The 57671-nt window shown below is 41.4% G+C and carries 43 protein-coding genes and 1 tRNA gene (1 of these 44 running past the window's edge); 17 read left to right on the top strand and 27 right to left on the bottom strand.

The features are described from left to right. The 7 genes from QTN47_RS06925 to QTN47_RS06895 all read right to left on the bottom strand — a co-directional run. Positions 1-606, bottom strand: partial view of a Gfo/Idh/MocA family protein gene (locus QTN47_RS06925; protein WP_369328615.1) — the beginning only. It extends 840 nt beyond the left edge of the window; the window shows 606 of its 1446 coding nt (coding positions 1-606); its start codon is at positions 604-606; its stop codon lies off the left edge, out of view. A 138-nt stretch (positions 607-744) separates the two neighbouring features. Continuing rightward, complete coding sequence (locus QTN47_RS06920; RefSeq protein WP_369328614.1) at positions 745-2838, bottom strand: beta-N-acetylhexosaminidase; 2094 nt, start codon at positions 2836-2838, stop codon at positions 745-747. Then, positions 2838-4994 carry a ligand-binding sensor domain-containing protein gene (locus QTN47_RS06915; RefSeq protein WP_369328613.1) on the bottom strand — a complete coding sequence of 719 codons (2157 nt, stop codon included), beginning with the start codon at positions 4992-4994 and terminating at the stop codon, positions 2838-2840. The genes QTN47_RS06920 and QTN47_RS06915 overlap by 1 nt, the downstream gene beginning before the upstream one ends. Before the next feature lie 272 nt (positions 4995-5266). Further along, on the bottom strand, positions 5267-6769 hold the full coding sequence (locus tag QTN47_RS06910) for a SusD/RagB family nutrient-binding outer membrane lipoprotein (protein WP_369328612.1): 1503 nt from the start codon (positions 6767-6769) through the stop codon (positions 5267-5269). 20 nt (positions 6770-6789) lie between these two features. Further along, a complete protein-coding gene (locus QTN47_RS06905) occupies positions 6790-10323 on the bottom strand; it encodes a SusC/RagA family TonB-linked outer membrane protein (RefSeq protein ID WP_369328611.1) in 3534 nt (1177 codons plus the stop codon). A gap of 16 nt (positions 10324-10339) precedes the next feature. Next, positions 10340-11380: a FecR family protein gene (locus tag QTN47_RS06900; RefSeq protein ID WP_369328610.1), complete on the bottom strand. Its 1041-nt coding sequence runs from the start codon at positions 11378-11380 to the stop codon at positions 10340-10342. 296 nt (positions 11381-11676) lie between these two features. After that, the gene (locus tag QTN47_RS06895; RefSeq protein WP_369328609.1) at positions 11677-12276 is read right to left on the bottom strand and encodes an RNA polymerase sigma factor; all 600 of its coding nucleotides are present in this window, start codon (positions 12274-12276) and stop codon (positions 11677-11679) included. Between the two features lie 223 nt (positions 12277-12499). Here QTN47_RS06895 and ung point away from each other — a divergent pair, with 223 nt between their 5' ends. The 5 genes from ung to QTN47_RS06870 all read left to right on the top strand — a co-directional run bounded on the left by ung (position 12500) and on the right by QTN47_RS06870 (position 19034). Continuing rightward, positions 12500-13171, top strand: coding sequence for a uracil-DNA glycosylase (gene ung / locus QTN47_RS06890; RefSeq protein ID WP_369328608.1), 672 nt, complete (start codon positions 12500-12502; stop codon positions 13169-13171). A 135-nt stretch (positions 13172-13306) separates the two neighbouring features. Continuing rightward, positions 13307-14041 (top strand): lysophospholipid acyltransferase family protein, encoded by a 735-nt coding sequence (locus QTN47_RS06885; RefSeq protein WP_369328607.1) that lies wholly within the window; start codon positions 13307-13309, stop codon positions 14039-14041. Between the two features lie 525 nt (positions 14042-14566). Then, positions 14567-15586, top strand: a complete 1020-nt coding sequence (locus QTN47_RS06880; protein WP_369328606.1) for a helix-turn-helix domain-containing protein — start codon at positions 14567-14569, stop codon at positions 15584-15586. A gap of 56 nt (positions 15587-15642) precedes the next feature. Further along, on the top strand, positions 15643-16653 hold the full coding sequence (locus QTN47_RS06875) for a helix-turn-helix transcriptional regulator (RefSeq protein WP_369328605.1): 1011 nt from the start codon (positions 15643-15645) through the stop codon (positions 16651-16653). Between the two features lie 224 nt (positions 16654-16877). Continuing rightward, a complete protein-coding gene (locus QTN47_RS06870; RefSeq protein WP_369328604.1) occupies positions 16878-19034 on the top strand; it encodes a DUF5723 family protein in 2157 nt (718 codons plus the stop codon). Positions 19035-19154: 120 nt separating this feature from the next. On the opposite strand, the gene QTN47_RS06865 is transcribed toward QTN47_RS06870, so the two are convergent. After that, a complete protein-coding gene (locus QTN47_RS06865) occupies positions 19155-19544 on the bottom strand; it encodes a YkvA family protein (protein WP_369328603.1) in 390 nt (129 codons plus the stop codon). Between the two features lie 193 nt (positions 19545-19737). On the opposite strand from QTN47_RS06865, the gene QTN47_RS06860 reads away from it, so the two are divergent. After that, on the top strand, positions 19738-20199 hold the full coding sequence (locus QTN47_RS06860; RefSeq protein ID WP_369328602.1) for a CBS domain-containing protein: 462 nt from the start codon (positions 19738-19740) through the stop codon (positions 20197-20199). Between the two features lie 208 nt (positions 20200-20407). Here QTN47_RS06860 and QTN47_RS06855 read toward each other — a convergent pair whose 3' ends face one another. Continuing rightward, positions 20408-20689, bottom strand: a complete 282-nt coding sequence (locus QTN47_RS06855; RefSeq protein WP_369328601.1) for a DciA family protein — start codon at positions 20687-20689, stop codon at positions 20408-20410. A 307-nt stretch (positions 20690-20996) separates the two neighbouring features. Then, the gene (gene recF / locus QTN47_RS06850) at positions 20997-22088 is read right to left on the bottom strand and encodes a DNA replication/repair protein RecF (protein ID WP_369328600.1); all 1092 of its coding nucleotides are present in this window, start codon (positions 22086-22088) and stop codon (positions 20997-20999) included. A gap of 469 nt (positions 22089-22557) precedes the next feature. Between recF and QTN47_RS06845 the strand changes: the two genes are divergently transcribed. Both QTN47_RS06845 and QTN47_RS06840 read left to right on the top strand, forming a co-directional pair. Continuing rightward, complete coding sequence (locus QTN47_RS06845) at positions 22558-22845, top strand: hypothetical protein (RefSeq protein WP_369328599.1); 288 nt, start codon at positions 22558-22560, stop codon at positions 22843-22845. A 1-nt stretch (position 22846) separates the two neighbouring features. Next, on the top strand, positions 22847-23656 hold the full coding sequence (locus QTN47_RS06840) for a queuosine precursor transporter (protein ID WP_369328598.1): 810 nt from the start codon (positions 22847-22849) through the stop codon (positions 23654-23656). Between the two features lie 259 nt (positions 23657-23915). Here the strand turns inward: QTN47_RS06840 and QTN47_RS06835 are convergent, their stop codons facing one another. The 4 genes from QTN47_RS06835 to QTN47_RS06820 form a co-directional block, all read right to left on the bottom strand. Continuing rightward, positions 23916-24389: an NUDIX domain-containing protein gene (locus tag QTN47_RS06835; RefSeq protein ID WP_369328597.1), complete on the bottom strand. Its 474-nt coding sequence runs from the start codon at positions 24387-24389 to the stop codon at positions 23916-23918. A gap of 293 nt (positions 24390-24682) precedes the next feature. After that, entirely contained in the window at positions 24683-25621 is a 939-nt protein-coding gene (locus QTN47_RS06830) for a magnesium transporter CorA family protein (RefSeq protein ID WP_369328596.1), read from the bottom strand. A 96-nt stretch (positions 25622-25717) separates the two neighbouring features. Beyond that, a complete protein-coding gene (gene dapF / locus QTN47_RS06825; RefSeq protein WP_369328595.1) occupies positions 25718-26512 on the bottom strand; it encodes a diaminopimelate epimerase in 795 nt (264 codons plus the stop codon). A 156-nt stretch (positions 26513-26668) separates the two neighbouring features. Beyond that, positions 26669-27541, bottom strand: coding sequence for a nucleoside phosphorylase (locus tag QTN47_RS06820; RefSeq protein ID WP_369328594.1), 873 nt, complete (start codon positions 27539-27541; stop codon positions 26669-26671). 106 nt (positions 27542-27647) lie between these two features. Here QTN47_RS06820 and QTN47_RS06815 point away from each other — a divergent pair. From QTN47_RS06815 to QTN47_RS06780, 8 genes are all read left to right on the top strand, one after another. Next, a tRNA-Cys gene (locus tag QTN47_RS06815) sits at positions 27648-27718 on the top strand. Between the two features lie 1796 nt (positions 27719-29514). Further along, positions 29515-30024, top strand: coding sequence for a hypothetical protein (locus QTN47_RS06810; protein WP_369328593.1), 510 nt, complete (start codon positions 29515-29517; stop codon positions 30022-30024). A gap of 428 nt (positions 30025-30452) precedes the next feature. Next, complete coding sequence (locus QTN47_RS06805) at positions 30453-31595, top strand: Re/Si-specific NAD(P)(+) transhydrogenase subunit alpha (protein ID WP_369328592.1); 1143 nt, start codon at positions 30453-30455, stop codon at positions 31593-31595. Between the two features lie 18 nt (positions 31596-31613). Beyond that, positions 31614-31931, top strand: coding sequence for an NAD(P) transhydrogenase subunit alpha part 2 (locus QTN47_RS06800; RefSeq protein ID WP_369328591.1), 318 nt, complete (start codon positions 31614-31616; stop codon positions 31929-31931). 192 nt (positions 31932-32123) lie between these two features. Then, positions 32124-33593 carry an NAD(P)(+) transhydrogenase (Re/Si-specific) subunit beta gene (locus QTN47_RS06795; RefSeq protein ID WP_369328590.1) on the top strand — a complete coding sequence of 490 codons (1470 nt, stop codon included), beginning with the start codon at positions 32124-32126 and terminating at the stop codon, positions 33591-33593. A 225-nt stretch (positions 33594-33818) separates the two neighbouring features. Continuing rightward, positions 33819-35222 (top strand): methyltransferase RsmF C-terminal domain-like protein, encoded by a 1404-nt coding sequence (locus QTN47_RS06790; protein ID WP_369328589.1) that lies wholly within the window; start codon positions 33819-33821, stop codon positions 35220-35222. A gap of 245 nt (positions 35223-35467) precedes the next feature. After that, the gene (locus tag QTN47_RS06785; RefSeq protein ID WP_369328588.1) at positions 35468-36487 is read left to right on the top strand and encodes a LysM peptidoglycan-binding domain-containing protein; all 1020 of its coding nucleotides are present in this window, start codon (positions 35468-35470) and stop codon (positions 36485-36487) included. Then, a complete protein-coding gene (locus QTN47_RS06780) occupies positions 36480-37196 on the top strand; it encodes a thioredoxin domain-containing protein (RefSeq protein WP_369328587.1) in 717 nt (238 codons plus the stop codon). The genes QTN47_RS06785 and QTN47_RS06780 overlap by 8 nt, the downstream gene beginning before the upstream one ends. A 450-nt stretch (positions 37197-37646) precedes the next feature. On the opposite strand, the gene QTN47_RS06775 is transcribed toward QTN47_RS06780, so the two are convergent. The 13 genes from QTN47_RS06775 to QTN47_RS06715 all read right to left on the bottom strand — a co-directional run bounded on the left by QTN47_RS06775 (position 37647) and on the right by QTN47_RS06715 (position 56575). Next, a complete protein-coding gene (locus QTN47_RS06775) occupies positions 37647-39278 on the bottom strand; it encodes a beta-N-acetylhexosaminidase (RefSeq protein ID WP_369328586.1) in 1632 nt (543 codons plus the stop codon). 319 nt (positions 39279-39597) lie between these two features. Continuing rightward, positions 39598-41091, bottom strand: a complete 1494-nt coding sequence (locus QTN47_RS06770) for a type I restriction-modification system subunit M (protein WP_369328585.1) — start codon at positions 41089-41091, stop codon at positions 39598-39600. 3 nt (positions 41092-41094) lie between these two features. Continuing rightward, positions 41095-42717 carry a hypothetical protein gene (locus QTN47_RS06765; RefSeq protein WP_369328584.1) on the bottom strand — a complete coding sequence of 541 codons (1623 nt, stop codon included), beginning with the start codon at positions 42715-42717 and terminating at the stop codon, positions 41095-41097. A gap of 212 nt (positions 42718-42929) precedes the next feature. Further along, a complete protein-coding gene (locus tag QTN47_RS06760) occupies positions 42930-43259 on the bottom strand; it encodes a hypothetical protein (RefSeq protein WP_369328583.1) in 330 nt (109 codons plus the stop codon). A 10-nt stretch (positions 43260-43269) separates the two neighbouring features. Beyond that, the gene (locus QTN47_RS06755) at positions 43270-44526 is read right to left on the bottom strand and encodes a restriction endonuclease subunit S (RefSeq protein ID WP_369328582.1); all 1257 of its coding nucleotides are present in this window, start codon (positions 44524-44526) and stop codon (positions 43270-43272) included. A gap of 113 nt (positions 44527-44639) precedes the next feature. Next, positions 44640-45383: a DUF5131 family protein gene (locus QTN47_RS06750; protein WP_369328581.1), complete on the bottom strand. Its 744-nt coding sequence runs from the start codon at positions 45381-45383 to the stop codon at positions 44640-44642. Between the two features lies 1 nt (position 45384). Beyond that, positions 45385-46290, bottom strand: a complete 906-nt coding sequence (gene tcmP / locus QTN47_RS06745; protein WP_369328580.1) for a three-Cys-motif partner protein TcmP — start codon at positions 46288-46290, stop codon at positions 45385-45387. 79 nt (positions 46291-46369) lie between these two features. Next, the gene (locus QTN47_RS06740) at positions 46370-49165 is read right to left on the bottom strand and encodes a type I restriction endonuclease subunit R (RefSeq protein ID WP_369328579.1); all 2796 of its coding nucleotides are present in this window, start codon (positions 49163-49165) and stop codon (positions 46370-46372) included. Positions 49166-49489: 324 nt separating this feature from the next. Then, positions 49490-51373, bottom strand: a complete 1884-nt coding sequence (locus QTN47_RS06735; RefSeq protein ID WP_369328578.1) for a CocE/NonD family hydrolase — start codon at positions 51371-51373, stop codon at positions 49490-49492. A 269-nt stretch (positions 51374-51642) separates the two neighbouring features. Continuing rightward, on the bottom strand, positions 51643-53139 hold the full coding sequence (gene pyk, locus QTN47_RS06730) for a pyruvate kinase (protein WP_369328577.1): 1497 nt from the start codon (positions 53137-53139) through the stop codon (positions 51643-51645). A 23-nt stretch (positions 53140-53162) separates the two neighbouring features. Then, positions 53163-54146, bottom strand: coding sequence for a 6-phosphofructokinase (gene pfkA / locus QTN47_RS06725; RefSeq protein ID WP_369328576.1), 984 nt, complete (start codon positions 54144-54146; stop codon positions 53163-53165). A gap of 176 nt (positions 54147-54322) precedes the next feature. Then, the gene (locus tag QTN47_RS06720; RefSeq protein WP_369328575.1) at positions 54323-54832 is read right to left on the bottom strand and encodes a DinB family protein; all 510 of its coding nucleotides are present in this window, start codon (positions 54830-54832) and stop codon (positions 54323-54325) included. 33 nt (positions 54833-54865) lie between these two features. Beyond that, positions 54866-56575 carry a S8 family peptidase gene (locus QTN47_RS06715; protein ID WP_369328574.1) on the bottom strand — a complete coding sequence of 570 codons (1710 nt, stop codon included), beginning with the start codon at positions 56573-56575 and terminating at the stop codon, positions 54866-54868. A 259-nt stretch (positions 56576-56834) separates the two neighbouring features. Between QTN47_RS06715 and QTN47_RS06710 the strand changes: the two genes are divergently transcribed. Then, entirely contained in the window at positions 56835-57533 is a 699-nt protein-coding gene (locus QTN47_RS06710; RefSeq protein WP_369328573.1) for an SIR2 family NAD-dependent protein deacylase, read from the top strand. The last annotated feature ends 138 nt before the right edge of the window (positions 57534-57671 follow it).

Raw genomic sequence — 57671 nt, 5'->3', positions numbered from 1 at the left:
AATACCTTGCGGCCAAATAGGGCGATTGGTGAAAATATATACCGTATGTACATCTCCAATTACACCTGCATCAAACCATTCTTGCATCTGGCGTACGCCATCACCGGAAGATCCCTGGTTGCCCATTTGCGTAACCACTTTAAATTTATCTGCAGCTTCAGTAAGCATACGCGCTTCATGTATATCATGCGTTAATGGCTTTTGCACATATACATGTTTTTTCCTGCGCATTGCAGCCATAGCTACTACCGCATGGGTATGGTCCGGTGTAGATACAGAAACGGCGTCAAATGATTTGGATTCTTTATCCAGCATTTCACGCCAGTCTTTATAATATTTTGCTTTGGGGAAACTTTTTCTTGATTCTTCAGCCATGCGGTCATCTACGTCGCATAGAAAACCAATTTCTGCTTTTCCGCTTTTATAGAAATTTGCAAGGTCGGAGCGGCCTTTGCCTCCGGCTCCAACTCCGGCTACAATCAGTTTGTCACTGGGAGCAACAAAGCCTTTACCTAATACATGACGGGGGACGATCATAAAACCTGCGGCGCCAAGAGCAGTATTTTTTAGAAAACTCCTGCGCGATTTGTTGGTGTTTTTTGACATTTGACAATTTGTTTTTAAGCAATCAATAGAATATTATAATGCACTTCATCAGAGATATTGCTGTAAATGTGTTGCATTATTCTGACTTCACTAATTTATTCCACATCACTCAAATATTTGCGTAATGTGGAGAAAATATTATTGCCTTGTACTCACAAGCCATGTTGATTCCGTTGAAGAAGTTTCTGCATCTCCGCTTACGGCATTTACTAACTTCTGTATAGGTGCAACGACTTGTAGCTCGCATCGCCCCCCTTGTTCCTTTGCTGTTTCAAGAAGCATTTCTTTTTGCTGAACCCATTGCTTGCCGGCCGTTTCGTGGCGTTGAATAAGATCAATCGCTTCAAGAGCCGTAGCTGCAATTTCAGACAGATGCAGGGATAAAGGTTCTGCTTCTTGTAACACCGGCGAATTGCGCAACAACGTAAGAAACGCGATGTGGTTATTCTGCCATTTAAGTAGTTGCTGCTTTATCTCTGTTTCTAAAGTACTGTCACCAGTCTGCAGAAAATCATCTACCTGTTTGGTAAAAATGCGTGGAACTGCCTGATCGGGCGTGGCAACGTCTGCAAGTTTTGTGTAGGGTGAAAAAATGGTGTACATCGTATCGCCCTGGTTGCGTTCATATATTTTCAGCGGTTCAATTACATCAACTAATGCTTGCAGTGCCCTGGTATCGTAACCGTTACAGAGACGTCTTAACATAGTGTTTTTAAAACTAAGGTGACACAGTCCGAGTTGTTCAAGTTGCAAGCTTACAATATCCAGCCGGCGATACATATCATCAACATCTCTCACATCTTTTTCCGACCAGAGCCGTTCTGCAATGGCTGCTGTGCGTGGCCAGATCCGGGAGTCCACAGTCTCCGGAGTAACGTGTTCACCCCACATGGTTGCCTCACCACCGAGAATATGTTGCGCCTGTTTAGCTGAAATATCAGCATCGTCGGGTTGTGGATCGTTAAGGTAATGATAGGAGGCAGGCTGTATGAGGTCGATGTAATAGCCATTGGAAAGCACCGCATCATGACCTGCTTTTACAGACTCATAAAACGCCTGTTTGCCGCGCCATGATTGTATAATGACATCTTCCGGTAAACCGGGTTGAAATATTTCATCCCAGCCCATCATCGTCTTTTTGTTCTTTGTGATGACAGGCAGGATTTTTTTATTGAACAATGTCTGCAAAGCAGCAGCGGAGTCAATGCCGTTTGCACGCATGTATGTGCGGATTTGCCTCGAATTGTTCCAGTCTTTGCCCGTATTTTCATCTCCGCCTATGTGAAATACCTGGTCTGGAAACAAGCCTGCAACCTCAGTAAAAAGCTTTGAAAGAAATGTGTACACCTTTTCATTGGTAGGGTCGAGAACCGGATCGAATACGCCAAAGTAACGCTGCAGTGTGTATTCTTTTTTCAAGGTAGCCAGCTCAGGATATGCGACGAGAATGGCTGTTGTGTGTGCAGGTACAACCACTTCGGGCACTACACGGATGCCTCTTTCGGAGGCATAGTTTACGATATCTTTTATTTGCTCCTGCGTGTAAAAATTACCATCGGATGCCAGTTGTTGCAGCCGTGGAAATATTTTTGATTCAAACCTGAAGCCCTGGTCGTTGCATAGGGTAAGATGCAGCACATTTAACTTTACAGCAGCCATCCCATCCAGTGTTCGCTTAATAACATTTACCGGCAAAAAATGAAGGGCAGGATCCAACAGCAAGCCGCGCCACGTAAACCTGGGTTTATCGTTGATCGTAAGTCCGGGCAGATAATATCCAGAGGAGTCTGCACTTACCAATTGCATCAGTGTTTCCAATGCATGCATGGCCCCCAGATCAGTTTCAGCACGAACTTGTACCTGCTTTGAATTTATTTGAATGAAGTAGCTTTCGTCTTCACGTAGTTGTAATTTCCCGGGCCGTTTAATAACTATTAAAACAGATGAAGCTGAGTTCGTGTCCTTAGCCGTAACAAATCCCTGTTCATCCAGGAAAATGCCAGTTCTTTCAGCCATGCGACGGACAAATCTGCTGGCATTGGCATAGATCCGGTGATCCGGATGACCGGTTACAGAAACGCGGAGCTGATTGGTAATAGCAAACCTTTCGCCGTTCGTGTTTAAAGAAAAGGGTTTAGGGACTATGCTATATATGTTGTTTAACTGCGAAAATAAATTAACAGTGATCAGCGCAAAGATGAGTGTTAGTATGGCAAAGCGTGTTGTCAGCATTATTCAATTACTTTCAGGTAACGTGCCATCCAATAGGGAAGAAGGTATTCATCGCCTGCCAGTTCGGTTTTGCCGCCATCGCCACCATCAAGATTAAAACCGTTGGCATTGTGGCGGTGTACCGGATATTCTCCCGCAGGTAATAGTTCTTTCGTGGATTGTTTCCGGAAGTTGGGTTCAAGAAATGTCAAATCTTTTCTTTTGGAGTTGACAACTTTCCAACGAACCAGGTCCATCGGAAATTCTTTGAGCTGCCATATAGTTCCTTCTTTATCAAACGTTCCGGTTGTTCCCAAGGTGACTAAGTTCCATACCGGATTTTTTTCGGGCGCTTCTATTTTCCAGTGGTCGTTGATGACATCTTTAAACTGCTGGCGGAGCTGATCAGTAAATGCATAACGATACAATACCCAATAGGTAAGAAATGCCATTTCATCATCAGAGTGGTTCCATCCGCCGTTACCAAGATTAACTCCCTGGTGTATGATATTTTCGGTTGGCTGGATGGCTGTGTAAGGTGTAAGAATATTGTCCAGGTATCCGTAGTCCTTCATCAGGCGGAATGCCTCTGTTTTATAACGTTCTTTACCGGTAAGTGCATAACCCAGTTGAAGCCCGGCGATGATAGTTGTACTGCCGAGCTTTCTATCGCCTACTGAATGCGGGAATGAATTAATATATTCCGGATTCCAGCGCCCCCATAATGTGGGTTTTCCATCAAAGTCAATTAAGTAATAATTGTTGTCGATGATATGCGTGAGGATTTTGTCGAGAAAATCCGCAACACGTTTTTTCTCGCCTTCAGTTTCGGCAACCATTTCATTTAACACAGCTGCAATAAAAATGTATCCTACAAATTCATCGCTGCTGGTAGTTCCTTTCCATTCCCATTCGCCGTCTGCTGAATTGTGCCATCTGTCAGGATCTGAATGTTTATAGCCTGTCCGTTCAAACGTTCTTGCAGGAAAACCTTTTAACGGGTTAACAGAAATAATTCTTTCAAAAGCCTCAAATGCCTCCATGGCGTAACGTTTGGCCACTTTATCCTTTGTAACTGCATACCGGAATGCCTGGCTGCCGAGATAAAAAGCGGACCACAACCCATCATTATCTGTATCAGTTAATTGAGCGGTTGTTAAGTCTCCCGGTTGTTGAAAAGTTACTTCGGAAATGAAGCCATAACGGATATGTCTTTGTCTTATTTTGTCCTGGAAATAAGAAGTCTTGTCTGCAAGTGTTTGTTCCTTGAATTCGATTTCGTTGAGTCCGTCCGGAGTTAGTACAAATACATTGCCTTTGCTGTCAGATGTAAGATCGATGGATTTATTTTGATTGAGCCATCTTTTTGATGCATAGTATCTGTAAGAACCAGATGTTTCTCGCATATACACGCCATCATCAGTTGCAGCCCAGATTGATCCGTTTATGTTTTGCAGATCATTAATTCCTTCTGCGGGTGTTTTTGTTTGCAATGGAAAACTTGTGTCTCCGGTGGTTGTATTAATGCCATAATAACCTGTGGCAGTTGCTACAACCAACTCCTGATCGCGGAAGGTAACGGACCTTGCATTTGTGGTCTTATGAACACTTTCAAAGCGATTGCCAGAAAGGTAGTAAACGCCCTGCTCACTTAAAACATAAAAGTTGCCGTTATAAACTTGCAGCGATTTTATTTTACCTGGCGGAAGTGTTATGTCTGTCATCAGGTTATCCTTCAATAAAGTAGCGGCAGAGTTACCTGCAAGCAGCATACTTCCATCTGCCTTTACCGCAAGACGATTGTATTTTCCTGCCGGAAGTTTTTTAAAAGGAACACCCGCATAACCATTTGTCAATACCCGGTCTTCATACAGGTAATATAAATGGCCTGCTTCTTCCTGTATTGCAATATCCAGGGGAATTTTTTTTGCAAGCGGTGTATATCGCAGATCTTTAACCAATTTGTTTTCATTAAGAATGTAAACGCCTTTGTCTGTAAGCACATACACATTGTCGTTATAATCTGTCACAACCTTTTTTAGTACGGTATTGCCATTGAAATCAGTGCTAGTGTATTTATGGGACACTGCTTGTTTAAAAGGCAGATCTTTTTCTGCGAAAGCTGAGTGACCGGCAATAACAAACGCAATTGTAGTCAGTAAAGATTTTCTTGTCATGTTGAGAAGGGCGAAAATTGAATTGAGAAAATTATAGGAAGAGTGAGGTTATGAAGTATTAGGTATGAGGCATAACGCATAAGCATAAAGTGTCAGGTTTCAGATATTAACGCCGGACACTTCTGTCCCCCCAATGGATGGTGCCCGGCAAATTAATATCAAAATCGGTTCTTATATCTGATGTATTTATATACATCTTACATCGTACACCCTACATCATACACCCTACATCACACATCATACACCTTACATCGTACATCTAACATCTAACATTATTTCAGGTACCACATCAGTGTGTTCCTGGTGTCTTCGCCGAAGATGGCGATGGCTTTATCATATTCAGCCCTGTTGAGGTTTCTTTCGCCATCCGGATAAATATATCTTTTAGGAATTGTATGTTGTGCTGCAACAGGTCCTATCTTTTGATCAAAACCAAGAATGTCGTTTGTGCGTCTGTAATCAAACCAGCCTTCTGCGCCTTTAATGAACAGAGCGAGCCATTTCTGACCAATGAGTTGTTTCAATGTGCCATCGTAAACAACCGTTGGAACAGATTTGTACGCTGTTTGCGCATCTGCACTAACGTGCCAGTAATCCATGTTGGCTTTAATGCCCTCATAATAAAGGCTTTCGGCAGTTTTGCCGGATACAGTCACGCCTTTTTGTTGTGCAGCTTCTGCCAATATGAAACACACTTCTGAATAGGTCATTAACGATGCATTTACCAAAGGATTCTGATCCTGGTAGAAAATGTCAAGGTTAAGGGTTGAAATATGCTCATCACCACCATTATATGCATATGGCAGGCTTATAGAGTTGGGAACACCAACATAATCGTTATGATCAACTGTTGCATCTGCCGGATCTCCCGTAACCTTTGATAATAAAACCGGCATACGCGGATCACTTCTTTCAGTCATAAAATCTACGATCTCTTTGCTTGGCTTGCGCTTGATAAATTCAGCAAACGGATCTGTTAATGCACCACCGCCACCTGTTGGGCCACCCGGCCATTTGTAGATGGTTGTGTAAGGTAATTCTGCATTGTCTGAATTGGAGGTGAATACAGGATATTTTGAAGGATCTCCCGCTATTTCCTGCATTTCAGCAACTGCGGAAGCATATGTTTTAGAGCAACGCAACAGCAGTCTTAAACGAAGAGAGTTAGCAAATTTTCTCCATTTTAAGATATCTCCCGCGTAAAGCACATCTGCAGCTTTGTCAATAGATTTTGTGGTTGTTGCCAGACTATCATTTGCTTCTTTTAACAGTTTAATCAGGCTGGGATAAACATCCTGTTGCTGGTCATATTTCGGCAAAGTTATTTTCAGATCTTTTGAATGTAACGCATCAGTGTAAGGAATATCTCCGTAAAGATCGCTGATGTAAGAAAAATTAAAGGCATAGAAGATCTTTGAAATAGCTACGTATTGCTCTTTTTGTTCCAGTGCAGCCTGATCATGCAGTGATTTATTTGTTGTAAGACGAAGATAATGCCCGTCCCATGATGCGGCCGTCCAACCAAAGTTATCATTGCCTTCATTTCTTACCATCGTAATATAACGCCCTGCTGACGCAGGCTTGTCCATATAAGCGTCACTTTGATAATCATAGCAGGTTGAAACAATTTCCTTTGTCATGAAGTAAACAGCTTCAGTAACAACGGGGTTGTTGGGGTTTTCACTAATACTTTCAAAGTCTTTTGTACAGCCTGTAAATAGCAGTAGTGCTAATGCGGTTGTTAATAAGTTTGCTTTTTTATATATGCGTTGCATAAAGTCTTATTTAATGGAGGTTAGAAATTAATTCCCAGTTTGCATCCGAAGGAGCGAGTGTTGGGCAATGACCATCCGCCCACACCTTGTGTAAATGTTCCGTTAGTGATAACCATTGCCGTTTCAGGGTCATAGCCAACACCTGCTGCGGTATAGCTAAACAGGTTGCGTGCTATTAAGCCGAATGTAACGCTGGTAAACGGCAGCCTGCGAAGTGATTTTTTGGTGAATGTATAATCTAAAGAAACCTCTCTTAATTTAACGTAAGTGGCACTGAATGTTGAGCGTGACGGGAAATCCCAATAATACGTTCCATAATAATTTTCCGGATCAGTGATCTTTGTATTTGGAACATATTTGCCGGTGCCATCATCTACGAAGCCATGTAAGATCTGGCCATCTGTTCTGGCTGTACCCTGATCGTCGGTCCAGCTAAGGCCACCGGTCTGCGGATCACGGCCTGGTACTGTAATGGTTGTTCTTCCGTCAGATAACAGGTTTTTTGCAACATAAGAATAGAACTGTCCGCCCTGTCTCCAATCAAGCAGTGCGCTTAATGTAAATCCTTTGTAGCGGAAAGTATTGGTAAAGCCCAGCATAAAGTCAGGGTTGTAGTTGCCGATCTTTACATAATCATTTGCAGTTTCATATTCGCCGGCATCATTCATCAACGGTTCTCCTTTGTGAGGACCATCAGGTACGGTTTGCCATGTACGTCCGTACATATCACCCATTTCAGATCCTTCCTTAACATAGAAATTAACGCCTTCCTGACCGCCAAGTGATATTTGACTTATGCCATCTGTCAGTGCTACTACCTTATTCCTGTTTCTCGTATAAGTTACACCCGCATCCCAGCTAAAGTTTTTGTTTTGTACAGGTGTTCCTTTTAAGGTAATCTCTATACCCCTGTTACGCATTTCGCCTGCATTAATTGACCTGCTTGTGTAACCGGAGGCAGATGTTGTGGGGATATCAATTTTCTGATTCTTAATGTTTGTTCTATACCAGGTAAAATCAATACCCAACCTGTTGCTGAAGAAACGAAGATCTGCACCGGCTTCATAAGAAGTGCTTAATTCCGGTTTCAGATAGTTATTTGCAAGGCTTGTTTGGTTGCTTGCCATAACCTGGTTACCCCAATAGCTTAAGGCAATGGTATTGTATAGCTGGTATGGATCTATATCTCTGCCTGCTACAGAAGCGTTGGCTCTCACTTTAGCATATGACAAGAAATTAGATTCTATTTTAAACATGTCTGTAAGTATGGCGCTTAACGATGCCGAAGGGTAGAAGAAGGAGTTGTTTTCCTGTGGAAGCGTTGATGACCAATCGTTTCTCGCCGTTAGGTCAAGGTAAACATAGTTGTTATATGATACCTGCGCCATAGCATATAAGCTATTGATCCTTTTCCGTGCTTTGTATGTGCTGGATAAATTCTGAGTAGTTCCGGCTGCAGCATTGTTGATGCTATAAATCCCCGGCATTACCAGTGTATTAGTGGCCTGTACAGAATTGTTTGTATTCTGGTCCATTCTGTTACCACCGGCAGATATTGAAGCAAACCACTTGGAAGTGATGTTCTTTTTGTACGTGAAAAGGAAGTCTGTGTTTTGCTCGCTAAATGATAACTTTTGCAGCGAGTATGCACCCTGGGGGTTGCTGTGTGTGCTGAATGCTCTGCGGCTTTCCCTGTCTTCGTTATAATAATCCACACCTGTGCGAGCCATAAAACTGAGGTCCTTGGTGATGTCTATAAGCAATTGCACATTCCCGGTAATGCGATTGCGTTTGTACCCGTTTAAAGATTCATACGCGATAAAATATGGATTGTCGTTACCGCCCGGTACTGGAGAGTTTTGTTTTACGCCTTCTTCACCAGGAAGCCAGTAATTCTTCAATTTTTGGACGTTAATATTTGCCGGCATTGTGTACACCAGGTTGTTAACGCTGCCTCTGTTAAATGTGGGCCTGTTTTTGCTGCTGTTTACCGTATAGGCAATGTTGGTATTCAGCCTGATGGCTTTATTTAGATTAGTGCCTGCTGAAAGCGTGAGGTTGTTGCGTTTCAGATCTGTGTTAGGTACAATACCTGTATTGTTCAGGTTGGTATATGATAGTCTGAAATTTGCGCCTGTAACTGATACGTTATTTGTGAAGGTTTTACCTGTTTCGTAAAAATCTTTTACACGGTTAGGATAAGATACCCAGGGTGTTGCTACCGGATCTCCATTAGCATCTAACGGGCTGTCCCACTGTACATATTTAGTCCCTACATCAAGCCTTGGTCCCCATGAGGCATCAGAGATTACATCATCAGTTCCTGTCCAGTCGCCGGAGCCAAAAGTATTCTGGAACTGTGGAAACTGCCAGGCTTTATCAAACATAGCTGAAGAGTTGATGCTCACACCAAGATCTTTCTTTACTCCACTGCCTGTTTTTGTAGTGATAAGAATTACGCCGTTAGCAGCACGTCCACCATATAATGCGGAGGCGCTGGCACCTTTTAATATAGATACGGAGGCAATATCATCCGGACTGATATCAGAAAGAGGGTTACCATAATCTACTATCTGATTGTTGCCGCTTCCAAAAGGACTGCCTGCGTTGGAGTTTAATGAATTCCGGATGGGTACGCCATCAACAACGATCAATGGTTGGTTGTCACCATAAAATGATCTTTGTCCGCGAATGGTAATGAATACACTTGCTCCGGGATCCGGGCTCACGCTACGGATATTTACACCAGCGACTTTTCCTGCCATGGCATTGGCAACGTTTGGTGCATTAACATTACTTACTGCGGAACCATCCAGTTTTGCAACGGAGTAGCCCAGTGACCTTTCCTGCCTTTTGATACCGAGGGCAGTTACAACAACTGAAGAAAGTTGTTGCGGAGCCGCTGTCATGGCTACATTGATTTCAGCGCGACCTGAAACACGAACTTCTGCAGGTGTATAGCCAACATAGCTGAATATGAGTACGGCTTCCGGATTTGAAACGCTGATGCTGTACTTTCCGTCAGTACCTGTGGTGGTGGTTTTAGAGGTGCCTTTAACAGAAATAGTTACGCCGGGCAGTATGCCGGTGCTATCGCTTACGGTACCTTTAACAACCAGGTCCGCAGCATAGGCTGCATTAAGTTGTAGCTGTTTTCTGGCAGCAACAGATTTGTTTTCTGTTGCCTGTTTTATAATGTATACATTATTTACTTTCTCGTAAGTAAGCCCTGATGCGCTAAGTGTTTTTTTTAGCTGGGCATCAGCGCCCGGTTGTCCTGCAGTTTCATCGGCCAGGGATGTTAGAATAAATTGTTTAAGTGAATCAGCCTGGTAACTATAGTAAATGCCATACTGTTGCTGAAGGCGTTGCATATAATTCTGTAGCGTTACATTTCCTGCTCTTGCACCTGTTTTGCTCACAGTAGTTTTGTGTGAAACTGTTGATACATAAGCTACATCCTGCGCCAAAAGTGTAGCCGGCATGTATGCGCAGCAAAAAGTAATCACAAACCATTTGGTAGAGAATGCTCTCAAAGCAAGTCTTTTTTTCATAGTAGCCTGTTGAGTGTTAGTGAATGATCAGTTGGTTGTTTGTCTGACTAATGGTTATTTGTAATGTTTTTGCAATTACGCCGGTTAGTGTCTGCAGGTCTGAAACCGGTATAACAGCAGTTATTTTTAGCAATCTTCTATTGTCGTTTTTGAATACCGTATTTACGCCATAGTATTCATGAAGCAGGTTGGCTACATCTTGTAATGATGTTTGTGAAAAGATCCATTTGCCTTGCGTCCAGGCAGCATATTGCTCGTTGTTCATCGCGCTTTTACTAATCGTGTTGTGCAATGTGTCCAGCACCGCTCTTTCTCCCGGAACCAGGTTGGTGGAAGCTTCGTTGTGGTTTTTCAAAGACAGCCTCACCTTTCCCTGTGTAAGTGCAACTTCAACGGCTGCGGAGCGCACGTTCACATTAAACTGCGTGCCTAATACAGTAATAGATACGTCGTTGGCGTGTACAACAAACTCCTTATGCGCTTTGTCTTTTCTTACTTTGAAAAAAGCATTTCCACGCAGATACACTTCGCGTGTTTTACCTGACCCAAAGTCGTTATAACTTACCGATGACCCTGCGTTTAGCACCACTTCGCTGCTATCGGGTAATATCACATGCTTTACTTCAGTGTCCGATGCAACAAGGTTAAGGGTTGAAGCTTCTTTGCCTTTCATCAGAACATACATCGGAATTGCAACAACTGCAAGCAGCGCTGCGGCTGCGCTCCAGAGCTGCCATGAAAGACGCCGGCCGTGGGTGATCTTCCTTGTGTCAGAAGGATCTTGCATTACAGGCTGAATCTGGTTTAATATGTTTGTTTTAAGGGCTAATTTCTCCTGATCAGAAAGCGGTATTATGTAATACGGCTGCCTGGACAGTTCCTCCACAAAACGCTTTGCATTAAGTATCATATCACGTTGGCCGGGGTTAGAAGTTATGTAGTCATTCCAGAATGCATCGGCCTCCTGGTTATTTGCTAAAACCCATTGCTGGAAGTATTCATCGGCTGCGAATTGTTCTTCAGTATAATTTTGGTACTGTGACGGATTATGTTCCATATTAATAAAGAGACAGGTTAGAAAGTTTGATACTCAAATTTTTCGAAATTTTTTTTTAAAAGCCTTTGCGAGCCGGTTAAAGCCGTTTTGTCAATAGCTTTTCGCTCATCACCCTTAGGTACAAAACAATCGTTAAACAAAGGGAAGATATTGAATCGTGATAATTGACATGTAGCTGAAAGTCCAATTAATTAGCGGGTTTGCACATGACTGCTGGTCGTAAAATTATGTGTATTTCAGAGCGCGAAACCTGTATTTTTTACACAATGGGGTGGGAGACAGCGAGCTAAAAAATGCTATCCTTCAGCAACATAAATATATAAGGTGCAGCCTATAAATCCGATCGAGTACATATTTTTCCTGAGCGCCATAATGGTCCGGAAAGCAAGATTATTAACGGACTGATAATTCATGCTGAGCTTTTCTGCAATTTGCTGATAGCTTAATCCCTCGTAAAAGCGCAGTTCCATAATAAGTTTTTGCCTGCCGGTAAGTGTAGCAAGCGCGCGGTTTAATTTGTTGTTTTGTTCGTTGCTGGCGTCAACAGAAATAATGGTCTCTTCAACGCTTTGTTCAGCATCTTCCGTGTCCTCGTCGGGCAACCAGGGGCGTAAAGGCACTTCTTTCCTAAGCTTTTTTAATAATATATGCTTTAGAACCCTGCTTAAGTATATGTAGGAGTTGTTTACGTCGGTAATTGTATCCCTGTAAGTCCATATCTCAATAAAAATTTCCTGTATGGCATCTTTCGCCATCTCCCTGTTATGGGTCATTCTCAATGCCACCGCAAAAAGCCGGTCAACATACGCATCATAGAAATAGGCCAGTGCGGATGTATCACTTTCTTTCAATCGCTTCCAGTATGTACGTTCAATATTGGGGTGTTGTTCAGGCATTGCTACCGCAAATTAGTTAAATCTAAAAGCGTGTATTTTATCGTTAGGCTCTTTAATACAAACTTAATACTCAGTTATCTGGCTGGCTGAAATGGCAAAGCATCATCTAACATAGATATCTGTAGCAAAATAGCAAAATTTGTTTCAACGCTGCCGGGTATTCGGTGAAAGCTGGTTCTTTTCCTTAATTTGCATAACTCTGTTAAGTTGTACAAAGTAATTTATGGATGTAAAAATTGAGCCTAGCTGGAAAGAAGCCTTGCGCCAGGAATTTAGTAAAAACTATTTTGAGCAGATTGCAGCTTTTCTTAAAGTGGAAAAAACACAGGGGAAGACGATTTACCCGCCCGGACAGCTTATTTTTAATGCGTTCGAACAAACGCCGTTTGATAAGGTTAAAGTGGTATTGCTTGGGCAGGATCCTTATCATGGTGCCGGACAAGCAATGGGGCTGTCCTTTTCAGTTCCCGACGGCATAAAGCCGCCTCCTTCGCTGGTCAATATTTACAAAGAGCTACATAAAGATATCGGGATGCCAATTCCCAAAACGGGGGATCTAACACCCTGGGCGCGGCAAGGCGTACTCTTGCTTAACGCATCATTAACCGTTAGGGCAGGAGAGCCGAACAGCCATGCAAAAATTGGCTGGCATATTTTTACAGATGCAGTCATCAGCAAAATATCAGACGAAAAACGTGGTGTGGTCTTTTTGCTGTGGGGCAGTTTTGCCCAGCAGAAACAAGTTTTGATTGATGAGACAAGGCATCACGTTTTGAAAGCTGCGCATCCATCTCCGTTTAGTGTAGAAAAAGGATTCTTTGGATGCAAGCATTTTAGTAAAACAAATCAATTGCTTGCAAGGGAAGGGATTGAACCAATCGACTGGATGCTGTAAAAGCATATTTGATATTAAAGGCGCTCGCAGTAGTGCTTTTTTAATGTATTTTATTTACTCTTGCAGCCTAAATAAGAACAGCCGGGAATCAGCTTAGGAAAAGTTGCATCAGGCCGTTTGAAACAAATACAGCAAATGAAGTTTTTGAAAGAAATAGGTGGTAGGATATGGGCTTTATGGGCCATTATTTTGTTTGTGCCATCCATGATTGTTGCGATGATCTTTTATGCATTTTGTTTCCTGATGAAGGAACCGGCTGCTGCTAAGTGGCACAGGGCTGTATCGAGAGTATGGATGAGTTTTTTCCTGCCACTGGCAGGTTGTCCGCTAAAAGTAATTGGCGCAGATAATTTTGAAAAAAATACCAACTACGTTGTGGTTTGCAATCACAATAGCCTGATGGATGTGCCGGTTACCACGCCGTTCATGCCCAACGCCAATAAAACCATTGCAAAAAAGAGCTTTGCAAAAGTTCCGGTTTTTGGCTGGATCTATTCTCTGGGTAGTGTGCTTGTAGACAGAAAAAGTGATGATGACAGAAGAAAAAGCTATGAAAAAATGAAAAAGGTTCTAGCGCTGGGGTTGGATATGGTAATCTATCCTGAAGGAACCCGGAATAAAACCAATAAGCCGCTGAAAGATTTTTACGATGGTGCTTTTAGACTGGCGATAGATACCAAAAAGCAAATAGTCCCCACACTTATTTTCAATACAAGGAAGGTACTGCCAGCCGGCAAACCTTTTTTTATGGTTCCTCACAAATTAGAGATGCATTTTCTACCTCCTGTAGATACAACCGGACTAACATCAAAACAAGTGAAAGAAAAAGTGTTTCAGCAAATGTGGGATTATTACGCCGCACATAGCTAAGAAGCATAAGGTAGCAAGTACGAATTACGAAGTACGAAGTACGTCAGGTGCAGTCATGCTGTTTTTCTTCCGGGCTTTAAATCCTGGCTAAAGTAAAAGAACTGCCTGCAAAAAAGTAAACCTGTTCAACTTAGGTACTTCGTACTTCGTAATTCGTACTTTGTAATTCGTACTTTGTGTAATTTCTCTTTTTTTCAACCAAAAATCATCGGTTATTTTTTTTACTGCTCTGCAACTTCAAGTTTGGAATTTGTATTTTAGGGTTATAAATCTGTTTTTGGCGAACATTTTTTCACCCAAACAGGTGGTACGTTTGCGTCCTCTTTTATAGAAAGCATGAGTTGTTAAAGCTCTGTTACATGCGCCTATGTTAGGTTTCAAAAATTAGCCAGGTCAGGCAAAGGTTAAAAGAATACAAACAGTTGGTTTGGATGTTTTAACTTTTAATTCGAGTATCGCCGGTTAATTTGAATTTTAAAAACACCCCTCAAAACAATTATGAAATCCTAATCTATAAGAACCATTATGTTAGAATTTGAGTATTCTTTGACCACCAGTCCAAAAATATTGGAAAATGCAGCTGAGGCCATCGGCGCAGCCTTCGGGGAAAAGATACACACCAAAAATAATGCGTTGGTGTTTCCGCCTTCGGTTGCGACAGGCAAGGGTGAATTTTATTCTTTGGATCTTGGGCTTGGCCTTAGTCTTATGGACTGTCGTTTTACAAAAGAAGTGAAATTTATACGAAAGCCTCTTCTTATTAATGACTTTCATATTGTGCATTTCAATTTATCCAGCATGCCTGTCTGGGTTACTACGCAGAATGGAGATTCTGTAGATGTAGGTACAGACTGGAAAAATGCAGTGTACTATGGCACTTCGGGCCTTGGTGCGGAATTGTACCCTGCACCGGAGGGTAATTTGCGCATGGTAAATATCATCTTTTCAAGAGCTTGGCTGATTAAACACTACGACATAGAAAAGACACCACTGCATCCAGGTCTTGCTAGAGAATTCTTAATGGATCAACCTGTCCAGTTTTTTATGGATCTTGATCTGCGCTTGCTGTTGATTGCGGAAGAAATACTGGTTTCAACACCACCCACTTATATGCAAAGACTATTTTATGAAGGGTGTGCTAAAAGACTTGTGGCGCTTGTGGCCGACAGGTTGGCAAGACCTGTTTGTAATGACGAGAAACTTAAGTTTAGTGAAGTGTCTACAGTTATGGCCATCAAGGAAAGAGTAAGTCGCGCGCTGGATAAGCCATTGCCTCCACTTGAAGAGCTGTCTGCGGAGTGTGCAATGAGTAAAACAAAATTTGCTTCCCTTTTTAAGGCTATTTATCATAAAAATTACTCTGATTATTTCCTGCAGACAAAAATGCAGAAAGCCGCAGAATTGCTTCTTAAAGGGTCACCGGTATCCGAGGTGGGCCATGCGGTTGGTTACAATAACTTAAGCCATTTTGCAAAAGCGTTTAAAGATTATTTTAACACAACGCCCAAGCTGTATCAGAAAGGCGCTAAAATAATTAAAGGGTAAAGCCTTAATGCAGGCAATGTTGCGTAAAGAAAGAGAACACCCGTAAAAAAAATTGTATGATAGAAGTGGATTACTACTATAGTTCCAGCATGAAGTGGTTTATTGATTTTGCGGAGTCATTAAGCAAGGCGACTGGCGAAAATGTTATTGTGCAGGGTAACCGGCTGGCTCTTCCTTGCGGTCTTGCCGAAGGTCGTTATGAATTTTATGAGCTTACAGATGGACTTTCAATTCTCATCACCGATTGTGTGTTCTTTAAAGAATTGCAACTTCACAGGCAAGCAGTGCCGGGCAATGATCATTATAAAATACTCTTTAATGTTAGTAATGTTCCGCTAATCATCAACAAGCAAAGCGGCAGGATTGTAAACATAAGCAGCAGCCTTGCTGAAGCCGTTTTCTTTAGCTCGCATACAACGGAAGTAAGCCTGTATCCGGGTATAGGCAAACAGCTCAGAACAGTTCAATTGATATTTCACAGGTCATGGGCAATTTCTCACCTGCTGAAAAACATAGCACCTTTGAGTGTCACAAGAATGCAGCAGTTCGCAAATTATGAGCCTATGCAATTCACCACCAATCTTGATTTGAAAAGTAATGATCTTGTAGAGGAGGCACTTTCGGCTGAAGCACCTGCATACACGCTCCCGCATTATCTTGAAGGTTGCGCGATAGAACTGGTTGCTTTGTTCTTTGACAATATTATTGAAGAAGAGCTGGGAGAGGAGCGGATTATTTCTGACGATGCCATGCGTATCATTCAGCTAAAAGAACAAATAGAAAATAATATTGAAGACCCGACCCCAACAATGGATGAAGCTGCGAAAATTTGTCTGATGAGCAGAACCAGATTTGCAGTGATGTTCAAAACGTTGTACAACAGTAATTACGCCACTTATTTTCTTAACATGAGAATGAGTAAGGCTGCAGAACTTTTAGCCAGTAAGCTTTCGGTGACCGATGTGGGACACAAGATTGGCTACAGTAATATCGGCCACTTTGCCAAAGTGTTTAAAGAACACTTTGGCGTAACACCCAAACTTTTTCAGAAGGATAATTTAGGCTGATTGTTTCCCGGCCTTGAAAAGTTTGAGCATATTCTTTGTGCTACCCAGTGCCTTCGCAACGAAACTCCGTGTAACTGTATTTAATGCGTTTGACAATCACAAATCTTATCCAGGTAACCTAAATCTGTCAATTCATGTTAACATAAAAATGTTTTATTGCATACAGATTCTGCAAGTATATTTGCGCGGAATAATAGCCTTAAACAACATTTCTTTCGTCATTTATGAAAAAAATAGTTTATCCATTTATCCTATGTATGGGATTGTTGTCTTTTGCAAATGCACAAAACTTTACAGGTTACCAGTACAATAATTATCAAACTGTGGGCGGTGCGGTTTTTAATCCCGCAAACATTGCAAACAGCCGTTATAAGTTTGATATTAACCTGTTTTCTGTAAATGCAGCAGGTGGTACCAATGCATACAATATCAAACGCTCATCACTGTTTAAAATGAACTTTAGTGACTGGGTGGAAGGAAAAGATTTTTATAAAGTGAATAACGGTAATAACAAAAATACATTCACCAATTTTGATTTGATTGGACCGTCTGTAATGTGGAGCATTGATCAAAAGAACTCCGTTGCAATCACCACAAGAGTAAGAGGGCTGGCAAACGAACGCAACCTGGATAATAGCGTTTTTCAACTGGTGGGTAATAGTAATCCTGATTTTTTTAATACCCCTCTTGCGTTGAATAATTTCCGTTCTAATGTACATGGTTTTGCTGATGTAGGGGTTAGTTACGGACGTGTACTTTTCCAGGATGAACATCATCTTATTAAAGGCGGTATTACGGCTAAATATGTTATCGGTTTTGCTGGAGGTTCAGCAACCGCCAATAACTTTTCCGTTAACATGAGGGATGAAAATAGCTTTAATAATCTTCACGGAGATATTAATCTTTATTATTCAAAAGGTTTAGATCAACTATCCAGTTCTAATAATAGTGATATAACCTGGAGCGATCTGAATAAAAGTCATGGAGTTGGCTTTGATCTGGGCGGCGTTTATGAATGGCGACCAGATGGCAATATTACTGATGATCCCGAAGAGGCTGCGTGGTTAAGCAAGACGAAAAGCAATTATAAACTGCGCGCTTCTCTGGCGGTGACAGACATAGGTAGTGTTAAATACGCACTGTCAGGTAACGCGAAGAGCTATCGCCTGGATGGATCAGGTTTAACCAAGGACGATTTTAATATGTATGACGATGAAACACTTGATGAATATCTGAAACGCCTTCAGATAAAAGGTATTTTAACGGAGCAAGGGCTTCCTTCATCATATAAAGTGAAGTTGCCCGCAGCATTGCACGCAAATCTTGACTGGCAGGCAGTTGAAAACTTTTTCATCAATGCAAATGCGGATATAAACCTGGTGGGCAACAAAGTTTTTGGTGCAGGTTATATAAGCTCAGTAGCAATAACGCCACGTTACGAAACGCGTTGGCTGGGAGCTTCTATGCCTTTTTCTTACAATACCTACAATAACTTTAATTGGGGGATTGGTTTTAATGTGGGCGTGTTTTACATTGGTTCAGGTTCCATTCTTTCTAACCTCGTAAAACAAAATGTTAGAGGTGCTGACGCTTATGCAGGAGTGCATATTCCTATTTACAGACCAAAAAATAAAGTGAAGGAGCCGGTAATTGAAGCAACCCTTCCGCCTAAAGATACTGATGGTGATGGTATTCCTGATAGTACGGACAAATGTCCTGATGTGAAAGGTGTTGCCAAATATCATGGATGCCCTGTACCTGACACGGACGGTGATGGTGTTAATGATGAAGAAGATAAATGTCCCCAGGTGAAAGGAGTCGCTAAATATCAGGGTTGTCCGGTTCCTGATACTGATGGTGATGGTATAAATGATGAGGAAGACAGATGTCCGGCTGTGAAAGGCGTTGCCCGTTACCAGGGCTGCCCGGTGCCGGATACAGACGGTGACGGTATAAATGATGAGGAGGATAAGTGCCCCAAAGTGGCCGGTATTGCAGCAAATGCGGGATGTCCTGAGATAAAGGATGAAGTTGTAAAGAAAATTGATCAGTCAGCCCGTAAAGTGCTTTTTGCAACAGCCAGCGATAAACTGTTACAATCATCATTTGCAGCGCTGGACGATGTAGTAAAGGTTTTACAGGATAATGCTGATGTTCAAATGGATATTGAAGGACATACAGATAATACCGGTAATGCAGTTCTTAACAAGGCACTTTCTGAAAAAAGAGCTGCATCCGTAAAAAAATACTTTGTATCTAAAGGTATTGATGAGAGCAGGTTGCATGCTGCAGGTTATGGAGATACAAAACCTGTGGATAGCAATAAAACTGCCGCGGGACGTGCGAAGAACCGTCGGGTGGAGATGAAGTTGTACTACTGATTTTTGCAATAAACTAACGAATAAAAAGGCTTTGAATGCATGATGTGTTCAAAGCCTTTTTATTTGCTGCAGGTTGCTGTCGTATATGTTTTAAACAAAGCCGAGAACATATAATGCAGATCAATTTCTTATCGCCATGACAAGATACCGTACAACAATAACAGCTACGAAAAGCCAGAGAACAGCAAGGAGCAAGGTTTTTAGAAGATTTCTTTTCGCTATGTAAATGCGCTCCTCTGCCTTAAGGTGACTGGACCTCATTATATTGCGCGGAACAAGCCTTGCCGCAAAAGTGAACAGTAACGGTACTACCACTATGTCATCAAGATAGCCCGCAATCGGAATGAGATCAGGGATAATGTCGATTGGACTTACGAGGTACAACAAGCTCACAATTATTATTGCCTTTGCATACCACGGTGTCCTTCTGTCACTAAAAGCATAATAAAGCGCCAGGCATTGCAACCACAATCCCCGGGTTCTTCTGTATAGACGTTGAAATGCTTTCATGACAAGTGTTTTGACTTTGCTTGGCAACAGAAAAATAACGATAAAATAAATACCCGAAATATCAATCGCTGTTATTTTCAGGTGCTTGTTGAGTAAGCGTTTACTTAGTTTAAAAAGTTATTGTTAATAGTAAGCTTTTAGTAAAAACATGCACAATTTTTCGTAAATTACACAAACACTTAAACTTCTTCCCATGCGCACAGTTAAAAACATCCTGGGCCAAAAGGGGCCACATTTCCATTACATTGATGCCAGTTCCTCAGCTTTAGATGCCCTACTGTTAATGCAGTCTGGTAATCTTAGCTATGTGATAGTCATGGACAAAGGGAAATACGCCGGCGTTTTGTCTGAGAGGGATTATACCCGTAAAGTTTTGCTGCAGAACAAAAATGCAGCTACAACAAAAGTTTCTGAGATTATGACCAACGATTTGCCAGCCATAGATTCTTCGTCCACTGCGGAGAAAGCTATGATACTGATGAATGGTTGCCAGTCAAAGTACCTGCCTGTTTTTGAAGAATTCGATTTTTCAGGCGTGCTTACTATTCACGATCTGATGCGCGAAGCAATGCAGGACAGCGAATTGAAAGCTGTTGCTGATAAGGTTATTACGCAGACTGATACTGCGGGTGAGTATGTGCATTACTGGATTTAGTTCTTGCACATCGTAGACTAAACTGCAAGTGAAGCGGATTAAGTGTGAATTTTTGCATCAGTTTACATTGTGTTATACAGACACACAAAGGTTTTCAACAATTCCACTTTCTTTAAGATGAATTGACCGGCAAATTGCATTTCGTTGCCGGGTGAGGTAAAATCAAACGGATTCCGGAAAAATTTAAATTGATGAATGTTGCGGATGGTTAATGAATGACTACATCGCTGATCACTTTGTCACCCATTGCCTCATTTACCCTTTCAATAATTGTTGCTTTTTGAAAAAGGAGTTCCTGCTTCAGCGGGCCTACGGATGTATATATGTAAAGGGTTTTGTTGATGATCTGAATTTTATCGGTATACTTTGCAATCGTCTTGCCCATAATGGTCTCCCATACATTTTCGATCTGAACGGCTCTAACGCCGTTCTTCAACGAACTCTTGTTCAAGAAGTTCCTGATAGCATCGCCCAGTCGATATTCTCCCATAATGTAAAGGTAGGAAATGTTAGCTGATGTACGATGTGAGATGTACGATGTTAGATGTGCAATGTGAGATGTACGATGTTAGATGTACGATTTTAGATGTGTTTGGATGTCTGATATACGATTTGACGATGTCTGATTTTGTTGGCGATGTTTGACGTGTAATTTGCCAATCGTGTCATTGTGAGGCGACTCAATTCGTACTTTGTACCCGTCCGAATGCGCGTTCGGCGCGGGCGGGCTTCCTAATTCGTACTTCAAACATTTCAGTACACCACACATCGTACACTGTACATCTGACATCGTACATCTAACATTTGCTTAGTTCTATCAACTGATAATCCAGCCCTAATTCACTAAAGGCATCCTGAAGTCTTTCCTTGTGCGTGTCTGTAATAAATACCTGGCCGTTTTCCTCATTGCAAACTTTGTGAAGGAGATTTGACATTCTTTGTTCATCGAGCTTCTCAAAAACGTCATCCAACAGGAGGATGGGAGGGAAGCCTTTTTTATTTTTTATGACAAGATATTCTGCAAGCTTAAGTGCAAACAGCAGACTTTTTCTTTGTCCTTGCGACGCTACTGACTTAAATGGTTGCTGTTGCATTTGAATATCGATGTCGTCTTTGTGAATGCCTTGTCCGGTACGCTGGAGGTAAAGATCACGTTGCCGGTTTTGTTGAAGCAAATGAGCGAAAGACGCTTTCAATAACTGGCTTTCATAAGTTAATTCAACCTGGTCATTGTCGCCGCCTATTGAAATATATTGTTCCTGCACAAGCGGAATGAAGTCGCGAAGGAAACTATTCCTCGCTTCAAAGATAGCATTACCAAGACCAATCAGCTGCTCATCAAGTATGTCAAGCAATGCATCATCAAGCCGCTGATGTTCGGCAGCAGCTTTAAGCAATCCGTTCCGTTGCTGCAACACTTTGCCATATTTGATGAGATGGTCAAGATAAACAGGAGAGAGCTGAGACAAAATAGTATCAATAAAAGACCGTCTTTCCTCGCTGCTGCCGGTGATCAATTGCACATCATCCGGCGCAATCATTACACCTGGATACTTGCCTATATGAAGTGAGAATTTTTTGTAGATCTCATTGTTGACTGAAAATTCTTTTCTTCCGTTTTCTCTGAGAATGCAGACAAGTTGCAGTGCTTCAGGTCCATTGTTGATCGCTCCGTCAATGCGGAACCCGTTAGAGCCTTGTTGTACGCTCGTGCTGTCAGCTCTTGAGAAGTAGCTTTTCGTAAAACAGAGATAGTATAAAGCGTCCAGTAAATTCGTCTTGCCACTGCCATTAGGACCGCAGATACCAACAATTCTTTTGTTGAATGAAAATTGCTGAAATGAATAATTCCGGAATTGGGTAAGCTTTATTGAACTAAACTGCAACATGAAAGGCAAAAATAATAAAATCAAAGACGATTAGTCGAATTGATAATTGAAAATTGACAGTTGAAAATGATAGATGTGGAAGCAATTTAACCACAGATGCCACTGAGTTATTTTCACAGATAGCCACAGAGAATATGCAATAATGGTCTAGATTATACTAAACTCCTTTAACTCTGTGATAAGAACTCCTTTACCTCTGTGGTTAAACTAATTAAAATTATTCTGTGTTTCAGTGCCTCTGTGGCTATATTTTTATAAATCCTCCTTTAACTCTGTGAAAAAAAACTCCGTGTAATCTGTGGTTAAAATTTTTCTGTGTTTCAGTTACTCCGTGGCTATATTTTTAAAATTCTCCTTTAACTCTGTGAAAAAAAACTCCGTGTAATCTGTGGTAAAAAACCTCTGTGTTTCAGCGTCTCAGTGGCTATATCTCCAAAATCCTCTAATATTGCAACATCAACAAAAATCAATGGTATCTTATAAGTGGTTCTCATTTTTGAACAAGCTGGCCCTGATCGGAAATTTTTTCTTTATACTCTGTGTGATAGCCCATTTTAGCAGTCATCAGTTTCCCCAGTTTATCACAGGTTTTGCCCTGATCGTTGGATTGATTTTGTCACCAATCGTGAATATTGTTGTGAACTTTTCGCTGGTTTATTTTATATTGAAGAATATTAAGGGCCTCGTGCCAGCCTGGCAATCGATGGTAAATATGGGATTCCTGCTGCTACAGCTTTTATACTTTTTTATATTTTAAGATGATAACTAACATACTGAAAGACAAACCAACCAAACTGTTTATCGGCTTTGCAGCATTTTTCGTTGCCAATGCTCTAATTGCAGAATCTATCGGCTCCAAGATCTTTTCCCTGGAAAAAGTATTCGGAGCCAAACCAGCTAATTTTACGCTTTTTGGTCATGACGGATTAGCCTTCAATCTCACCTGCGGTGTACTATTATGGCCGCTGGAGTTTATCATGACCGATATTGTAAATGAATTTTACGGACCGAAGGCCGTTAAACGCATTTCTTATACTGCTGTAGTATTGATAACTTATGCCTTTCTAATGTATTTTCTGGCGATAGCAGTACCGCCTGCAGACTTCTGGTTATCGACCAAAACGAGTGATGGCATTACAAATATGCAAGCTGCATTTTCCGGCATTTTCGGACAGGGTATGTGGATCATTGTCGGAAGCCTTGTCGCATTTCTTGTAAGCCAGCTTGTGGATGTAACTGTATTCCATCGCATCAAAAGAGTGACCGGTGAAAAACATGTATGGCTGCGGGCGACAGGTTCTACGATCATATCTCAGTTAATCGACAGTTATATCGTACTCACCATTGCATTCAAAATCGGCAGTAACTGGAGCTGGGCGCAGATCTTTGCTGTGGGTACCATGAACTATATGTACAAGTTTGTGATGGCCATTGCGCTTACGCCGCTGATCTACCTGGTTGAAAGATGGATAGAACGCTATGTTGGCCATGAAACCGCTAAAAGGATGAAACTGCAGGCAATGGGTAAGGGTGAAGATGATTTCCTGAATATCCCGGCGGCGGGATAGTTGAACCACGGAGACACGGCGGCAGGGCGAAACACGATGGATCTGCCACAAAGGCGCGAAGGCTCAAAGGAGCACAAAGTTTTTAAGGTAATTGAAAATTGAAAATGGAGAATTAAAAATGAGGAAATCTCTGTGGTTCTCCGTGTCTTCTCCTGTATTCCTCCGTGTAATTGTTATGTACCCTTAGTACGGTTAACATTAATTCTCGTTGCGTCGCCGCTTCTTTGCGCCCGCTGCGTGAAACCAACAGTTTTGGGCTTTAAGCTTTGAGCTTTGCGCTTTCTTCCTTCACCATCTTAATCACCACCTTGTCAATCGGCAATGAAACCGATTCTTCAGAAAGACTTTCCCACTCAATCCATCTGAACACTTCGCTTTCGCCATTAACATCGGCTACCTGGTAAGGAGCAAAATCAAACGGTGTATCTTTTGTTTCAAGCGCTATAGGACCATCCGGATGCACAAAATAGTAGATCGAAATGATCTGATCCTTTTTATTAAAGGCGGAAATCTGGAAAAAATCAGTTGTGTAGATATGATCGCCAATGGTAACATCAAGGCCCGTCTCTTCTTTAAACTCCCTCTTCAGGCAATCACGCGTACCCTCGCCAAATTCCAAACCACCACCCGGAAGTTTCGTAAAATATTCCCCGCGGATAAACTCGTCACTCACCAAAAGCCGGTTGTTGCTATCTATTAAAATGCCGTAAACCCTAACGTTAAAGTATGCCATAATTCAGTTGTAAGTTGTACGTGATGCGTTGCACGTTTATCAAAGCGAAGGGTTGGTTTCTCGCAACGCGCGCAAAGAAGCAGCGACGCGGCGAAAATTACGGGAGGCCTTCCATCGCTTTGTGCCCCTACCGCGCAAGCGCTTTTTTTTATTTTTTTCAGCTTTGCCCTTTGTGCTTCTTAGTGTCCTTCGTGTCTTCGTGTTTCAAATCCTTCGTGTTTCTTTGAGCTTTAGTGTCTTTGTGGCAAAACTCGTCGTGTTTCTCCCTGCCGCTCGTGCCTCCGTGGTTCAAACTAAAACCATTTCTTCTTCATAAAATACCAGCTAATGATAATCGATATACTCAACGATAAAATTATTGGTATATAAAACGCGTGCTTCGAATGATCAAACGGGATCGGTACATTCATCCCATAAATACTCGTCACCAGTGCCGGCAACGAAAGAATGATCGTAATAGAAGTCAGCCGCTTCATCACATTGTTCAGGTTATTGCTGATAATGCTGGCAAATGCATCCAGCGTACTACTCAGGATGTTCGTGTAGATATTCGCCATTTCAAGTGCCTGGCTGGTATCCACTATCAGGTCATTCAGTATTTCTCTTTCTTCCTCATTGAGACCCAGGAAATTCGTGCGTTCCAGCTTCATCATCATCAGTTCATTCGTACGAAGCGCGGTAACGAAATACACAAGACTCTTCTGGATCCGCATCAGCTTAAGCAAATCCTCGTTACTGTTACTGTCATACAGGCTCTGCTCAAACTGGTTCCTTTTATGGTTGATCTCTTTCAAGTACTCCATAAAGTTCTGAACGATCTTTTCAAATACTTTCAATACCATCATGTTCCTTTTATCAGGATGGCGTTTCTGAAATGTGTTCAGGAATTTTTTGATCGCACCGTTGTCAAAAGAGTTAACAGTAACAATATGATTGTGCGTTAGAATGATACAGATTGGGATGGTGATGTAATAGGCATCACTGTCATTAAAAGAATTGTTTTCGGTAGGCGTTTTAATAACGATAAAACGCACATTATCATCAATCTCATAACGCGGCCTTTCGTCAATATCGAGCGAGTCTCTCAAAAACTCAATCGGAATTTCCAGCTCCTCGCCAAGCTCAACAAATTCTTCTTCTTTAAAGGGAGGGACAAGATTTACCCAAACACCATTTTCGGGCCTGTCTATTTCAACCGTCTGGCTGTTTATATTTTTGAAATACTGAATCATTCTTCGGGGGTATGGCCAAGCTTATCAAGCTGTTTAAACTTGCCCTGTTAATATTTCGGTTGCTTTATATTAGTCTGTTTACGATGCGCCGAACGCTTAATCTTTGCCTGCTTCATCTACAGTAAGCTCGCCTTCAAAAACAAAATCTGCCGGACCGCACAACCAGATGTTGTCAAAATGGTTGTCGCCATTCTTGTTGAATTCAACGGCCAGGTGTCCGCCAAGCGTCTCTACCTCAACGCGGTTAAAACCGTTGTCGTTATGCGCAAAAACAAGTGCGGAAGCAGTAACGCCAGTGCCGCAGCTATAGGTTTCGTCCTCAACACCTCTTTCATAAGTGCGGACAGATATCTGCCAGTCTTTAGGCTCAACAAAGTTTACATTGATGCCTTGTTTTCCGAATTTTTCGCTGTAACGGATTTTCTTTCCTTCTTCAAATACCGGCGTTTCCTTAATATCGTCAACTGCAACAACATAGTGCGGAGAGCCTGTATTCAGAATAAATGCATCGTAATACTGCTCAATCTTATTTACATCGGTCATCTTCAGGTTCACCCAGCCGTTATCCTGTATGGTTGCCTCATGTTCCCCATCAACAGCAATAAACTTGAAAAGATTTCTGTGAATACCGCGGTGATAAGCAAACTTTACAAGACACCTGCCACCATTGCCACACATGGTACTTTCCCTGCCATCAGCATTGTAGTACTTCATTTCAAAATCATATCCCGGCTTGCTGTTCAATAACATCAATCCATCTGCACCAATGCCAAAGCGCCTGTGACAGATATGATTCACCTGTTCTTCTGTAAGAGCAACCTTTCCGTCCCTGTTATCAATTATTACAAAGTCATTTCCCGTTCCCTGGTACTTATAAAAATGTAGATTCATTCGGTTAGTTTATTTGTGAAACACGTAGCACTGTAGTCAATAGTCAATGGTCAATAGTGAAAGGCGCATCAGTTCCATTGCCCTTCATCTGCATATTTACACATTTCTTTATTCGCACATTTGCCACGTTTTCAATTCTCAACTTTCAATTATCAATTAAATTCCTGCCACAATTTCCAGTCCCTTCCTTATCAAATTCTCCACGCCCAACCCGCTGTCTTTTGAAAACTGTTTGGAAACGCGATTGGCCACTATTACGTTCAGGCTCAGGCACTGATGACCTAATAACCGTCCAAGACCGTAGATCGCACTGGTTTCCATCTCAAAGTTACTAATGCGATAGTGACCGTAATTAAACTCCGTTAGACGTTCTATCAGTCTCGGATTTGAAAGACCAAGTCGCAACACGCGCCCTTGTGGACCATAAAAGCCGGGGCAAGTTACGGTAATCCCCTGATGAAACCCGTTTACGAAATGTTTAAGCAGGCTGGATCCAGCAGATGCAATATAAGGTGAAAATGTGCCATCCAGCTGTGTATGTGCGACAAATTGCTGCAGTAGTGCTTTTTCCTCATCATTGTTGTCGTGACGATAGTAATGCAACAGGTTATCAATGCCCAGTCCATGTGTACCCGCGACAAAGCTGTCAACCGGAATATCCTGCTGCAATGAGCCGCTGGTGCCAAAACGGAGGATCTGAAGCGATGTAAGATTGTTTTTTATGGTTCGTGTTGCAAAATCTATGTTAACCAGGGCATCCAGTTCATTCAAAACGATATCAATATTATCCGGACCGATGCCCGTTGACACCACGGAAATCCGTTTTTTGCCCAGCCAGCCGGTATGCGTGATAAACTCACGGTGTTCCCTTTTAACTTCAACAGAATCAAAATGTTTGCTGACTTCCTTTACCCGGCCAGGATCGCCGACTGTGATGATGGTTGTAGCCAGTTCTTCAGGTGTAACATCCAGGTGGTAAATGGCTCCTCGAGCATTGATAATCAGTTCACTTTCTGCTATTTGGCTCATTTTTTAAGATTTTGAGGCCTAAAATTCGTATTTCGGCGCCTAACTTTGAATTAGAATTTTGTTTTTAATTTGTTTATCCTATTTTCGCAGCCGATTTACAAAAAACGGTTCCGTGGCCGAGTGGCTAGGCAGAGCTCTGCAAAAGCTTCCACAGCAGTTCGAATCTGCTCGGAACCTCAGATACTACTTGACGAGAGAGTCCGCTAATGCGGACTTTTTTGTTGCTTGCCACTTCTGATGAGGCTTTTAGCCGATCTTTTCAAGCAGGTATAAACCCAAAACCATCGAATTTCATCGAAACAAGCCCTCAAAAAAGGTCATTTTTTAATGCAGGCAAATCTAGGCGACTTAGATCCCAATGACGCTTCATTTTCTATAAGAGATGCATTGTTTCATACAAAATTAGTCTTCATAGTTGTTAGATATAGGTTCACTGATCCTTTAACCTTGGGTATAATTTTGTAAGTCTTAGCCCTTTTACCGGGAAAGCGTCTGAAATAGAAGGTCGAATGAAAAATTCGACAGCAATATATAACGCTAAGTATAAGTAATGACTTTTATAGCTCACTAATATTAATCGCATAAATAGCGGGCTCCTGCGCAGGCGTTAGGTGTTGGTTTAATCCAGCACAGGGAGAGTTCATTATATCTTCTATTGTGAAATTCCGTTTTATTTTCGTTTAGCTATTCTTAACCTTTACAATTTGTTTTAAACATTTAAACCTTCACATCCTTTTTGTCGTCTACCTCCCGGAGGAAATTAACAAAAAAGAGATCTGCTCAACTCTATGCAGACCAGGTACTAACATGGAAATCAATTTGACTAATGAATAAGCTCCAGCTTATTTTGAATGTGGCATTGATATTGCACGATGCCAGCGCACACTTTTCATAGACAAACCTTCAAAACCTATGTTTTAAAATTGTTACAGAAATTAGTTTATCGTATCGGCCAGGTTTTCCAACCTGGCTTTTTATTTCTGCTGTTCCCAACTGCTATGGGACAATCATTTTTTGTTATTTTAAATTATTTCTATTTAATGTGGTATATAATAAATAATGGCATTGCAATTGTCTATATACCACTATTATTACGTTAAAGGTGTTTTGCAAATAATGTTGACAAGATTTAAATAACTTTTAAAAAGTGAGTAGATCGTCGGCTGGGCTTTCTAGTTCAGCCTTTTTTTATTTTGGTATCAGGCTTGCATGATCTGCATGACAAGTATTTTATAGTTTCAATCAAGTGCCACGGCTAGACTTTTGGGTCTGGTCTTTTTGCTTCACTACTCTTACCATCAGAGCATTTAATTGTTTACAGTCTTGAGACTATCTGGCACCCGGTTTGTCACTCTATGATGGGGAACACCCTTAGAATTTTTGGACAATTCTGTTAGCCATGAAGGCACCTTACATAAATGGTTAACAAGGGCTGGGCTTTTTAGTCTGGCCTTCTTCAAAACAACTTCTTGCTCAAATACCTGAATCCCTGGAAGCCTTTCATTGGAATTTTACAAGGTGCTTTCTCGTATGGTCCTGCTAATAGCATTCTTGACCAGGAAATTGTTTTCGGTCCATTGCCATCGTAGCAGTCTACCCACCCGTTTCACCCCCCGTAAAACAATTTGTACCTAACGAAGCCACCTACGATGATGTGGACATAAAGAATATCGTGTTTTGGACAATTCTTGCTTTTCTGGAACCATAGGTTATCTTCGTCTGTCATTGATGATAGAAAGTGACGAAAGAATTTGCCGGGTAAAATACATATCATATCCACCACCACTTTTCTCATTCTTAAACGCATACTTTTTCCTCAAACGCTTTGTCCTGATCTCAATTTTTTATATTTTGTCAGAGGACGTCTTCATAATGGAGGAGTAATGATATTTACCGATGATGTGTAAAAATGGCATAGTATAAAAGTCGCTATCAACAGTAACCTTTCTCTGTTTACCCCACAACTTCAAACCATGAACAAGCTATCCCTGTTATCCGTATCGCTTTTGCTTGGGCTGACAACATTTTCGCAGGACTGCAAATATGATCTTGACTCGTACGATAAGTTCACCAAAATGCATAAGCTGGAAAAAGAAGTTAAGCTGAACAAAGCAGATCTTTTAGGTGATGGATACTTAAATGTAACGATCTGCAAATACGATAGCCTGAACTTTATAAGGCTGGAATATACCAGTCAAAAGAACTTATCTATAAGCACTTCTGATAAATTTTTGTTTCTCCTGGATAATCAGCAAACAGTAGTTGCCATGCCTCAAAAAAACTACATGAGTGAACGGCGGCGGTCCAATCCCAAACAGCAAATCATTGAGGCATCATATAGCTTCGAGGACCCTGCTTCTTTTGAAACGCTCAAAAAACAAAAAATACAGTCAGTCAGAATTTACTACAATGGTGAATTTCACGATCATAATGTAAAAGATAAGTTCCAGGAAAACTTTCAGTCAGCGATGAAATGCTTTTAGAGAAGACAGTAAGATAGTAAGACCGTAAGACAGTAAGATAGTAAGACCGTAAGACAGTAAGACCGTAAGAAGTGTGAAAGAGATAGGGTTGTATGAAAAATTATGACATCTCACCCGTACATTGTACCATCGTTATGGGGAAGACTGCCTGTCATACACTGCACTCACATCGTACCCGCCCGAACGTGCCGTCGGTACGGGTGGGCATCTAAAATTGTACACCGTACATGGTGATCACATCGTACCCGCCCGAACGTGCCGTCGGTACGGGTGGGCATCTAAAATCGTACATCTAACATGGCACTCACATCGTACCCGTCCGAACGTGCCGTCGGTACGGGCGGGCATCTAAAATCGTACATCGTTCATTGATATCAAATCGTACATTTTTCTTTTCCTGATATCTGAAAAAAGATTAAATTGAAACCATGATTGTAAGCATCTTAAAGGAAATAGCTCCGGAGAACAGGGTTTCTATCTTGCCTGAACAAATTGACGCTTTACAAAAAATGCATGTTGAAGTTTGGGTGGAAATGTCGGCGGGCGAAAAAGCGCACGCCACTGACAACGGCTACCTGCTGAAAAACGTGGCAATAAAGGACCGGACTGCTATCTTACAATCATCAGACATTATCTTATCCATTAATGGGCTAACCCCCAACGACCTGGCGCACATAAAGCCGGGCACCGTTTTATTAGGCGTATTTCAACCCTTATTTAATGCAGCTCTGATGAAACATTATGCTGAAAGAAATCTAACAGTTTTCAGCATAGACATGATTCCCCGTACAACCAGGGCCCAGAGCATGGATGTGTTGAGCAGCCAGGCCAATATTGCAGGATATAAAGCCGTATTGCTGGCTGCGGATTTATATCCAAGGTATTTTCCCATGTTTATGACTGCTGCGGGCAGCATACCTCCGGCAAAAGTACTTATACTTGGCGCTGGCGTTGCGGGTTTGCAGGCAATAGCAACGGCACGCAGATTGGGTGCAGTGGTGGAAGTATTTGATACCAGACCTGCTGTTAAAGAAGAAGTAATGAGTCTCGGCGCAAAGTTTGTTGAAGTGGAAGGTGCAGCCGATGCAACAGCAGCCGGTGGATACGCAGTTGAACAGTCCAAAGAATATCAGCAAAAACAACAGAAGAAAATATTTGAAGCGGTAGGTAAAGCTGATATCATTATTACGACTGCACAGATCCCCGGGAAAAAAGCGCCCTTGCTGATTACGGAAGAAATGATGCTTAACATAAAGCGGGGCTCCGTTATTATAGATCTTGCTGCGGCAACCGGCGGGAACACGCCGCATACACATAACAATAAAACTATCGACTATAACGGAATCACGATTGTGGGTAATAGCAATTTAGCAGCAACTATGCCTTATGATGCGAGTAAGTTATATGGTAAAAACATATTGAATTTTCTGCAGCTTATCATCAACAAAGAAGGCGCCTTTGTGGCAAATTTTGAGGACGAGCTGGTGAAAGGATGTTGTATAACATATGATGGTGATGTGGTACACGACAAGATTAAAGTTCTTGTTGATAGTGCGGGAGTGCTGGAATAGCAACTGAAAATAATGTCCATGGAAAATATACTGAACTGGGTCGGATCTCACGAGCAATACATCTACATTGTAGTCCTGATGATATTTGTGGGTATCGAAGTGATCGGCCGTGTGCCCGCGGTACTGCATACGCCTTTAATGAGCGGCGCCAATGCCATACACGGAGTCGTGATAATCGGCGCCATTATCGTAATGGGCAAAGCCGAGGGCGACAATTATGCTGCACTGATCCTTGGATTTCTGGCTGTAATACTTGGTACATTAAATGTTGTAGGCGGCTTTGTTGTTACGGATAGGATGTTGGAGATGTTTAAATCCAAAAAAAGTCAAAAGTGAATGGTGAAAGGTGAATGGTGAAAGGTGAATAGTGAAAGCGGTAGCAGAAAAATTGATTTCTGTACCCAAAAACTGTAGAGAGATAAATAAAACTTTTGGTGCTGGCAATGCCACATCGTACATCTGATATCGTACATCGTACATTTTGTTGCTTGGAATTGATCTGTAAGCTGAACCATTTAAAATCATTCTATGGAATTAAACGTATTAACGCTTATCTACCTGCTTTCTTCCATTACATTTATTATAGGTCTTAAAAACTTGTCTCATCCTGCAACTGCGAGGCGCGGTAATCTTGTTGCCGCAGCGGGCATGACCCTGGCGATTCTTGCAACTATTTTTCTTTATAAAGATGAAGACGGAAAACCGTTGCATAATTACGCCTGGATCTTTGGTGGTCTTATCATCGGAGGGATTGCCGGCACATTCGCCGCAAAGAAAGTGAAGATGACAGCCATGCCTGAAATGGTGAGTCTTTTTAATGGTATGGGAGGAGCTTGTGCTGCGTTAATCTCAGTCAACGAATTTCTGCACGTTAATAAACACTTTCATTCCAGTTCAGCAGATTACCAAAAAATCTTAGTCGACAATAACTTCTTCAGAACTGAATTGATCATTATTTACGCGGGGTTAATTATCGGTTCCGTTTCATTCGCGGGAAGTATGATTGCCTGGGGGAAACTGAACGGGAAAGTAAAAGACTTTGCTTTTAAGGGGCAGCACCTGGTAAACCTCGCGATACTCGCTGCTATTTTTATCGTTGCTATCTACACCATTTTTTTTGAATTGAATAAAACAACATTTATAGATCTGGCTTCACCATTATTCTTTCTGGTATTGCTCTTATCACTTTCATACGGTATTTTATTTGTTATGCCGATTGGCGGGGCAGATATGCCGGTAGTTATCTCATTGCTAAACTCCTTTACAGGTGTTGCTGCAGCTTGCGGTGGCTTTTTGTACAACAACAAAGTGATGTTGACCGGCGGTATATTGGTTGGTGCTGCGGGTACATTGTTAACAATATTGATGTGTAAAGCGATGAATCGCTCGTTAAAGAATGTATTAATTGGTTCCTTTGGTGGTAGTGCGGCTGGTGCTGCCGGCGGCAATGGACAGGCTCATGGAGGTGTTTATAAAGAAGTTTCTTTGAGTGATGCTGCAACTGTACTCAATTATGCAAATAAAGTATTGATCGTTCCCGGTTATGGTCTTGCTGTTGCCCAGGCTCAACACATTTGCCATGAGTTGGAAAAGATGTTGACTGACAGAGGAGTTGACGTCAAATATGCTATTCACCCGGTTGCGGGCAGAATGCCGGGACATATGAACGTATTGCTCGCTGAAGCTGATGTGAGCTATGATCTTTTGCTTGAAATGGAACAGGCAAACGACGAATTCAGGTCAACGGATGTCGTACTCGTGTTAGGTGCGAATGATGTAGTGAATCCCGCGGCTAAAACAGATCCTTCTTCACCAATATATGGCATGCCTATTCTTGAAGTTGAAGACGCGCGAATGACCATCGTCAACAAGCGGAGTATGAAGCCGGGTTATGCCGGCATTGAAAACGAACTATTCTTCCGCTCAAAAACCTCCATGCTTTTCGGTGATGCCAAATCGGTGCTGCAGCAACTGGTGGGAGAGGTGAAGAATTTATAAGCTGTTAGCTGTTAGCTATTAGCTTTTAGCCGTAGGTATCAGGTGTCAGGTATCAGGTATGAGGCATGCGGTGTAAGGCGTGAGGCGTGAGGCTTGAGGTGGAGGTAAGATAAAAAAATACATATCGAAGAAGTTCCTCATTTAGCGTATAAACACAATTTTATGGATAATCCAAAGCTGATAGCTGACAGCTGATAGCTGATAGCTGATAGCTATCAGTTATCTTTGTTGCAAAAACAATTGAATTTACCCCCATCATTTATAGCATCGCTGGAAGGACTGCCGGGTTTTGATAAAGAAGCATTTATCGAAGTGCATGAATCGGGAAGGCAGGTCACTTCAATACGTTTCAATCCTCGAAAAAAGCACAATGCAGATCAGTTGGATGCTGAGAAAAGCGAACTGCAAACCAAAATAAGTCAGCAAATTCCCTGGTGCCCATACGGCTACTATCTCGAAGAACGTCCGTCATTTACGCTTGATCCTTACCTGCACGCCGGATTGTATTATGTGCAGGAGGCCAGTAGTATGTTTTTGTGGTATGTGTTGCAGCACACCGTAGGTTCCGCGACAGCAGAACTTAAAGTGTTGGATCTGTGTGCGGCGCCTGGTGGAAAAAGTACTTTATTGGCTTCCTATTTCACAGACGGGCTTCTTGTTTCTAACGAGGTCATCAAATCGCGGGCTTCAATTCTTGTTGAAAATATCAGTAAATGGGGATGCAGCAATGCGGTTGTGACCAATAATGACCCGAAAGATTTTCACCGGTTGCCTGGTTATTTTGATGTAATTGTGGTAGATGCGCCTTGCAGTGGTAGCGGATTGTTTCGCCGGGATACGGCGGCGATTGAGGAATGGAGCGAAAATAATGTGATGCTGTGCAGTCAGCGTCAGCAAAGAATACTTGCGGATGTAATGCCGGCGCTAAAGGAAAATGGTGTCTTTATTTATTCTACCTGCTCTTACTCTAAGGAAGAAGATGAAGAGATCCTGGACTGGTTGTGTGAAACGTTTGATGTAACGTCTGTTCAAATTCCGGTTCCGCCCCAATGGAACATCGTAGAAGTTCAATCTCCCGGACATAAAGCCTTTGGTTACCGCTTCTACCCAGATAAAGTTGACGGTGAAGGACTTTTTATGTCCGCGTTTGTAAAAAAAGGAGATGAAGATGTTTTTTCACAACGGAAACCTCAGCTGACAAGCATTGCCAAAGCCGAGCACGCGATTGTGCAGGAATGGTTGAACCATAACGAATCTCTCTTTTGTTGCAAGCAAGGTGAAAATATAATTGCTGTTCCCGCCATTTATCAACAGGACGTCGCCCTGTTGCAAAAGCATCTATATTTAAGGAAAGCTGGCGTTACGGTAGGGGCGGTCAAGGGCAAAGATCTTGTCCCTCATCATGAACTGGCATTAAGCTTGCTGTTGAAGGATCGCTTTGAAAAAGCCGATCTGGAGCTTGCCGATGCTTTACAATATTTGCGGAAAGCAGACTTTAGCCTGAATGGCAGCTCTCTAAAAGGTTGGGTATTAGCCAGCTATAAAGATGCAAACCTAGGGTGGATGAAGGTATTGCCGAACAGGATTAATAACTATTATCCGACGGAATGGAGGATTTTGAAAGCGTGAGAAAGCTTAAAGCGCAAAGCCTAAAGCTTAAAACTCTGTAAATTGGTGGTTATGCGTAATCCGTGATACGTTGATCGAAGCAAAAGGAGAGAGGGTGAGATGAAATATTTAATGTTTCAATATGAAATTTGACGATAGCCTTCGCAGAAGCTAATAGCTGATAGCTGACAGCTAATAGCTCAAAATAATTTTGTCCCGTGTAAAGTGCTAATCAATAACTTTACCCCGATTTGAAAATGATGAATATGACCGTGTTAAAAAATAAATGGCGTTTTTTTATTGTATGTATTGCTCTGTTTACTGGTTATATAGCTACTGCGCAGAATGTATTGCATGTGCTGGGCGTGTCGCCGAACCTCTATTTTAATTATAAGGTTCAGCCGAGGGAGACACTGTCCGGGATTAGTAAAGTATTTGGTACCACCGTGGGTGATGTTATGCGTCTGAATAAAATGAATACCAATAGCAAACTCCTCGTTGGACAAAACATCAAAATTCCGCTGAATGCAAAAAATGTGTCTAAGGAAAATGGTGCTGGAAGTATCGAACTGGTACATAAAATTCAGAAAGGAGAGAGCTTATATCGCATCAGCCAAAACTATAATAAGGTTTCCGTCGATCAGCTTAAACAATGGAATAACCTGAAAGGAAATAATCTCGAAGTGGGCAAGAATCTCGTAGTTGGATATCTCCAGCCGAAGGGTAATGTAGATCTTGGAAAAGCTGTTGAGACTGAGAAGCCTGCAGAAACTACGCAGCCAGTTAAAAAACAGGAAGAAGTAGTGGCCAAAACTGAGCCTGCCGTTGATACACCTTCATCCCAGGACATTTCTTTTGAACCTAAAAAGACGCAGCCTGAAACAGCAAAAACTTCGGTGCCCGTCGCTCCGCCCGTTACAAACAAAAAATCAGAAACTCCTGCAACAAAGATTGATTTGAGTGATTCCGGAGAAGGATACTTTGCTCCCGGGTTTGGTTATGATGTTGATGGGAGAGAGATGAAAGTTGCGAGTGGTCCTGCAATGACCTTTAAAACGGCAAGTGGCTGGACCGATAAAAAGTATTACATTCTGATGAATGACATACCTCCCGGTTCTATAGTAAAAGTGAGCTTTAATAACAAAGTGATCTACGCCAAAGTATTGTGGAACATGGGGACAATGAAGGAAAATGAGGGATTGAAATACCGTATCAGCAATGCTGCGGCTTCTGCTTTGGGTATAACTGATCCTAAGTTTGAATTAAACGTGTTGTATTATGAATAAGTATTTATTGAAACATACCTTGCTGCCATTGGCAAGCTGCATTATAACATTGAGTGCCTGCAACCTTCAGGCGCAAAATAAGGGATTGTCGGTTGACGAATTTCAGCAGGAACTTAGCCGGCCTTCTGTTCAGTTGCTTGACGTGAGAACCGCTGGTGAATATCAGAACGGGCACCTTGCTAATGCGTTGCAGGCCGACTGGAACAACCAGGAACAGTTTATGGACCGTATACAGTACCTGGATAAATCAAAACCGGTTTTAGTGTACTGCGCCTCTGGTGTAAGAAGTGCTAAAGCCGCCGACTGGATGAAGGCCAATGGTTTTTCCTCAGTCCAAAATATGGATGGTGGTATCGTGGCCTGGAAAAAAGAAAATAAACCTGTCGAACAACCTGACAATATTAAGCAATTGACAATTGATGAATATACCGCTTCAATAACCAACGCAGCAAAGCCAATCGTGTTGGTTGATTTTGGCGCTGAGTGGTGTCCACCCTGTAAAAAAATGGAACCGGTAATTACACAATTGCAGAACGAATTAAAAGATCAGATTGTGATAATTAAGGTTGATGCCGGCATTAACACCAATGTGATGAGTGATATGAAAGTGGCATCCATCCCAACATTTATCGTTTACAAAAGCGGAAAGGAAACCTGGCGCAAACAAGGTGTGGTAGATGCTGGTGAACTAAGAACACAGCTCAAGTAAAAGAGAGAAGGTTGATGTAGGATTTGAGGATGTCTGATGTGGGAGTTGTCAGTCGAGGTGAGTGTGACCATTTCTAATATAGGAATCGACGCTTTGAAATTTAATAAATCCCGAAGGGATGAAATTATTATAGAAATAACCAGATAGAATAAATTAACCCCGAAGGGGTGACATAATAAAAAATGTCACCCCTTCGGGGTTTTGGAATCATCAATAGGATATTCTATAATAATTTCATCCCTTCGGGATTTGGGGAATATCTCTCGATTTTTTACTAGTAATATCTGTGTTGCTTTCTACAACTCCGTGTATTCTGTGAAAAAAACACTACGTTCTCTGTGGTAAAATAAATCTGTGCTTCAGTGCCTCTGTGGCTAACCAATCCTTCAAAATAAAAAGGCTTCTTCATGATGAACTCATAAAGAAGCTTTTCTATAATATCTACCTAAACTATTTAGTTTCCACGCCGGCCGTATTATACTTCACTTTCCAAAGGTCATAACGTTTAAACTGGGTGCCCAGTCTTTTCTGGAAATCGTTCCAATCCTTATGATCCTGAGGGCTCCACAACACTTCGCTCAATGCAGTCATACGAGGGAATACCATGTATTCAACCTTGGAAGGATTCGACATGTATTCGGTCCACACGTTTGCCTGGGCGCCAACGATGAGTTTTTGTTCTTCTTCAGTCAGCTCTTTTGGAAGCGGGTTGTAATTGTATACCTTTTCCACGGGCAGGAAGCCACCGATTACTAAAGAATCTTCATTCTTCTTTTGTGCATAGTCAAAGTACACATAAGTTGTTGGTGTCATGATCACCTGGTGCTTTTGTTGAGCAGCTTCAATTCCACCTTTCTCACCGCGCCAGCTCATTACAGTCGCGTTAGGAGCGAGGCCACCTTCAAGAATTTCATCCCAACCAATGATGCTGCGACCTTTGCTGTTCAGGTATTTCTCAATAGTCTGAATGAAATAGCTCTGCAAACCGTGCTCATCTTTCAAACCTTTTTCTTTGATAAGGTTCTGGCAGAACTCAGATCTTTTCCAGTATTCCTTAGGACATTCGTCACCGCCAATGTGGATGTATTTAGAAGGGAACAATGCCATCACTTCGTCCAGTACATCTTCCAAAAACTTGAAAGTCTTTTCACTTGGAACAAACACATCAGGATAAACGCCCCATGATTGTTGTACTTGTTTTCCTTCTTTTGAACCGGCCCATGTTACGCCTTTTGCGATAGGCGTCGGTTCATCAGGAAAGCAGCTTAACTCGGGATACGCTGCAATTGCTGCCGATGCGTGGCCTGGCATTTCAATCTCAGGAATAACAGTGATGAAACGCTCTGATGCATATTTTACGATGTCCTTAACCTGCGCCTGTGTATAGAAGCCACAATCTTTTGTGTTGTCGTTTCCAGTGCCAGGATGATGACCAAGAATGGTACCATTGCGGCAAGATCCAATCTGTGTAAGTTTTGGATATTTCTTGATCTCAATTCTCCAGCCCTGATCTTCAGTCAGATGCCAGTGGAAAGTATTGATCTTATGTAAAGCAAGAAAATCAATGTACTGTTTTACAAATTCAACAGGCTCAAAATGACGACCAACATCCAGCATCATACCCCTGTAAGCAAAGCGTGGATAATCCTCGATGCTTGCACAAGGAATGCTCAGTGAAGTTGATTTTTCAGCAGGCAGTAATTGAATCAACGTCTGAATCCCAAGGAAAGTTCCTTTGTGAGAATCACCCTGAATAGCAACGCCATCACCTGTAACTTCCATTGTATAGCGCTCTTCTTTTTCAGGTGCTTTTACAAATGTGGGAGTCGTGAGTTTAATGTAGTTTTTGTCAGCCTTTTTTGCTGTCTTCAAACTAAAACCATAAAACTTTTTCAGATAATCATTAAAAAAGTTGACAGATTCCTTTTCTGAACCATTTCCGGTTACGATCACTGTTTGCTGGTTAATGGTAAACGTTCCGGATTTTGCCTCGGCGCTCACCGGTACCGGAATAATGTTTAGTTGTGAGTGCCCATAGCAGCATACCAGTGTGGTTGCTAATGCAAGCAAAACTTTTTTCATGCTAGTCGTTTAAATTTTTAGAAGCATCTAAACTAAGGAATTATTAGGAGAAGATGGAATGCAAACGTTTGAGGAGCTGTGAGCTATCAGCTATCAGCTTTGAGCTTTGGGTTTCAGGTGTCAGGTATCAGGTGTCAGGTATGAGGCATGAGGAGCAAGGCGTAAGGTAAAAGGCCGTAAGGTATAAGTGCTAACGAAAATAACAGGAGATATCTTTGGTAATAAAAAACAAAAGCCATCTTGCTTTGCGGCAAAATGGCTTTTGGAGAATTCTCTTTCGGTGAGTATTAAAGCTGATAGCTGACAGCTGATAGCTATTTCATTTTTTTAGCTGATTGATAATCTCCCTGAAACTATCCAGTGCACTTTCCAGGTTCTCCACAATATCTTCTGCCAATTCATCGGGATCGGGAAGGTTATCAAGATCGGCAAGTGATTTGTCCTTTATCCAGGTGATGTCAAGCGAAGTTTTATCTCTTGCGATGATTTCGTCATAAGTAAACTTTCGCCAGCGGCCGTCCGGATTTTCCGGGCTCCATGTTTCTTTGCGTTTATGGCGATTTTGAGGATTGTAGCAATCAACAAAATCCTGCAGGTCTTCAGATTTGAGCGGGTTCTTTTTTAATGTATGATGCACATTGGTGCGATAATCATACACCCACACTTCTTTTGTCCACGGATTTTTGCTGGCAGGTTTCCCATCCCAGAACAGCACATTTGCTTTTACACCATTTGCATAAAATATACCTGTCGGCAAACGGAGTATGGTATGCAGATCGGCTGTTTCCAGCAACTTTTTTCTGACAGTTTCACCAGCGCCACCTTCAAACAATACGTTATCCGGCAACACCACTGCCGCCAACCCGGTTGTTTTCAGCATACTTTTTATATGCTGAACAAAGTTGAGTTGCTTGTTGCTGGTGGTTACCCAAAAATCCTGGCGGTTGTAGGTAAGGTCTTCTTTTTCCTGTTCGCCTTCCTCGTTGGTAAAAGTCATGCTGCTTTTTTTGCCAAAGGGTGGATTCGCCAGCACATAATCATATCTTGTTTCTGGTTGGGCGATGAGCGAATCGTTGGGCGAGATCAAACTCTCACTATCAATATCGCCGATATTGTGCAGGAACAAATTCATTAAGGCCAGCCTGCGTGTGCCAGGCACAATTTCATTACCCGCGAAGGTGCTGAATTTGAGAAACTGCTTTTGCGCCTTATCCATTTGTACATGTTCCGTAAGCCAATCATACGCAGCTAAAAAGAAACCGCCGGTGCCACATGCCGGGTCTGCAATGGTTTTATTGGCCTCGGGCCGAACGCATTCTATCATTACTTTTATCAATGCCCTCGGTGTAAAGTATTGTCCGGCGCCGCTCTTGGTATCTTCTGCATTCTTCTCCAGCAGGCCTTCATAAATATCGCCTTTGTCTTTTACGCCCATTAATACCCATTCTTCTGCATTGATCAGAGAAATGAGTTTATATAATTTTGCAGGATCCTGTATTTTGTTTTGGCTTTTGGTGAAGATTTGGCCCAGCATACCTTTTTCACTGCCCAGTTCTCTCAACAATTTGCTGTAATGAACTTCCAGCTCATCACCACTTTTATTTAAAAGGCTTTCCCAGTTGTATTGAGCAGGAATTGGCATTTTACGCGAATATGGAGGTTTGCTGTATTCATCTGCCATTTTTAAAAACAGGAGATAAGTTAGCTGCTCTAAATAATCGCCATAGCCAACACCGTCATCGCGGAGGGTGTTGCAGAAGGCCCAGATTTTGGAAACGATGCTTGATGTGGCTATTTTATCATTACTGCTCATTCGTTAAAATATTTCTGATAATATATTCTTTTCTAAATCGAAAGATTGGTAATACAAAGGAAGATTAAAATTGTCTCTTAGATGTTTAAAATAAACTTTTGCATTTTCAAAATCATCCGATGGCTGTGTAATAACTATTAATTTTTTGGCTTTTTTATGGCTAGTCCACAGCGAATATTCCATTAATTGACCAATCGCTTCCCTAATGGAAGTTCTTAGAGATATATATGATTTAATTTCGTAGAAAATTAGGTCATCGTTGTCTTTTACAACTATGTCAATTCTATTGGAACCGTATCCTGCTGGATGCTCCGCTCGAACATTTTCATTACCATATTTTTCCTTTAATTTTTTAGTGAGGGCTTTACTAATAGCGTCATGCAAGTATTGAATTTCGATCAACTTTGGCTCTCGTACCTGAATTCGTCGTTCCAGTGTCGTGTCCTCGTTACTATCAGCGACATTATGAGATAATGTAAAGGCAAAATCATTTGTTTGGTCAGGTACTTTTACATCAAAATCGTCTTTGTAATGCGTAAAGTTATATCGTGTTTGTTCGTTGATGGGATGCTCCAACGGAATTTCTATATAATTGTCACGTAATTTTAAATTGGCAGGAAGGTATCTAACGTTAAATTGATCAATGCCCTTTCCGCCGAATAAACCATCAACACTAACACCGCTTGCTATGATTTGATCTTTCATCTCTTCAAGCCACCCTCTTCTGATGTATTCTTTTTTTATTATTTCTGCATCTTGTTCACTTAGTACCTCCAGATTCTTTATTTCCCCAATCCAATACCTTTTTTTTGTTGCTCCGTTGATCGAGTATAGCCAGGCATTAAAAGTTCTCGATTCATATGCATCTCGCTGGTTATGTACTGGTTGCAAAAAACCATAATGATATCCGTTAATCAGTTTGCTTATATCAAATACCCATTCTTCATACCCATAAGACGATTTCGCTTCGTGAGTTTTTCCATTGGTACTTTTGCCGTAGCTGCCAGATGGCATTATCCATCCATTGTCATTCCAACACAAACGCGCTATTCTTTTTTCTATATTGCTAGTACCGAATTGTACGTATTCATACAGAGGAATTAAATAATCAAATGTTTTTATTATTTCTTCAATGTCATCATCTGATATTTCTTCAACATCTTTTTCGAAATACTTTCCTATAAATACAAAATTTCCAGGTTGGAATAAAGTATCGTCAATTTCTTTTACGTCTTCAAAGTAGTTGGCTAATTCCTTATTTGAATAATACCACAAGTGAAAACCTTTGAAATAGGCTCTATCCGAACTATAGTAAATATTAAATCGTTCAACGGCAGCTTGGAATGTTTCCTTTGAATTCTTGACTATTCGGTCTTCACTAAAAGAAAATGCAACACCATATCTAAAAACATCTATACTATGCAAAAAATCATGGGCGATGTTGAATTGAAGTTCTTTACGGCCTCCGTCATGAAAAGCGTATTCCCTGTATTTAGAGGATGATGCAAATGGTTTCCACGATCTTGTTGAGTGTCCACGCCTATTTCGAATTTCCTGTAAAGAGCCAAATGGTCGCGTCCCTACAGTGAGTTTATTTATTTTGCTCGCAATTTCATTAATGCTCATAATTATAGCAGTTAACTTGGTTTAGAATGTTTATAAACTGTTCGTTCATATATTTGTTTATCATCTTTGTTCGGACAAGTAGCTCTGGTTCAATTGCCGCGGCTACATTTTTAGATTAAATCGGCTCCAACTAAATACGCTGACTTTAGATTATTTTGCCTTATTGCTTCTGCATATTGCAGTCTTTGAACGATGCTTCTATCATTTTACTGCTACATCGAGGATGCTTTCAATTTTAAGATAAAATCTTTTCCCATATTTATGTTCACTTTTTTATCTTTTAAAAACTCATTAATAGCTGAGTTTGCGATTAAAACTTTGTGTAAGTCTCGTGCAACGGCGGTTCCTCTTATCTTATTAGTGACTTCGCCTTTTTCAATGTTTAAATTAAAAGTATATCCTGCTGAATCTCTGTCACCCGCTGCTTCAAATTCAGTTTTATCTAGTTGCAGTGTTGCATTTCTCTGCAAGGAATTCTTTAATTGTATTCTTATTACAGGTAAATATTTTTTCCAAAGTGGTATGTATTTTTCAATTTCCATAGTTCTCTATTTATATTAATTTTCCCTCAAACGCCCTCTTCAGTATGCTTTGCCTTAACGCTTCTGCTTGTTGTAAACTTTGGTTTATGCTTTCCTCTATTTTATCGGCTACACTAAAGCGGCTTTCAATTTCTTGAACAACTTGTTGTTGTTCTTCTGGCGAACAAACAACAATAATGTATGCTTTTAATCTTGGTACGTCCAAATTGTCGACTGTTGTTCCATCTTTAGCACACTCGTTTCTAATATCTTGTTCATTTGCAATGCAATTCCAATATACAAATAGAGGATTAGCGTCATGTAATGTAAGCGATTGCAAATCTTGATTTGTGGTTAGCTCTTTTCCAGCGATCGCTATAGGAAGAGTGCGTCTGATGATTCCACTTCTTACCACAAAAAGTATCGAATCTTTTTTAATCAACTTAGCAGAGGACTGATCAATTGATTCTTTTGTTATTTTATCCTGAGTATCATGAATCACGTTTGTTTTCATGTCTTTGGGAGACACCCAAAGTACATTGCCGCTTGTCCAAAATTTTGAGTTTTGTTTTGACGGAGTTCCTCCGCCAGTCCATTTGCCAATTTCATTTAGCTTCACCCATTTCCACCCCTCCGGCAATTCCCCATCCTTCACATTCTCATTCGTCAACTTCCCCTCAAACGCCCATTTCAACACCGCCTGGCGGTAGGTTTTTAGTTGCTGCTGTGCGGTTTTTAATTGTTCTATGCCTTTGTCTAACTCACTAAATAGTTCTTCTATTTTGGAAACAATGGCTTGTTGGATGGGTAAGGGAGGAAGTGGGATGTTTAATTCAGAAAATTTCGATAACGATATTTCTTTAAAAGTTGTTCCACTTGCAACACTTTCAGCCATTTGCTTCGCGGACTTTAAAAAGTAATACAAATAATTACTGTCAGTATGGTCATTTGGTATAATGCTTTTGAAACCTTGATTGGTCGCCATCTCATTTGATGCTATCGCTACATACCCGATTGGAGCTCTTGAAGAAAATAAAACGGAACCTTTCGGCATCAGTCTGGCTGACGAATTTTTTAATCCGTCGACTGTAATTGATTTTGCGCCTTTTGAAATTTCCTTTCTTTTATATCCAGTCAAATCGGCTGGTGATATCCAACTGATGTTTCCGCCCCAGTATTCTGGAATTGCAGTAGAGGGAGTGCCTCCTGAAATAATTTTTCCGATTTCGGATAGCTTGAAAAAATTCCAATCTTTCGGTAACTGATTTATTTTTTGCTTTTCACTCATTGCTCAATAATAATTTCCAGTACAAGTGTGCGACGCCCGCCTGACCGGGTCGGGCAGGCAACAATGCTTTATAGTAGCACTACTGCCCGGCCCACAAAAAAATATTTACTTTATTACTCAATAATGCTTCCTACTTGTAATTCTTCTACATTAAATTCTGGCATTTCATCATAAGTCCTTCCTTTTAATAATCGTCCTGTTTTCTTCTTATTTGTACCTCCCCACTGTTTAAAGAAGAATGCAACGTCAGCCATTTGGCATTGGTCCATGATATCCAATACCCAATCCTCGTTCATCGGTCTGGCTTTTCGTCCGCTTTCACCACCTACAATTACCCAATCAATATTTGTAAGATTCATGTCAGGTAGTTCACCGATCAACGGTTCGCAGGATAGAAATTTTGTCCGGGCATTGGTTTGCCTCAATTCATCAATCCTATGCATTACTCTTTTATCTTCTACAGATACGCCCATCCATATATTATGTGGCCATGGAAGCTGTTCATGTAGTTCTAATAGCCTGTCGGCTCTTTTTGTCAACACCTGGAAAGTATGTTGCGGGTTTTCCCGCATTGTTTTAAAAACCTTTTGGATAAAGGAAAGCGGCACATCTTTGTGAAACAGATCACTCATTGAGTTTACAAATACAACTTTCTGTTTTTTCCATGTGTAAGGTATTTGCAAGGCATCTTCGTGCAATGCAAGTTTAAAAGCATGTTTATATTTTTCGATGCCCATAGCTTGTAACCGCTTTGCCATTACTTCTGCATAACAATATTTGCAACCGGCGGATATTTTAGTACAACCAGTTACAGGATTCCACGTCATCTCAGTCCATTCTATACTTGATTGTGCCATGTTAGATTGATTTAATTATATCTTTTGCAATTTTTACTGCATTTTTATTATTTGACGCAAAAACAAAATGAAAGATCGGTGTATTCATTGAATTTTTTAGTACAAGCGGTTTATCAGTAACTTCTTTCCAGATTGTTTTTAAGCGTTCAATGTAAATTTCTGCAATTAATTCAATAGGCCTGGAAACTTTCTCAACTACTTCCTCGTCACCAAAAAGCGTTTGTTTATGTTCCTTTTTATAAAACCTGCTCCTTATTTCTTCTTCATTCAGCCCAAAAAAGGATTGCAACTTATCAAGGTGAGTTAATTTACCCGCTTTATCCAGTAACCTGTTTACGATAACGCCAGTAGGTACCAAAATCCAAACATCAGATCTGGTGTCTTTTAAAGCGGCTATTGATTCCCAATTTATTTGCATGCCAAAAGGATCCAGCAAAATTAATGATGCATATTTACTGGGATGCGTTTTCATAACTGTTGCTAATTCTTTGATCCATTGATTGGAATCTCCAGGCTTAAATACTAGCTTTTTATTTTTTGCGGCATCTAATTTTTGAAGTGTTGCTTTTAATTTCTCAAGAGAAGATTCATTTAAATCTATGAAATAATAAAAATCGAATTGATGTTCAATTGAAGTATTCAATATTAGTTCTGCAGCACCCTTATATAAATTCTCTTCATCTTCTGTAAGACTTAATTGTTTGTATAACTCGGTTTTTGTTTCTTTATTCCTGGTACCACTGCCAGCAAAGCCATCAAAATATATTGTTTGCCAATAGTTGTACTTTTTCATTATTGCAAGATATGCCCATACATACTTGCTAAAAGCCTGTAATTTTTTGTGAGTCCAGGTACCGCCCCATTCATTGCCAGGCGGCTCTTTTAACACATTTTTGTTCCAGGTCATGTAAAAGGGTTTTAAAGGGTGTAACAAACAATAAGTATTTTTTTTTTTCAATAGTTATATAAAATCAACACGTTTTTGTCTACGCCACCAGCACCTCATTCAACTCATCCAAAATCTTTTCATACTCTTCTCTAAACAACTGGTAAAACCTGCTTAAACCACCATTTCTATTAAACGGGTCAAGTTCAAAATCATCTTTCTCAACATGAAAGCTGTTGGCTATATAATCTTTTATCATGCGCAGCCACCGCATTTGTTCTTCGGTAAAACGGTTATGCTGGCCGGCATTCTGTTTTAAGATCCATTGCTGAAAATTTTTATCAACCATTTTATCATACACCGTCAGCTTTTCATCTATGCCGCTGTTATAGCGGAGAATGCTGACCAATGCAGTCAATTCATTTTTTGCAGAGCCATCTGCCTGTTTTAATTGCTCATAAGCCTTCCACACTTCCACAGGCGCCAGCAAAGGTTGCTCTGTTTTTATTTTTTCACAAAGCTCTTTTATCATGTTGTAAGTAAGCTCACGGCGGCGGTAGGGCTGGCTGTAAAAGATCTGCAAGGCGGTGATCGCATCCTTATGCGCTTCTATCCATGCCTTAAAATTGCTGATAGTGCCCTCAGCAGCAGCCTGCCGGTCTTTTACCCAACCAATATTCGTGATCTCATCTAAATTGATATGGTCGATCACCTGGTCGTATTTCTTGCGCACATCCAGAATATAGTTGCGCAATTCCGGGTTGTTAAATATTTCTACTGCCTGCTCAACTATGCGGGAATGGTAAGTAGCAACTTGCTCGTTTATTTCATTGGGCGATGCGTCTGGCTTTTCGGCCGCTGCCTTTTGCCTTAAGCCTTCCACCGTATCAGGATCATAGGCATTCAACAATTCCTTTACTACATGGTGAATATTCTGGCCATTGGCATGTCCGGCAAAGGTTGCTTTTTCTTTATCGTTGATCTGTTTGTCCAGCCGTATTAAACGGTTCGCCAGCGTCGTCACTATGTCTTCCTGTGTGTTGCCCATCGCCACATTTTGCAACAGGTCCTTCAAACTCATACCGGGCTTTTTCTCCAAAGGCCGGCTGTCTGTTTTCTGGCTTTGCTCTACACCAATAGCATCAATGATCACAAAATGATCTTTGTTGTATTTGGCTCCCTTACCTGTAGATTTTAATTGCTCCACTCCACAGGTTCTTGTGCCGCGGCCTTTCATTTGCTCATAATAGCTGCGGCTTTTTACATCACGCATAAACAACAATACTTCCAGCGGACGAATATCTGTACCTGTAGCAATCATATCTACCGTTACAGCAATCCGTGGAAAATACCCATTACGAAATTCGCTGAGAATTGTTTTTGGGTCTTCTTTACTTTGATAAGTGATCTTTTTGCAAAACTTATTTTCCTCACCAAATTCCTCGCGCACTATTTCAATAATGTCTTCCGCATGGCTGTCCGTTTTCGCAAATATGAGCGTTTTAGGCACTTCAAAAACCGCTTCGCCACCGCCTTCATCGGGTACAAAGCGATCCGGAAACATAGCGGGCAGATTTTCTTTTACGGCCTTGATAATGGTTCGGATCTGGCTTTTATTTACGATATCCCGGTCCAGTTGACGTCCGTTGTATTCAATATCTTCATCTACTGCTTCCCAGAATTTTCGTCTTGTTAAACGTTCGCGTTTATCTACCATTTCACCCATCTTGATGGCACCACCTTTTTGCGTGATCTTCGTTTCTATGGTGAATACGTTGTACGGAACCAATACGCCATCAATCACGGCTTTTTCATAGCCATAATCGCTTACCAGGTTTTGATGGAAATAGCCAAAAGTGCGGTTGTCAGGTGTGGCCGTCAAACCAATTTGAAACGCATCAAAATAGTCGAGTACCTGTTTCCATAAATTGTAAATGCTGCGATGGCATTCATCAATTACAATGAAATCAAAAAACTCAATGGGGATCTCTTTATTGTAAACAACCGGTAATGGTTCTTTGGTTGCAAAATGCTCGTTCGGATTTTCTTCTTCCGCACTTTCATCCAGTTCAGTTCCCTTTAAAATGGAATACATACGTTGAATGGTTGAAATGTACACCTTATTATCAGCCGGAATATAACTGCTCTTTAAACGTGTAACGGGATAAAGCTCTGTGAACTTGCGGTTATCATCGTTCGGCAGGAAGCTCATAAATTCCTGCTCTGCCTGTTCTCCAAGGTTCTTTGTATCAACCAAAAACAAAATGCGGCCGGCTTTGGCATATTTAAGCAGACGATAAATAAAAGTAATGGCCGTAAATGTTTTGCCGCTACCGGTAGCCATCTGGATTAAAGCCAGCGGCTTTGCCTGCTTAAAAGATTTTTCCAGGTTATTAATAGCTGCGATCTGGCAATCCCTTAAACCTTGTTCCGGCAGTGCGGGCAGATCATGCAATCTTGTGCGCAATGATTTATCCTGCTTTAACCAGTTGGAAAATGTTTCCGGGCGGTGGAAAGTAAACACAGGTCTTGAACGGGGCTTCCTATCGCGATAATCGGTAAAGCGGGTTACTTCACCTGTGCTTTCGTATCCAAAGAATAAAGGTTGGTTGTTCAGGTATTTCAGCTTTGCAGTTGCATAACCTTCGGTCTGATCTTCGTGCATGGTAAGGCGAACGCCTTCGTCTGCCCGCTTGGCTTCAATAATACCAACAGCCTGCCTGTTTACAAACAATGCATAATCAGCAGGGCCAATATCGGTTTGATATTCTCTAACTGCAACGCCAACACCTGCACTTAAATTGATTTGATTTTTGTTTTGAATAAGCCAGCCACTGGCAAGCAGCTGTCTGTCTATTTCATCGCGGGCAAGTTGTTCAGGATTCTGGTTAGTCAAAGCCTAGAGGTTAAGAATGGCTAAAGTAAAGGTTTAGTGGGAAATGAGCAAAAATAGCTATGGGCTGTCAGCTTTTAGCTTTGGGTATCAGGTGTCAGGTATCAGGTTTCAGGTTAAGAGTATAACGTCTAACGTAGGTATAAGGCATAAGATGTAAGGTATCCTGACAATTTGTTAAACCGAAATAAAAAGCCATTTTGCTTAATTTGCAAAATGGCTTTTTAAACACCTTTATCAGGTTAATGCAGTTTTCTTAAGGACGCATAACATCAGGCCTCAAGCCTTATACCTCATACCTGACACCTGATACCTGCCCGCTCACAGCTATTTCAGCACTGGCAGAATGATCTTGCTGGCATTCACACCATCATGAAATATTTTGATATCGCTTTTAATGAAGTCTTTGTCATCGCAATGGTAGATGTCGACAAACTGTTGAGGGTTTCTGTCAACCAACGGGAACCATGTGCTTTGGATCTGCACCATTATGCGGTGGCCTTTTTTGAACGTGTGTGCAACATCCCCCAACTTGTACTTTACATTTTCAACCTTGCCGGGTGTAAATGCAACCGGTTTTTCAAAGCTATTGCGGAAACGGCCTCTGAATACTTCGCCATGAACCAGCATCTGGTAGCCGCTCATGGTGTAGCTTTTAGGAGCAGTTTTGCGTTGCTGCGGTTCTTCATCGCCGTAAGCAAAATTGTCGGGGAACACATCGATCAGTTTTACTACAAAGTCGGCATCGGTTGTAGAAATGCTGGTAAACAGATCCGCAACAACATTACCTGTAACCGTAACGTCTTCTGTTAATGAATCTGTCTGAAATACCAATACATCTGGTCTGCGCGCAGCAAAACGCTGGTCATCTGTCATGTATTCTCTTGTTCTGTCGAAGTGTACATCTTCAGTGTAAGGAACCGGCTTGCCGGGATCACTGGTATATTCACTAAAGCTTTTCTGTCCCGAAGGTTTGTTCCATGACAGTTGCTGATTGGCTTGCAGATAAATCGCTTTATCTTCTTTTCCGGCAGGAGGCCATTGCTGGAATTGTTTCCACTCGTTAGCACCTGTGATGAAAATACTTGCTTCTGGTATGGAAGAAATGTCTCCTTTGCCCTGCAGGTAATAATTAAAGAAAGGAATCTCTATGTTTTGCTGATACCACTCTGATGTGTTTGATCCAAAACGAACGTTGCCTAAATGAGTGCCATCCTTGCTTGCCCATTGTCCGTGATACCAGGGACCCATTACAATCTTATTGAACGCTTTTCCTATGTTGTTCTTTTCAGCAGCGAGGTAAGCATTCCATGCTCCCCAGTTGTCTTCTGCATCAAAGTTTCCGCCAACCCAAAGCATCGCTGGTTCCAGCACTTTTGTCGCGTTTCTTGCATCACGCGCTTTCCAGAAATCGTCATAATTAGGATGACTGTAAAGATCTTTCCAGAACTTGATACTGTCGCCCATCAGCTTAGCAAAATTCTTCAAAGCGCCTGTTTCCAGGTAGAATTTATAGTTGTCTTTGGTATAATATTCAAATCCTTTGGGGCCTACTGTTGTAGGCTGCGGTCTTGGCTTTCCGAACGAGTTATAAAAGGCAAATCCATCTAAAAAAAAGAATGCACCATTATGGTGAAAGTCATCTCCGATGAACCAGTTGGTTACCGGTGCCTGCGGACTCACTGCTTTTAATGCAGGGTGGTTGCTTGCTGCTGCCATGGTAGAGTAGAAGCCGGGGTAGGAAATACCAAATACACCTACTTTGCCATTGTTGCCCGGAATGTTTTTCACTAACCAGTCGATAGCATCATAGGTATCGCTTGATTCGTCAATATCTGTTTTTGTCTTTTTTGCCGGATTAAAAGGACGCACATCTACAAATTCTCCCTCGCTCATCCAACGGCCGCGTACATCTTGTGTGATGATGATATAGCCTTCTTTCAGGTATGCGAGTTTGTAAGAATTGTAAATAGCAGACCATTTATCCTCTCCGTAAGGTGCGCAGGAGTACGGTGTGCGTGTCATCAGCATGGGATGTTTTACAGTCGTGTCCTTTGGCATATATACCGAAGTGAACAGCTTAACACCATCGCGCATGGGGATTTGCAATTCTTTCTTGATGTAATGTTCTCTGAACCAGATAGAGTCTGCATTCTGGGCATTTGCATAACATGCAGCCAGAAGCAGGATTAGTACAAGTGATTTTCTCATAGACGTATAATAAATGAAACTTTAAAAAAGCAGTTAAGGTAACTATTTCTTCAACTAAAAGAAAAGATCTCACAGTTAGATCGGTAATTAATATTGTTTTCACCGGCAAGGGAGTAGATAATACAGTTACACAGAGCTTCACAGAGGGCACACTGAATTGCACAGAGTCCAGGAAAGCATAAAAAAGCTATTATTGAATAGACAATTCTCTGAGTTACTATATAAAAGAGAAAGCCTCCGTTTTGCGGAGGCTTTTCTTATCGGTTAGTTTATTCAACCTTTGTTACTTTAAGCGTATTTGTCGGAAGATGCAGGTTAATAGGTGTGCTACCTGTGTTTACCACCACATCATTTGCTTTTACAAATCCTCTTTCTTTCAGGATGTTGATCTGGTCGAAGATGATATCATCAAGACTTTCTTCTTCATCGTAATAGAAGGCACGTACGCCCCAGCTGAGGCTTAACTGGTTAACCAGCTTTTTCTTTTTGGTGAAAACATACAATGGTGATTTCGGCCTGTAACTGCTCAGCACAAATCCTGTATAACCACTTTGGGTCATACCTATTAAAGCATCAGCGCTAAGGTCCCTGGCTATTTTACACGCATTGTAGCAAATGGCATCACTCAGGAATGAAGGAGACTTTGGCTGTGGCTTCAAATCTTCTTCACGGTTATAACGATATTCAGTGCGTTCAACTTCTTTAATGATCTTGCACATGGTTTCAACCACCAGTGCAGGGTGATTACCTGTAGCAGTTTCACCACTCAGCATAACAGCATCAGCTCCCTCCAATACAGCGTTGGCCACGTCTGTAATTTCACTACGGTTAGGTTTAACCCTGTCAATCATACTCTCCATCATCTGGGTAGCAACGATTACAGGTTTACCGCGGTGCAGACATTTACGGATGATGTCGCGCTGTGCCATCGGAACCTTTTCCACAGGAAGTTCAACACCCAGGTCACCACGTGCAACCATCACACCATCAGATTCAATGATGATATTGCGAAGATCTTCCAATGCTGAAGGCATTTCAATTTTCGCCATTACTTTGATGTTGCTGCCTTTTTCATTCACGCGTCTTTTCAGATCGATGATATCTTCTGCTTGTCTTACGAAAGACAATGCCAACCAGTCAAGATCCTGTTCCATGATGAACTCAAAATCAATGATATCCTTTTCGGTCATCGCTGGCAGGGAGATCTTCGTATCAGGCAGGTTAACTCCTTTCTTTGGCAGCAATGTACCTCCGTAAGTAACCACAACTTTTACGTCGCCGGTTGTTTTGTCAATTTCAACAACAACAACTTCAATCTTACCGTCGTCAATCAATATTTTGTTTCCTACTGCAACATCTTCGTGCAGGTTAGGATAAGAAACATAGATCTTTTCTTTAGTTCCTACAACCTTTTCTGTTGAAGTGAAAGTAAGAATGTCGCCCTTTGCAATTGGCAAGGCGCCATTTTCAATTTCTCCAACGCGCAATTTAGGTCCCTGCAAATCGGCAAGGATGGCAATATTGTAAGGTTCAGTACTGTTTATCTTACGAATGTGCTGGATAATTTCAGCTTTGTTTTCGTGTGAACCGTGTGAAAAGTTCAAGCGAAAAACATTCACGCCTGCTTTTACCAGTTCCAGTAATTTGTCATAGGTGTCGCAAGCCGGACCAACGGTGGCCACAATCTTGGTCCTGTGAAATGTGTGTTGAAGACCTGCTTCCTTGTCCATTTCGGCATGCAGATACTTGGTGATGTCTTTTGACATAAGTTTTTTACTTTAATAGAAGATTAACTCGCAAGGATTTTTACAATTTTCAGCCATTCGTCACTAAATCTCTGTTTTTCACGGATAGCTATTTCGAGCGGTGTGTATTTCATGGCATTATCCAGAATTCCAACCATTACATTGTGACGACCTTGCAATAAGCTTTCAACAGCGTGATACCCCATGCGGCTTGCGATGAGCCTGTCAATACAACTTGGAGAACCACCTCTTTGAAGGTGTCCGAGTATTGTTACTTTGGTATCCAGATTGGGTAATTGCTGTTTTACAATTTCTGCAATGTGGTTAGCGCCGCCGGATTTGTGTCCTTCTGCAACCACAATCAGGTTAACCAGTTTTTTTCTTTTTTCTTTTTCCGACAAACCTGCAATAACTTCTTCAACGCTGGTGTCTTCTTCAGGAATAAGAATATGTTCAGCACCGGTGGCAATGCCGCTATGTAGTGCTATATAACCTGCGTCGCGACCCATAACTTCAACAATGAAGAGTCTGTCATGAGCGTCTGCGGTGTCGCGGATTTTGTCGATGGCTTCCACCGCAGTATTTACTGCAGTATCAAAGCCTATGGTGAAATCAGTTCCGTATAAATCTTTGTCAATCGTTCCGGGTATCCCTACACAGGGGAGTCCGAATTCCTCATGCAGTTTCAGCGCGCCAGTAAAACTTCCGTTGCCACCAACCACCACTAGTCCGTCAATGCCTCTCTTAATCAGATTAGCGTAAGCCTTTTGACGGCCTTCAGGACTCATGAACTCTTTACTTCTTGCTGTTTTTAAAATGGTACCTCCGCGTTGTATGATGTTTGCTACTGAGCGGGAATCCATTTTGAAGATATCATCTTCAATCATTCCATTATAGCCTCTTACAACTCCATATACTTCCAATCCATAATATATACCTGTTCTTACTACGGCTCTGATGGCGGCATTCATTCCAGGAGCATCTCCTCCTGAAGTTAATACGGCAATTTTAGTTACTTTCTTTGACATTTTTTTGGAAATCGAATTATCTCATTAAATAGTTTTTATTAAGGATATAGATTCATTAAAAATTATTGAATTTCATTTAATGAGTGCCAAAAATAAGCAATTGTCACAAACAAATTCTGATTTGTGTCATTGTATGAAATATATAATGTAAAAAATACATTGTGCAGTGAAAGATGCTACAAATAACGCTCTTCAATGATTTCCTTGTGATGTAACAAATGTCCGTAAGTAATGAATGCGAATGCATTTGCGGTTGCAGGATTATTGCTTGCAGTTCCCTGGTTTTGAAGCTGGTCTTCGGTGAGAGAAGAGAGCAGAAGATCGGTGGCCAGCCTTACCGCGGCAAATTCATCTTTTATTGATTGAAATGTTCTCCCGTCCGCGCCTGAATTAGCGGCAAATGCATTCTCGTCAAAAGATGCAAGCGGGGTGGCATCTTTTCTTGCAATACGCAATATCCGATACCCGAAAACTCTTTCAGCATCGATAATGTGTTGCAATACTTCTTTCAGCGTCCATTTATTTTCAGCATATGCGTAATCGGCTCTGTCTTCCGGAAGATTAAGATAAAAGTCAAGCATTGCGGACGCGTGATTTTTTATAGCTTCCTGAATTGTGTCACCTTTCACTTTGCTGATATATTTATCAAAGTAAGGAGCATGATCTGATGCTGTTGGCCTTGCCATGGAAATTAGTTTTAGTCTTTATGCTGGTTAGCATTAATCTTTTACCCGTGCGTTCTTAATAGTGGTTTTGGGTAGTTTGTCAATCGGCCTCTTTGCCAGGTCAATTTGTTCCTGCAATGCGGCGGCAAGCTTTATAGCTGCGTAAGCATTTACAAACCCGCCGGTCTGGCACAGATCGTCCATGCAGGCTTTTTCTTTGGTTCCTGGTATAAATAATTGGGTTGAAGTATCAGAAAGAGGAATAGCTGATTTTTCAATAATGTATTTTACCTGTTTTGCGGTGAGGTCAGGATAGTAAGATCTTATAATAGCTGCAATACCCGTAACAACCGGTGCGGCCATACTTGTTCCCTTTAAGAAGCCGTATTCATGGCCGCCGGGTAAAGTGGAATAGATCTTAACGCCTGGTGCAAATACATCAACATTGTTTTTGCCGTAGTTGCTAAAATCTGCAATTATTTTGCCGTCTGCAACTTTGGGATCGCCACTGGCTCCAACATTAATGAAATTGGACGCTTTGCTTCTGAACTCCAGTAATTCGTTGTTGGGATAGTTCGTTTTCTCGTCAATATTAGTGGATTCATTACCCGAAGCGTGTACGATCAATACGTCTTTTGTTTCAGCATAATGAATGGCTTCATCAACCCATTTTTTCTCGGGCGAGAAGCTTTTACCAAAACTCATATTGATAACCCTCGCACCATTGTCCACTGCATATTTTATCGCCAGTGCCACATCTTTATCATATTCATCCCCATCGGGAATCGCTCTCACCATCATTATTTTCACATGATCAGCCACACCCTGTGCGCCCAGATTATTGTCGCGCTGTGCTGCAATAATACCTGAAACGTGTGTGCCATGTAAAGGACTTGGGCCCATTACATCCGCGTTGCCATAGTATTTATCATTGATATTGAAATAATCGTCTCCAATTATCTGCGCCCTGTAATCGGGTGGTGCATTTGTTTTTGCGTCAGCGGCTTCTTTCTTGTTTTCTACATAATCAGAAAGCTCGCTAATAATGGTTGTGTTTTTTTCATCAGCTTCAAAACCAAGCATTTTCATGCAGGTAAGATAACCCATCTTTGCCTGGCGTGCTTTGTTGTTGGATGCTTCAAAATCTTCAACATCCCTGTAGCTGAATTCATCTTTCTTCATTTCATCACGCAACACTTTGTCATGCTTCTTCAAAGCTTTCAGCGTAACATCAAGAAGCATTACTTCCACCTGTTCATCGGAGCTGGAGTTAATTTCTTTTGCAGCTTGTTGCCAAAGCTGGTACTGGTGTTTTTCGTAAGCACCAAGTGTATCTTCATCTATGCTTTTTCCGGAGAATTTATTTTTGAAACGATAGTATACACGCGTTCTTTCATCAACATCTTTTTTAAGATTGCTGCCTTCTTTGTTACCAAGAAAATTCCAGCCGTAATAATCGTCTACATAACCATTGCCATCATCATCAATACCATTGTTGGGAATCTCTTTTGTATTGTGCCACAGAACATTTTTGAGATCTTCGTGCGTTGTATCGACACCCGAATCTATTACTCCAACTATAATAGGTTGAAAAGTCTTGCCTTTTAAAAAGCCGTAGGTTTTGTCAATACTTATGCCATAGAAAGTATCTTTTTGAGGATCAAGCAGGTGCCAGCCTTTGAGTTCGGCCTGTGAATATCCGGAAGAGCTTATTGTGACTATAAAGCAAACAAGCGAAAGCTGTATTAACCAGGTCCTCATCATGTGTCTTTGTTGGAAGAATATACAAAATTGCGAAATTGACTTCCAAAACAGGCATATCAAATGGCAATTTTATGAAATTCTTATATTAAAATCAGTCTTATTAAAAAAAGATAAAAAGCCGCGCCAGCTTTTTAAATTGTCAAATTAACACAATATACAGTTTGTTTGGAAAAATGAAAAAAATGAGCAGCAAGGTTTAAGCTGGCTTAGCCACTTTTAAGGTGACTGCTATCTATCGCAAATATGCTAATTTTACTATATGTCAAAAAAGAAACTGGTAGTGCTTACCGGCGCAGGAATAAGCGCAGAAAGCGGGCTTAAAACGTTTAGAGATAGCGATGGATTATGGGAAGGCTATGATATTGAAGATGTTGCAACGCCCGGGGCATGGCGCAAAAATCCTCAGCTGGTGCTGGAGTTTTACAATTACAGGAGGAGAGAAGTGGCCAAAGCGAACCCCAATGCTGCTCATAAGGGATTGGCGGAACTGCAGAATGATTTTGATGTACATATAATTACCCAAAATATTGACGACCTGCATGAGCGCGGCGGGAGCGAAAAAGTATTGCATCTGCACGGAGAGATCTTTAAAATGAGAAGTGAGTTGGATGAAAGTGTGACTTACGATATAAGAGATGACATCAAAATAGGGGATGTGGCTGCTGATGGCCGTCAATTGCGACCGGCAATTGTTTGGTTTGAAGAACCGGTGCCAATGATAGAAGAAGCCGCGATGGTAACCCGCGGTGCAGATCTGTTTGTTGTTGTAGGAACGTCTCTTGTGGTTTATCCTGCTGCAGGACTGGTTAACTATGCACCATGGCGAATTCCTAAATTCATTCTTGACAAGAAAATCCCTTATACATCATCATTGTACAATCTTACGTCCATCGAAAAATCTGCAACGGAAGGGATAGAAGAGTTGAAAGAGATGTTGAGGAAGATAGTAAGACAGTAAGATAGTAAGACCGTAAGACATGTAAGACATGTAAGACGGGTAAGACGGGTAAGACGGGTAAGACGGGTAAGACGGGTAAGACGGGTAAGACGGGTAAGACGGGTAAGACGGGTAAGACGGGTAAGACGGGTAAGACGG

The organism is Danxiaibacter flavus (assembly GCF_041060425.1).
In the GTDB taxonomy this organism is placed as follows: domain Bacteria; phylum Bacteroidota; class Bacteroidia; order Chitinophagales; family Chitinophagaceae; genus Danxiaibacter; species Danxiaibacter flavus.
Note: the sequence above shows the minus strand (reverse complement) of the source record. Positions and strands in the feature narration are given on the sequence as shown.

What these genes read in the sequence shown, in the direction of transcription:
- QTN47_RS06920 (WP_369328614.1), bottom strand. Translation starts at nt 2,838, where the DNA reads ATGCTGACAACACGCTTTGCCATACTAACACTCATCTTTGCGCTGATC.
- QTN47_RS06915 (WP_369328613.1), bottom strand. Translation starts at nt 4,994, where the DNA reads ATGACAAGAAAATCTTTACTGACTACAATTGCGTTTGTTATTGCCGGT.
- QTN47_RS06910 (WP_369328612.1), bottom strand. Translation starts at nt 6,769, where the DNA reads ATGCAACGCATATATAAAAAAGCAAACTTATTAACAACCGCATTAGCA.
- QTN47_RS06905 (WP_369328611.1), bottom strand. Translation starts at nt 10,323, where the DNA reads ATGAAAAAAAGACTTGCTTTGAGAGCATTCTCTACCAAATGGTTTGTG.
- QTN47_RS06900 (WP_369328610.1), bottom strand. Translation starts at nt 11,380, where the DNA reads ATGGAACATAATCCGTCACAGTACCAAAATTATACTGAAGAACAATTC.
- QTN47_RS06895 (WP_369328609.1), bottom strand. Translation starts at nt 12,276, where the DNA reads ATGCCTGAACAACACCCCAATATTGAACGTACATACTGGAAGCGATTG.
- ung (WP_369328608.1), top strand. Translation starts at nt 12,500, where the DNA reads ATGGATGTAAAAATTGAGCCTAGCTGGAAAGAAGCCTTGCGCCAGGAA.
- QTN47_RS06885 (WP_369328607.1), top strand. Translation starts at nt 13,307, where the DNA reads ATGAAGTTTTTGAAAGAAATAGGTGGTAGGATATGGGCTTTATGGGCC.
- QTN47_RS06880 (WP_369328606.1), top strand. Translation starts at nt 14,567, where the DNA reads ATGTTAGAATTTGAGTATTCTTTGACCACCAGTCCAAAAATATTGGAA.
- QTN47_RS06875 (WP_369328605.1), top strand. Translation starts at nt 15,643, where the DNA reads ATGATAGAAGTGGATTACTACTATAGTTCCAGCATGAAGTGGTTTATT.
- QTN47_RS06870 (WP_369328604.1), top strand. Translation starts at nt 16,878, where the DNA reads ATGAAAAAAATAGTTTATCCATTTATCCTATGTATGGGATTGTTGTCT.
- QTN47_RS06865 (WP_369328603.1), bottom strand. Translation starts at nt 19,544, where the DNA reads ATGAAAGCATTTCAACGTCTATACAGAAGAACCCGGGGATTGTGGTTG.
- QTN47_RS06860 (WP_369328602.1), top strand. Translation starts at nt 19,738, where the DNA reads ATGCGCACAGTTAAAAACATCCTGGGCCAAAAGGGGCCACATTTCCAT.
- QTN47_RS06855 (WP_369328601.1), bottom strand. Translation starts at nt 20,689, where the DNA reads ATGGGAGAATATCGACTGGGCGATGCTATCAGGAACTTCTTGAACAAG.
- recF (WP_369328600.1), bottom strand. Translation starts at nt 22,088, where the DNA reads ATGTTGCAGTTTAGTTCAATAAAGCTTACCCAATTCCGGAATTATTCA.
- QTN47_RS06845 (WP_369328599.1), top strand. Translation starts at nt 22,558, where the DNA reads ATGGTATCTTATAAGTGGTTCTCATTTTTGAACAAGCTGGCCCTGATC.
- QTN47_RS06840 (WP_369328598.1), top strand. Translation starts at nt 22,847, where the DNA reads ATGATAACTAACATACTGAAAGACAAACCAACCAAACTGTTTATCGGC.
- QTN47_RS06835 (WP_369328597.1), bottom strand. Translation starts at nt 24,389, where the DNA reads ATGGCATACTTTAACGTTAGGGTTTACGGCATTTTAATAGATAGCAAC.
- QTN47_RS06830 (WP_369328596.1), bottom strand. Translation starts at nt 25,621, where the DNA reads ATGATTCAGTATTTCAAAAATATAAACAGCCAGACGGTTGAAATAGAC.
- dapF (WP_369328595.1), bottom strand. Translation starts at nt 26,512, where the DNA reads ATGAATCTACATTTTTATAAGTACCAGGGAACGGGAAATGACTTTGTA.
- QTN47_RS06820 (WP_369328594.1), bottom strand. Translation starts at nt 27,541, where the DNA reads ATGAGCCAAATAGCAGAAAGTGAACTGATTATCAATGCTCGAGGAGCC.
- QTN47_RS06810 (WP_369328593.1), top strand. Translation starts at nt 29,515, where the DNA reads ATGAACAAGCTATCCCTGTTATCCGTATCGCTTTTGCTTGGGCTGACA.
- QTN47_RS06805 (WP_369328592.1), top strand. Translation starts at nt 30,453, where the DNA reads ATGATTGTAAGCATCTTAAAGGAAATAGCTCCGGAGAACAGGGTTTCT.
- QTN47_RS06800 (WP_369328591.1), top strand. Translation starts at nt 31,614, where the DNA reads ATGGAAAATATACTGAACTGGGTCGGATCTCACGAGCAATACATCTAC.
- QTN47_RS06795 (WP_369328590.1), top strand. Translation starts at nt 32,124, where the DNA reads ATGGAATTAAACGTATTAACGCTTATCTACCTGCTTTCTTCCATTACA.
- QTN47_RS06785 (WP_369328588.1), top strand. Translation starts at nt 35,468, where the DNA reads ATGACCGTGTTAAAAAATAAATGGCGTTTTTTTATTGTATGTATTGCT.
- QTN47_RS06780 (WP_369328587.1), top strand. Translation starts at nt 36,480, where the DNA reads ATGAATAAGTATTTATTGAAACATACCTTGCTGCCATTGGCAAGCTGC.
- QTN47_RS06775 (WP_369328586.1), bottom strand. Translation starts at nt 39,278, where the DNA reads ATGAAAAAAGTTTTGCTTGCATTAGCAACCACACTGGTATGCTGCTAT.
- QTN47_RS06770 (WP_369328585.1), bottom strand. Translation starts at nt 41,091, where the DNA reads ATGAGCAGTAATGATAAAATAGCCACATCAAGCATCGTTTCCAAAATC.
- QTN47_RS06765 (WP_369328584.1), bottom strand. Translation starts at nt 42,717, where the DNA reads ATGAGCATTAATGAAATTGCGAGCAAAATAAATAAACTCACTGTAGGG.
- QTN47_RS06760 (WP_369328583.1), bottom strand. Translation starts at nt 43,259, where the DNA reads ATGGAAATTGAAAAATACATACCACTTTGGAAAAAATATTTACCTGTA.
- QTN47_RS06755 (WP_369328582.1), bottom strand. Translation starts at nt 44,526, where the DNA reads ATGAGTGAAAAGCAAAAAATAAATCAGTTACCGAAAGATTGGAATTTT.
- QTN47_RS06750 (WP_369328581.1), bottom strand. Translation starts at nt 45,383, where the DNA reads ATGGCACAATCAAGTATAGAATGGACTGAGATGACGTGGAATCCTGTA.
- tcmP (WP_369328580.1), bottom strand. Translation starts at nt 46,290, where the DNA reads ATGACCTGGAACAAAAATGTGTTAAAAGAGCCGCCTGGCAATGAATGG.
- QTN47_RS06735 (WP_369328578.1), bottom strand. Translation starts at nt 51,373, where the DNA reads ATGAGAAAATCACTTGTACTAATCCTGCTTCTGGCTGCATGTTATGCA.
- pyk (WP_369328577.1), bottom strand. Translation starts at nt 53,139, where the DNA reads ATGTCAAAAGACATCACCAAGTATCTGCATGCCGAAATGGACAAGGAA.
- pfkA (WP_369328576.1), bottom strand. Translation starts at nt 54,146, where the DNA reads ATGTCAAAGAAAGTAACTAAAATTGCCGTATTAACTTCAGGAGGAGAT.
- QTN47_RS06720 (WP_369328575.1), bottom strand. Translation starts at nt 54,832, where the DNA reads ATGGCAAGGCCAACAGCATCAGATCATGCTCCTTACTTTGATAAATAT.
- QTN47_RS06715 (WP_369328574.1), bottom strand. Translation starts at nt 56,575, where the DNA reads ATGATGAGGACCTGGTTAATACAGCTTTCGCTTGTTTGCTTTATAGTC.
- QTN47_RS06710 (WP_369328573.1), top strand. Translation starts at nt 56,835, where the DNA reads ATGTCAAAAAAGAAACTGGTAGTGCTTACCGGCGCAGGAATAAGCGCA.